Consider the following 56696-nt stretch of genomic DNA (forward strand, 5'->3'; position numbering starts at 1 on the left):
GGTGAAGCGTTTTTTATGTGTTTATGGGTCTGATGGTATACCGTAATACGTCGATTGCAAGCGCTTTTTTGGTGAAACGATAAACGTGGTTCATCCGTCGGAAACTCAGCATTTACGGGGCTTTTCTCTAGCCGCGAGCGTTGGCTATCAGGGAGGATGCCGGATCAGATGCCGTCGTAAAGAGCGGATCAGTCTTGTGAAAATTTTGGAATACCATAATATGGTCTTCATCTGAGGAGCGGCCACGAAGCGCTCCCGGTTTGGCTTCATACAACGATAAGAACAGACCCAATCGAGTTCATTTTTATGTCCCAGATGTCCCGGCAAGATCCGTTGATCGAGAATCACACGGTCGACTACGTCCCACTCGCGGAACGCCACGGGAAGGCCCGCGACCTTTTCACTCTATGGTTCAGCACCAACATTGCGCCACTGCCCATCGTCACCGGCGCCATGGTGGTTCAGGTGTTTCATCTCGACCTGTTCTGGGGGCTGCTGGCGATAGCGCTGGGGCACATGATCGGCGGGGTGGTGATCGCCCTGGCGTCGGCGCAAGGCCCGCGCATGGGCATTCCGCAGATGGTGCAGAGTCGCGGTCAGTTCGGGCGTTACGGTGCGCTTTTAATCGTGTTCTTCGCAGCGATCATCTATATCGGCTTCTTCATTTCCAACATCGTGCTGGCCGGCAAGTCCATCGTCGGCATTGCGCCGTCGGTGCCGGCGCCGTTGAGCATTCTGATCGGTGCCCTGAGCGCCACGGCCATCGGCGTGATCGGCTACAACTTCATCCACACGCTCAACCGCATCGGCACCTGGGTGATGGGCAGCGCGCTGCTGGCCGGGTTCATCTACATCTTTGCCCATGAGTTGCCGGCGGACTTCTTTACCCGTGGCAGCTTCAACCTTTCCGGTTGGCTGGCGACAGTGTCGCTGGGCATCATCTGGCAGATCAGCTTTTCGCCGTACGTCTCCGACTATTCCCGTTACCTGCCGGCGGACATCGGGATCGGCAGACCATTTATCGCGACTTATCTGGGCGCCACGCTGGGCACGATACTGTCGTTCACCTTCGGCGCGGTGGCGGTACTGGCGACGCCGGAAGGCACTGAGGCGATGGCGGCGGTCAAGCAGTCCACCGGTTGGCTGGGGCCGATTCTGATGGTGCTGTTCCTGCTCAATATCATCAGCCACAACGCGCTGAATCTGTATGGTGCGGTGCTGTCGATCATCACCTCAATCCAGACCTTTGCCAGCCAGTGGACGCCGAGCATCAAGGTGCGGATGATCTTGTCGAGCGTGGTGCTGGCGGGCTGCTGCGTGGTGGCGCTGGGGGCGTCGGCGGATTTCATTTCCGAGTTCATCGGGCTGATTCTGGCGTTGCTGCTGGTGCTGGTGCCATGGGCGTCGATCAACCTGATCGACTTCTACCTGATCAAGCGCGGCAGTTACGACATCGCCTCGATCTTCCGCGCCGATGGCGGCATTTATGGACGCTTCAACCTGCACGCGATCATCGCCTATTTCATCGGCATCATCGTGCAGCTGCCGTTCGCCAACACATCGTTGTATGTCGGGCCGTACGCCAATCTGGTGGAAGGCGCTGACTTGTCGTGGCTGGTCGGCCTGATCGTGACGTGCCCGCTGTATTACTGCCTGGCGACCCGCGGGCAGGCGCAGCAGAGCAGGGCGACGCGGTTGGGTTTTACCGACTGAGCGTTCGCTGGCTGTCCAAACAATGCCCGGCACATCGTCGGGCATTGTTGTTTCCGCATCCCGGCGGTCACTCAAATTGGCCATTTCGATCCCCTTTTGGCCAACCGGCTACTGTGCTGCGTCTACGCTGTCAGCAAGAATCGAAGCCACAACTAAATGCTGCACCTTCCTTGCCCATGGCTGATTTTGCCAGCCACTGCCGTGTACAGAACATAAAAACCATCGACTCACGCTGCATTCGGGGAAACACAACATGGTCACGATGAAACGCATTCTGGGCGCCACTGTTTTCGGGCTGACGCTGCTGGCCAGCGCCGTACAGGCCGAACAGCGCGAACTGCGGGTGTACAACTGGGCGGATTACATCCTGCCGTCGGTGCCCAAGGAGTTCGCCGCCAAAAGCAACATCAAAGTGACCTGGGACACCTTCGACACCAACGAATCCCTCGAAGCCAAATTGCTGACCGGCAACTCCGGCTATGACCTGGTGGTGCCGTCGAACCAGTTCCTCGATACCCAGATCAAGGCCGGCGTGTTCCAGAAACTCGACAAGTCCAAGCTGCCGAACTGGAGCCACCAGGACCCGGCTCTACTCAAGTTGCTCGACGCCAACGACCCCGGCAATCAGTACGGCGTGCCCTACATGGTCGGCACGGTGCTGATCGGTTTCAACCCGGCCAAGGTCAAGGCTGCGCTCGGTGAGAATGCGCCGGTGGACAGCTGGGATCTGGTGTTCAAGCCGGAGAACATGGAAAAGCTGAAATCCTGCGGCGTGGCAATGCTCGATTCGCCGTCGGAAATCCTGCCGCTGGCTCTGCACTACCTGGGCCTGGACCCGAACAGCCAGAACCCGGCCGACTATGAGAAAGCCAAGGACCTGATGCTCAAGGTTCGCCCTTACGTGACCTACTTCAACTCGGCCAAATACATGACCGACATCGCCAACGGCGATATCTGCGTGGCCATCGGTTATTCCGGCAGCTTCTACCAGTTCGGCAACCGTGCCAAAGAGGCGGGCAACGGCGTGGTGGTCGACTGGCGCTTGCCGAAGGAAGGCGCGCCGATCTGGTTCGACACTTTCGCCATTCCGAAGAGTGCGAAGAACGTCGAAGAGGCCCACGAGTTCCTCAACACCTTGCTCGATCCGAAAGTCATCGCTTCGATCAGCGACTTCCTCGGCTACCCGAACGCCAACAAGGATTCGCTGCCGCTGATCAACAAGGAAATTACCGGCAACCCGAACCTGACGCCGACCAGCGAAGCGCTGAAGAAACTGTACGTGGTGCAACCGTTGCCGCAGAAACTGGAGCGGGTGCGGACCCGGGTCTGGACCAGTATCAAGTCGGATAAATAAGCCCAAAACCGGGGGAGCGAACCACGTTTGCTCCCCTGACTGTTATTTCGCCTGACTTTCTTCGGGCGACTTGTCCTTCGTCAGCATCAGACTCAGCACCACCGACGCCAGAATCAGCCCGCCGACAATCGCCAGCGACCATTCCACCGGCATGTGAAACCATGGCATCACCGTCATCTTCCCGCCGATGAACACCAGCACCAGCGCCAGTCCGTACTTGAGCAGATGAAAGCGGTCGGCCATGTCCGCCAGCAAAAAGTACAGCGCCCGCAGGCCCATGATCGCGAAAATGTTCGAGGTGAAAATGATGAACGGATCGGTCGTCACCGCGAAAATCGCCGGGATGCTGTCGACCGCAAACATCAGGTCGCTGGCCTCGATCAGCACCAGCACCAGAAACATCGGCGTGGCCCAGCGCACACCGTTCTGCAGCACAAAAAAGCGCTCGCCGTGAAAACCGTTGGTGATCCGCAGATGTCCGCGCACCCAGCGCAGCAGCGGGTTGTTATCGAGATCCGGTTGCTGCTCGGCGAACACCAGCATCTTGATCCCGGTGATGATCAGGAACACGCCGAACACATACAGCAGCCAAGTGAACTGTGACACCAGCCACACCCCGGCGAAGATCATCGCCGCGCGCATCACGATTGCCCCGAGCACGCCGTACAGCAGCACCCGGCGCTGCAACTCCGGCGGCACGGCGAAGTAGCTGAAAATCATCACGAAGACGAACATGTTGTCGATCGACAGCGACTGCTCGATCAAGTAACCGGTGAGGAATTCCAGGGTCTTGACCTTGGCGATTTCGGGGCCGAATTCGCCGTTCAGATACCACCAGAGCAATCCGGCGAAGGCCATCGCCAGCATGCACCAGGCAAATACCCAGGATGAGGCTTCCCGTACCGAAACCCGATGCGCCTTGCGCCCACCGAAGACAAACAGGTCAACGGCCAGCATGGCGAGGACAAAAACGATGAAGGCGACCCACATCCAGGGTTCGCCGATGTTAATGGGGTGCATGCCGTTCTCCCTGTCTTTCTGTTTGTCGGGGTAGACGGGGCCATGCTAGTAGGAGCTTTCCGACGAAGAAAAATCGTTTATTTCGTGGGTATTGTTCGTGAATAACGAAGTGTCGGACGACACGGGCAGAGCGCGGGTAATGCTTCATTCAGCACTTCTTTGCTAACCTCGCTGTCGAGTCAGTCCACCACTCCGGGAGCTACGATCATCGACACGCCAGATCCTCAAGCCGTCTGCAGCCCGATCACCAGCGCTGCCATCTTCATCGTGGCGACCCTTAACGCCGAGGCCGATGCCGCCGAAAAAATCCGCGGCTGGTGCGCCGATGTCGCGGGGCTGACGCGCTCGGTCGGCAAGCGTGTCCCTTCGGGAAACCTGTCCTGTGTTTGCGGGTTCTCTTCCAACGCCTGGGATCGTCTGTTCGGCAGTCCACGCCCGGCATCCTTGCGCGACTTTCGCGAATTCGGCGTAGAAGGGCGGCGCGCTGTTTCCACACCTGGCGACTTGCTGCTGCACATTCGTGCCGATCAGATGGACCTGTGTTTCGAGCTGGCAACGCAGTTGATGTCGGCGCTGGACGGCGCCGTGACGGTGACCGACGAAGTACAGGGTTTCCGCTATTTCGACATGCGCAGCATCATCGGTTTTGTCGACGGCACGGAAAATCCGGTCGGCCGCAAAGCCGAGCATTTCACCCTCGTGGGTGATGAAGATCAGACGTTCAGCGGCGGCAGTTACGTGCTGGTGCAGAAGTACCTGCACAACATGAAGGCGTGGAACGAACTGTCGGTCGAAGCGCAGGAGCGGGTGATCGGTCGCACCAAACTGTCCGATATCGAGCTCGATGATTCGGTCAAGCCGAGCAACTCCCACAGCGCCTTGACGACCATCACCAAGGACGGCGAAGAGGTGAAGATCCTGCGCGACAACATGCCGTTTGGCCGACCTGGCGCAGGCGAGTTCGGCACTTATTTCATTGGCTACGCGCGTTCGCCGGAGCCGCTTGAACAGATGCTGGAGAACATGTTTGTCGGCAAGCCACCCGGCAATTACGATCGACTGCTGGATTTCAGCACCGCCGTCACAGGCAGTCTGTTCTTTGTGCCTTCGGCGGATTTGCTGGAAGAACTGGCAGAACCATAGAAAAGCGGCGGGATCAATTGATCCCGCCCTTTTATGTCCCTCTTCAGGTTCTGCACCGGACTGCCAAACACCAAAGTTTTTATTCAATGGTTGGTTGTTTGGTAGTGTGCTTATTCAAGTGGGAATGTTGGATCTAGATAGAGCTTTCCTTTCAACTCGTAATCAAGTTCGTCAGTTTTTATAGAGAATTCAAAGGTCGCTTCAATCCTCTGGTTGGCGTCGTTGCGGGTGAATTTTATGAAGCCACTCCTTGCGCTGTAACCGTTGGGGTAGTGTCCAGCATAGGCGTGGGGGAGGTTCGGGTCGGAGTTGTTGAAAGGATATTCACCAGGCGGCAAGCGTTTTGGAAGAATAATTGAAATCTGATCGTCTGGAAGATCATCTGGTCTTTTTCTATATCCCAGGAGACTGAGGGTGTCTGGGGTCAGGCTTGCGTAAAAGTATCGCTCCGCAATAAATTCAGTACCAAGACCCGGGTGCCTCGGTGCAAAACTTACCCGGAATATGGAAGCTTCTTTTTCCTCATTGGAGATGACAGTTATAGCTTCATTGTTGCCGTCTAAACCTAGCGCAGCTTTGATTTCTGGCGAGAATTTATCGATTTCCATAATCATTGACCTTCATCAAATTGGTAGTTTGGCAAACGCAATTGTGAGTTCTGCCGCTCTTGCAATTCGAATCTAGTTGTCATTTTTTTTATTTACAACTGTCAGAGTTGACAGTTGATTAAAAGTTGAAGGCGTGGGTTGGTGTCTGGAAATATGTGCCGCGAACAGGCTCACGGCACACGTTTAAAGCGCGGACTCACAGGGTGAGAGTCAATCAACGCTCGCTGGAAAGTGCTGGTGTACGTGGGGGAACCCGACGCTTCGACCCGGTGGCTTCAAACGCCGCCGCCAGTCGCAGCAGCGTCGAGTCGTCATAGGCCCGCCCGGCAAACGTCAACCCCACCGGCATGCCGATGTCGGCCATCACGCCCATCGGCACGGTGACGGTCGGCACGCCGAGGTGGCGGATCGCGAGGTTGCCGTTGGCGACCCAGATGCCGTTGCTCCAGGCGATGTCCGCCGAGGCCGGGTTGACGTCGGCGTCGGCCGGGCCCACGTCGGCGTTGGTCGGGAACAATACGGCGTCGAGGCCGAGGCGATCCATCCAGTCTTCGAGGTCGAGCTTGCGAGTCTTCTCCAGACCGCGCAGGCCGTCCGGCAGGGTCGGGATCTGATCCCACGGTGTGATGCCACGCTGGGCCATGCGCACGTATTCGTCCATGCCGGCGGCGAGGTCGCCTTCACGGTTGGGCAGGGTGCCCGGGTCGTGGGGGAAGATTTTCGGGCCGTCGACGTCCGCCAGTCGATTGAGTTTCGGGTCGCCGTTGGCGCGCAGGAAATCATCGAAGGCCCAAGCCGACAGGTCCCACAGTTCGTGGTGCATGAACTCTTTGGAGACGATGCCGCGATTGAACACGGTCGGTGCGCCCGGACGATCACCTTCGCAGTTGGAGACCAGCGGGAAATCCACTTCGATCACTTCGGCGCCGGCGGCTTCGAGGGCCTGACGGGCCTGTTTCCACAGATCGATCACCGAGGCGCGGGTGTTGATGCGCTGCCCGGTCGGGCCGCCGATGCCCGGTTCTTCGCTGGTGCCGGCTTCAGGGTCGGCATTGATGTACATGCGCGGCACGCCCAGGCGTTTGCCGGCCAGTGCATCGCTCTTCACTGCCAGATCGAGATAGGAAGTCGGACGCACCGAGGCGACGCTCGGGATCGGAACCCAGGGTTGCAGGCGCCACAGGTCGCCACGGGTGTCGCTGTCTTCGGCGACCACCACGTCGAGCACTTCCAGCAGGTCGGCCATGGTGCGGGCGTACGGCACCACCACGTCCATGGTCGGCGTCAGCGGCCAGTTGCCGCGTACCGAGATCACGCCGCGCGACGGCGTGTAGGCGCACAGCCCGTTATTCGAGGCAGGGCCGCGACCGCTCGACCAGGTTTCTTCCGCCAGACCAAATGCCGAGAAGCTCGCAGCGGTGGCGGTGCCGGCACCGTTCGATGAGCCGGAAGCAAACGGTGCAGTCAGATAATCAGCGTTATACGGGCTTTCGGCACGGCCATAGACCCCGCGCTGCATCCCGCCATTGGCCATCGGCGGCATGTTGGTCTTGCCCAGGCAGATCGCACCGCCCGCACGCAGGCGCTCAATGGTGAACGCATCGCGCTGGGCTACGAGATCGGCGAAGGCCGGGCTGCCGGACGCGGCGGTCAGGCCTTTGACCAGATAGCTGTCCTTGGCGGTGTAGGGGATGCCGTCCAGCGGACCGAGGGTTTCGCCCTTGGCACGACGGGCGTCCGAGGCTTGCGCTTCTTTCAGTGCGTCGGGGTTACGCACGATCACCGCGTTCAGCGCAGTGGCGGTGTCCGGACCGTCATAGGCGTCGATGCGCGCCAGATAGGCCTGCACCAGCTCGACCGCCGTGGTCTGGCCGGATTCGAGCGCCGCTCGCAATTGGGCAATGGAAACTTCAGTGACTTCGATCATGCTGTTACCGCCGACAGGTTCGCTAAAGGGTGGTTGATCATTGTTATCGTCGAAAGATGTCAAAGGTTCTTGATGGGCGAAACTCTACCCTGAAATTTGCCCAATGGCATGCACAAAGTCGATAAATATCGGTTAATTTCATCGGAAAAACTCTCCCGGCGTCTCGCCGAACTGTTGGCGAAACGCCGCGATAAAGGCTGACGTCGAGTCATAACCACAGGCCAAAGCCACGTCGGTGACGCGTTCGCCGCGCTCCAGCGGTGTCAGCGCACCCAGCAGACGCAGGCGCTGGCGCCAGGTGCGGAAGGTCAAACCGGTGTCGCGCAGGAACAGCCGAGTCAGAGTTTTCTCGGTTACGCCGAATTTTTCGCTCCAGTGCGCCAAGGTGGTCTGCTGTTCCGGATGTTGCTCCAGACTCTGATAGATCTGGCGCAAGCGACTGTCCTGCGGCAGTGGCAGCATCAGGTCGATGGGCGGCGCCTCGGCCAGTTGATCGAGGATCACCTGGGCCAGACGCCCGTGCGGGCCGCTCTGGTCATATTCGACAGGTATCTGACTGAAGGCCCGAATCAGCTCACGCAAAAGATCACTGACGCCGAGCACATGACAACGCTCCGGCGCCCAGTCGGCGACGCTGCAATCGATGTACAGGCTGCGCATTTCCGTGTGCGGCGAACTGAACACCCGATGCGGCACACCCGCCGGAATCCACACCGCCCGCTCCGGCGGCGCAACGAAACGACCGACGGCAGTCTGTACTTCGAGTACGCCCTGAATCGCGTAGGACAACTGCACCCACGGATGACTGTGGCGGCGGGTGAGCGCACGATTGGGCAGCGATTCGGTGCGCCCATACAACGGACGCGGCAGGCTGGGCAGCCCGGGAATGCTGCGTCTGACGCTCTTGTCGTGTCCTTTTGGCGGCATCTGTGGTTTCTTCGGCGTTAGTCGGTAATTTCCAGTCACGTTAGAGTCGCTTCCACGTACTGGCAACCCCCGGATGAACAAACCATGACGCGCCCACGATTTTTGCCCGACAACTTCACCCTGACCCTGATCGGCGTGGTGCTGCTGGCCAGCTTCCTGCCCGCCAGCGGTCAGGTCGCGACCGGTTTCGGCTGGCTGACCAACATCGCCATTGCGCTGCTGTTTTTCCTGCACGGCGCCAAGCTGTCGCGTGAATCGATCATCGCTGGCGCCGGCCACTGGCGCCTGCATTTACTGGTGTTCGGCCTGACCTTTGTCCTGTTCCCGTTACTGGGTCTTGCGCTCAAGCCGCTGCTGTCGCCGCTGATCGGCGATCAGCTGTACATGGGCATGCTTTACCTGTGTGCACTGCCGGCCACGGTGCAGTCGGCGATTGCCTTTACTTCGCTGGCGCGGGGCAATATTCCGGCGGCGATCTGCAGTGCGGCGGCGTCCAGTTTGTTCGGGATTTTCCTCACGCCGCTGCTGGTGACGCTGCTACTGAACGTCCACGGCGACGGCGGCTCGACCCTCGACGCAATCGTGAAAATCAGCGTGCAATTGCTGCTGCCGTTCATTACCGGCCAGATTGCCCGTCGCTGGATCGGCGCTTGGGTCGGTCGCAACAAGAACTGGCTGAAATTCGTCGATCAGGGCTCGATTCTGCTGGTGGTCTACGGCGCGTTCAGCGAGGCAGTGAACGAGGGCATCTGGCACCAGATTCCGGTGATCGACCTGCTGGGGCTGGTGGTGGTGTGCTGCATCCTGCTGGCGCTGGTGCTGCTGGCGTCCACGCTGCTGGGCAGGGCGTTCGGTTTCAGTCTTGAGGATCGCATCACCATTCTGTTCTGCGGTTCGAAAAAGAGCTTGGCCACTGGCGTGCCGATGGCGCAGGTGTTGTTCGCCGGCAGCACGATTGGCGTGTTGATTCTGCCGCTGATGCTGTTCCATCAGATTCAACTGATGGTCTGCGCGGTGCTGGCGCAGCGGTATGCGAAGCGGCAGGAATCGGTGCCTGAACTGATGGCCCAAGTCGATCCTTGATCCTCATCGAGCGGGCCAGCGGGTATGCAGGAACTCCTGCAAAAAATCGGTGAAGGCCTTGACCTTGGAAGTCATGGCCGCCCGTTCCTGTACACAGGCATAGATCTCGAGCGGCGCGGCGCTGGCAAAGGTCGAGCCGCCGCCCGGTTCGAATAAAGAGACCAGTTGACCACTTTCCAGATAGGGCGCGGCAACGAATTCCGCCAGTCGGGTGACCCCGGCACCATGAGCAGCCATTTGCGCCAGGGCGTCGATATCGTCGCTGATGGCGGTCGCATTGATCGCAGCCTCAAAGCGCTGACCCTGCTCAACGAACCACCAGCGCAGTAACCGTCCGTCCAGCGGATAGCGGAACGCCAGACAGGCGTGCTGTTGAAGATCCGCCGGAGTAGAAGGACGACCGGCCTTTTGCAGGTAGTCAGGGCTGGCGCAAATCACGAACGGCACCGTCGCAACCTTGCGCGCGATGATGCCGTCTTCCAGTTGCGGCTCGATGCGCAGACTCAGGTCGATACCTTCGTGGAGGTGATTGATTTTGCGGTCGGTCGTCGAGAGCTCAAGCGTCAACTGCGGGTAGCGTTCGGCGAAACCGGCAATGACCGGGGCCAGTACATGGCGCCCGAACCCGGCGGTGGAGGCGATACTCAAGTGTCCCTGGAGTTGCGTCTGCGCGTGGCTGATGGCGCTCTGCGCGGACTCCAGATCGAGCGCGATACGTTTTACTTTCTCGAAATACACCAAACCGCTCTCCGTCAGCGCCATGCTGCGGGTGGTGCGTTGCAGCAGGCGTGTGTCGAGGTGATTTTCAAGGCGACCAAGGGTCTGACTGACGGCGGCGGCACTCACCCCGAGGATTTTGGCGGCGCCGACAATCGATCCCGCCTCAACGACTTTGATAAAACAATCGATTGCACCCAAGAGGTTCATGCGTGGATCCCGGCGAGGACGAATTAATAAGATTTTGTTTATAAAGTGCTCACGGCGATCAGTCTAGTTACGGCTTGGCAGACTTGTTAGGGTGCTCGGCGCCTATCCACTTCGGTCAACAAGGACTGACATGAATCAGAGACTATCCCCAAGAACCACAGTATTCAGCCCGCGCAAGCTGTCTGCCCGTGCCATGCCGTACGTATTTGCGTTGTACATGGCGACAATCATGGCGTTTCTGATGTCGCTGGTGATCACCGCCTCCAATTTCGGAATTGATGCCGATTACCTTAGCAATGCGCTGCACGCCTACAAACTGGCGATGCCCGTGGCATTTCTGTGCATTCTCGTGGTCCGGCCGATTGTGGTGAAACTGGTCGCACTGACCGTCCACCCGCACGCCTGATTTGGAGGCACGCTACAAGGCCCCGGAGTATTTCACCGCCGCCGCAGCTCGCGACGGCACGTTGAGCACCCGCAACAACGACGACACATGAATCCGCACCGTGAACGGCGAAATATCCAGTTCGCGGGCGATTTCCTTGTTGGTCTTGCCTTGGGCGATCAACCGCAGCACCTCTTGCTGACGCGGGGTGAGGGCGGTGCCGGAGTCCAGCGGCAGCAGGCCGGACGGGGCGAATTTCACCAGAACCTCACCTTCACGAATCGCCTGGATCGCCTGACCGATCTCATCCGGGGCGATGTTCTTGCCGATAAAACCATCGATGCCGGCCGCCATGACTTCGCCGATCAGCGCCTCGTCATCGACCATCGACACCACAATCAGCGTGGTTCGCGGCAAACGCCGGCGCAGTTCCGCGAGCTGGCTGACACAGGTCAGGCCGGGGAAGCGCAGGTCGAGGATCAAGGTGTCAGGCTCATCGCCCGCCGGCAGCAGGGCGAGCACTGTGTCGAGGTCGCCGGCTTCTTCGATCAGGGCTTCGGGCAGCAGACGCTGGACGGTGCGCAGCAACGCTTCGCGAAACAACGGGTGATCGTCGGCTATGATGATTCGGCACGCCATGGCGCAACCCTCCCTGGGTCTGCATTGCTCATGGCATGCACCTTAGCATCGGGCGAAGGCATTGCCTGTTGATTCGTGCGTTTATGACGACTGCTGCACAAGGACGTTCCCCCATGAAGTTCGAAAAGAACACCGAGCTCGACCAGGCCAATCTGCGCATCATCATCGCCAGCATTGCGCTGGTTTACATGGGCGTGCTTGGTTTCCTGCCGGGCCAGCGCTTCGATACTTACCTGCCGGTGGTCACCTACATTTCCCTGTTTCTGCTGGCCTCCGTCGTGCTGCGCCAGGCGATTGTGCGCTGGCCGGGGCATTATCCGGCGCGGCGGATTTTCGGCATGCTCCACGATTACACCGGCACCAGTTTCGGGCTGGTGGTCGGCGGCGAGGCGGCGTTGCCCATCTATGCCGTCATGGTCTGGGTCAATCTCGGCAACGGCATGCGCTACGGCTCGCGCTACCTGGCGATCGCCACGGTGCTGGCGTTGCTGGCGCTGCTGGCGGTCTATCGGTTGACGCCGTACTGGCAGGCGCAACCGTTCATGGTGTTGATGCTGATGATCACCAGCACGGTGATTCCGGTGTATGCGCACCTGCTGCTGGAGCGCACGCGCAAGGCATCGGAAGAAGCGGTCGCTGCGAACCTTGAGAAGTCGCGTTTCCTGGCTCAGGCCAGTCATGACCTGCGTCAGCCGATCCACTCCATCGGGTTGTTTACCGCGTGCCTGCGTGAGTCGCGGCTGGGCGAAGAGGAGCGGCGGCTGGTGGACAGCATCGACCGTTCGCTGCTCAACGTGTCGCAGTTGTTTCGTTCGATTCTCGATCTCTACACCCTCGACAACGGGCGGATTCTGCCCCGGTTGCAGACGCTTGAGCTGGGCGAGTGGCTGGCGGATCTGATCCGCCAGAATGCCGAAGCTGCACGTTGGGCCGGCGTAGAGCTGCGTTTGCGGCGTTGCGAACACTGGGTGCGCACCGATCCGGCGTTGCTGGCGACCATGGTCCAGAACGTGCTCTCCAACTGCTTCAAATACGGTGCGCAGCGGCCAGTGCTGATCGGTGTGCGCAAGCGCGGCGCGGGGTTGGCCATCGCGATCTATGACCGGGGCAGCGGGATCGCCGAAGAGCATTTGCCCAAGGTGTTCGAGGAGTTTTATCGGGTTCGCCAGTTGCGCGACAAGGACGTCGAAGGCGTGGGTCTGGGGCTCTCGATTGTCCGGCGTCTGGGGCAGTTGATCGGTGTCGACGTCGCGATCCGCTCACGGCTGGGGCATGGCACGGCCGTGACCTTGCTTGGCCTGCCACTGGCGCCGCCGCAGGTGCCGGTCAGTCGTGAGGAAGCGCGGCAGGTCGGACTGCTGACGGGGTTGAAGGTGTGCCTGGTGGAGGATGATCGCAACGTTCTGCTGGCGACCTCGGCGTTGCTCGAGCGTTGGGGCTGCGTTGTGCAGGCCGAGCTGAGCGGGCAGGGCCTGGTCACGGACTGCGACATCATCGTTGCCGACTATGACCTCGGTGCGCACAGCACCGGCATCGAGTGCATCGATGAGATTCGTCGTCAGCGCGGTTATGCGGTGCCGGCCATGATCATCACCGGGCACGACATCGAAAAAATTCAGGCGGCCCTGCACGATCGCCAGATCGCCATTCTGTCCAAGCCGGTACGCCCGGCCGAGCTGCGCGCGACCCTGCGTGCGCTGCGCGACCGGCAGACCGAAGGGGTCAGCGCTTACACAGATAGTCCTGCGTGATGGTGGTTTGCAGGCAGTTGTACTGGCCCATGGTGCGGCAGATGTTTTTCTCCGAGCCTGATACTTCGGCGCTCTTGTAGCCCCAGACCTTGCAACGGGCTTCTGCCGTGGCCAACCCTTGAGCGGCGGAGGTTTGCCCGTTTTCGAACTGGCCCAGTTCATAGGAGACCTGGACAACGCCGTCGGTCTTGCTGCCGCCGGTGGCTTCCCATTGCTTGGGGGTGGCGCAGCCGGTGAGAACGACGGCCGCGAGGCTGAGGGTGGCGATGAGTGTTTTCATGGTCGAACGGAATCCTTTACCGGATGAGAAGAGGCGTTGAACGGTTTTCCTGCGCCGGATTACTGGTACGGAATCGGCGACGCGCCTTTGGGCAGGCAGGACAGCGGAGGCGTCATGATGCCCATGCTCGCCACCGCGATGATTGCGCCGCTGGGCAATTCGCAGTTGTATTCGCCGGCGGCGGTGTAGGCGGTGTAATAGGTCAGCGTGCTGTCGTTGCGGATGTTGCCGATCTTGGTGACCGGTTGGCCGATGACGGTCTGGGCACGCTCGCGCATGCTGTCTTCGGTGGGTTTGGCGGTCTGGCAACCGCTGGCGCCGAGGAGCAGGGCACCGAGAACCGTGATCTTGGCGAGGCTGAGCTGCAGTTTCATGGTGTTTCTTCCTTGGTGTTGTTGTTTTTCCAGGCACAACGATCCCGCGCACTGCACAGCGGCAATGTTGGGGAGCGTCGGGGGTTGCGAGGGAATATAACGCCAGGGATCGGGGTGGTCGATTAGCACAAATGTGCTAGTGCGGCGCAACCAGCGGTGGGCTGATTGCGCCGATAGCGGTTATTGAGGGCTGTTGAACTGGTCGGAATAGCTGCCGCTCATGAGGGCGGAAGCCACCTGGTCCGAACCGACGCCTGCGCGGGAGTAGGCGAGCCGGTTGGCACCGACCTTGTCTGCGCCATCGGCGGCGACTGCGCCTGCGCCGACGTGATCCGCACCGTCAGAAGCAACGGCTCCGGCGCCGACGTGATCGGAGCCGTCAGAAGCAACAGCACCAGCGCCGACGTGATCCGCGCCGTCGGAAGCAACAGCACCAGCGCCGACGTGATCCGCGCCGTCGGAAGCAACGGCTCCAGCGCCGACGTGATCCGCGCCGTCGGAAGCAACGGCGCCAGCGCCGACGTGATCGGAACCGTCAGAGGCAACGGCGCCAGCGCCAACGTGATCGGAACCGTCAGAAGCAACGGCGCCAGCGCCAACGTGATCGGAGCCGTCGGAGGCAACGGCTCCGGCGCCGACGTGGTCCGCGCCGTCAGAAGCTACCGCGCCAGCACCGACATGATCGGAGCCGTCAGAGGCAACGGCGCCGGCGCCAACATGATCCGCACCATCAGAAGCAACCGCCCCCGCCCCCACATGATCCGCCCCATCCGACGCCAATGCCTGCGCCTGCGCAGCCCAGACATTGGGCATTGCCACTGTTGCCGCAACTGCCAGGACGAAGCCCGGCCAAAGCGTGTGCTTCATGATTTTCTCCACGCCCCATCAGCCTCACAGCAACCGAGCATTACCCGTCATTCGTTCATCGACGGAAGGCTCGTCGGCCCGGGGTCAACCAGTTTGGTGAATGGCACGGGGGCACCGGAGGGTGCACGGGTGTCGACGGTCTACAGGAAATCTGGACAGCGAACTGAAAAGTATAGTTCGCCCTTGGCGGGAGGCAGGCTGAAGGGGCGTGAAGGCGATAGTCGGTTAGCTTCCTTGCAGGCCTGCGCTAGAAAACAATCAGTCTAAAAACCGCGTAGCGCAATGCAGTGTGTTTGCTAGGCTCAAGAATGTAGGCGAAGACGCAGACTGATGCGCAAGCGGATAGCAAGGGGACGTGGGGCGCGTTCCGAAGGGTACACGGTTAGAAAGATCTCCGCGCTGAGATCCAGCCCTTATGCCGTGTGAAGCAGCCGAGACCGTACCCCTTTCAATTTGGTCCGGTACTGTGAGAAGCCTGATAAACCTTGTAAGCCAGAGACCAGCACTGGCCGCCTACTCGAACACCAAAGCCCGCCTTGTGCGGGCTTTGACGTTTTCGGGCTTTAGATGCTGGCCAGCGCCTGCGCCAGATCGGCACGCAGGTCTTCGATGTCCTCGACGCCCACCGACAGACGCACCAGGCTGTCATCGATGCCGAGTTTGGCACGGGTTTCGGCCGGAATGGTCGCGTGAGTCATGATTGCCGGGTGCTCGATCAGGCTTTCCACACCGCCAAGGCTTTCGGCCAGGGCGAAGATCTGCACGTTCTCCAGGAAGCGCCGGGCGCCGGCCAGATCACTGTTCAGATCCAGGGAAATCATCCCGCCGAACCCACGCATCTGACGCTTGGCCAGTTCGTGCTGCGGATGGGATTCCAGACCCGGGTAGTAGACGCGTTTGACCTGCGGCTGTTGCTCCAGCCAGCGCGCCAGATCCAGCGCATTGCTGCAATGACGCTCCATACGCAGCGCCAGCGTCTTCACGCCACGCAGGGTGAGGAACGCGTCGAACGGGCCGGAGATGGCACCGACTGCGTTCTGCAGAAAGCCCAGACGCTCGGCCAGCGCAGGATTGTCGCCAACCACGGCAATCCCCCCGATCACGTCGGAGTGACCGTTCAGGTATTTGGTGGTCGAGTGCAGCACGATGTCGAAACCCAGTTCCAGCGGACGCTGGATCCACGGGCTGGCGAAGGTGTTGTCGGCCACGCAGATGATCCCGCGCGCCTTGCAGATACGGGCGATGGCGGCGAGGTCGGACAGACCCAGCAGCGGGTTGGTCGGGCTCTCCACGATCACCATGCGCGTGTCGTCCTGCAACGACGCTTCGAACGCCGACAGATCCGCCAGATCGACGTAGCTGAAACGATGCCCGGCACTGCGCTGACGCACCTTGTCGAAGAGACGGAAAGTGCCGCCGTACAGGTCATTGCCGGACACGATGTGCGAGCCGGCGTCGATCAGTTCGAGCACGGTGGAAATCGTCGCCAGCCCGGACGCGAAGGCGAACGCCTGGGTGCCGCCCTCCAGATCCGCCACGCAGCGCTCCAGGGCAAAGCGCGTCGGGTTGTGCGAGCGGCCGTAGTCAAACCCCTTGTGCACGCCGGGGCTGTCTTGCAGGTACGTGGAGTTGGCGTAGATCGGCGGCATCAGCGCGCCGGTGGTCGGGTCCGGCGTTTGCCCGGCGTGGATCACGCGGGTGGCGAAGCCTTGTTGACGGGCGTTCTTGTCGTGCTGGCTCATGCCAGGGATCTCCGTAATTGATTGAGCATGTCGACGCGGGTGATCAGGCCGTGGAAGCCTGAAGCGTCGGCGATGATGGCCACCAGACCGCTGCTGAGTACGGCTTCCAGTTCTGCCAGCGTCGCGCCGGGAGCGAGGGTTTGCAACTTGTCGGTCATCGCGCTGGCGACGGGTTTGTTGAAGAGGGAGGCGTCTTCGTGTACGCGCACCAGAATGTCCGATTCGTCGATCACGCCGACCAGTTGCTTGCCATCCACCAGCACCGGCAGTTGCGAAACATCGGCCAGGCGCATGCGTTGGAACGCGGTCATCAGCGTATCGTCCGGGCCGACGCTGACGACTTTGCCGTCTTCGAAGCGTCGGGCAATCAGGTCGCGCAGGTCGCCGTAGCGTTTGCGCTGCAGCAGGCCCTGATCGGTCATCCACTGGTCGTTGTAGACCTTCGACAGATATCGGGTGCCGGTGTCGCAGACGAAGCTGACCACGCGTTTCGGCTCGGTCTGTTCGCGGCAGTAGCGCAGCGCGGCAGCGAGCAGGGTGCCGGTGGACGAACCACCGAGAATGCCTTCGGCTTTCAGCAGCTGGCGCGCGTGATCGAAGCTTTCCTCGTCGCTGATCGAGTAGGCGTTGCGCACGCTCGACAGGTCGGTGATCGACGGAATGAAGTCCTCACCGATGCCTTCCACCGCCCACGAACCTGCGGTGCCGAGATGCTTGCTGCGGCTGTATTCAGCCATCACCGAACCGACCGGATCGGCCAGGACCATTTCCAGATCCGGTTGCACGCGCTTGAAGAAGCGGGTCAGGCCGGTCAGCGTGCCGGCCGAGCCGACGCCGACCACGATCGCGTCCAGGTCATGCTCGGTCTGGGCCCAGATTTCCGGCCCGGTGCTGCACTCGTGGGCCAGCGGGTTGGCCGGGTTGTTGAACTGGTCGGCGAAAAACGCACCGGGAATGTCCTTGGCCAGACGCGCGGCGACATCCTGGTAATACTCGGGATGACCCTTGCCGACATCGGAACGGGTGATGTGCACTTCAGCGCCCATGGCCTTGAGGTGCAGGACTTTCTCGGTGGACATTTTGTCCGGCACCACCAGTACGACGCGGTAGCCCTTGGCGCGGCCGACCAGGGCCAGGCCCAGACCGGTGTTGCCGGCGGTGGCCTCGACAATCGTGCCACCCGGTTGCAGACGACCGTCGCGCTCAGCGGCGTCGATCATGGCCAGACCGATGCGGTCCTTGATCGAGCCGCCGGGGTTCTGTGATTCGAGTTTGAGAAACAGGGTGCAGGGACCGGTATCGAAGCGGGTGACTTGTACCAGCGGCGTATTGCCGATCAGCCCAAGTACGGCAGGGCGTGAATCCTTTGACATCTCTTCACCTCTTTGTGGTGTTGATCGCGTTCCATTCGCGGGGAAAAAGCTCGCGTGCAACATAGGCTCAGACCTGAGCTGTCGCAACCTTTAAACGGCCGGAAATACTGCCATTTCGATCTAACGATAGAACGAAATCAGCGAGGGGCAGGAATCGATTTGCAGGGGTTTATACGCAGGCGCCATCGAGTATTGAAAGGGCGTCTTCAGCGTCATGAAGCGCTTGATCCGATAGTAAAAATCTTGCAGCGAAAAATGCTGATTGATTGCTCGTCAGAACCAGTCTCCGGTGCCGGGCAGATTTTTTCTCAGCGACTTACCGGGTATGCAGCGTTTGCAATCCCGAGCGACACACGATTAATATACGATCCATATACACTTCGTATCGGATATTGCCATGGGCATCGTAAAGATTTCAGAGGACATGCACGAGAATCTGCGCATCTCCAGCAACGCACTCAGCCGCTCGATCAACGCGCAGGCCGAACACTGGATGCGCATCGGCATGCTCGCCGAGTTGTATCCCGATCTTGATCACCACGCCATTTGCCGGTTGCTGATTCGCGCCGAGCAGTCGGGCGGTCTGGATCTGCAGCAAGTCTGCGCACTGGCGGATGCCGCGCAGAACGCCTCGGCCAAAGAGGCGGTAAAGGCATGAGAAACCCGATCAAGATCAACACCCGTGCCGAAATCGCCCAGTCCCGCGAGGCCGGCAGACTGGCCGCCGAGGTGCTGGCGATGCTGGTGCCGCACGTCAAGGCTGGCGTGACGACCGATCAACTCGACCAGTTGTGCAACGACTACATCGTCAATGTGCAGAAAGCCATTCCGGCCAACGTCGGTTACCACGGCTTCCCGAAAACCGTCTGCGCGTCGGTCAACGAAGTGGTGTGTCACGGCATTCCCTCGAAGCGCGTGCTGAAGGATGGCGACATCGTCAACCTCGACATCGCGGTGATCAAGGATGGCTGGTTCGGTGATACCAGCCGCATGTACGTGGTGGGCGAGCCGACGCCCGAGGCGCGCCATCTGATCAAGACAACCTACGACGCCATGTGCGCGGGCATCCGCGTGGTGCGGCCGGGCGCCACGTTGGGCGATATCGGACATGCGATCCAGACGCTGGCGGAGAAAGAAGGGTTCAGCGTGGTGCGCGAGTATTGCGGGCACGGGATTGGCAAGGTTTATCACGATGAGCCGCAGGTGCTGCATTACGGTTATCCGGAGCAGGGCTTGAAGTTGAAGGCGGGGATGATCTTCACCATCGAACCGATGCTCAATGCTGGCAAGCGGCATGTGAAAAGTCTGGCGGATGGCTGGACGGTGGTGACCAAGGATCAATCGTTGTCGGCGCAGTGGGAGCACATGGTGGCGGTGACGGAGAACGGGTTTGAAGTGTTGACGGCTTGGCCGGACCAGATCGAAGGCTATTCGCCAATCAACTGATTGGCGCAGAACTTGTGGGAGCGGCGGTGCGACGATTCGACTTGCCCGCGAAGGGGCCAGCAAATTCAGTATTGATGTTGAATGTGCCGGCCTATTCGCGGGCAAGCCCGCTCCCACAGGGTTCCGTTGTTTTCTGAAGAACTTAGTGTGATCCGGCAGCTTTATTCAGATCGCTCTCAGCCCACTCGGTATAGACGCATGCATCCGCCGTCGCCCAACGCACCCGAACCGGATCCCCAGCCTTCAACGGCATCCCCGCCGCCGACAATGCCTTCACCGTCATCGAAGTCCCGCCCGACGTGACCACACTGCACGTCTGGCTCTCACCCAGAAACAACACCTCGACCACCTTCGCCGAAACCTCGTTCCAGCCCGCTGCCAACGGCTCACTCGCCGCCTGCTGCACACTCAACGCCAGTGCTTTTTCCGGACGCACCATCAGCAGCACATCCTGCCCGGTCTGCAATCCAGCGGTCAGGCGAATCGACAGCGACTGCCCCTCAAAACTCGCCGCCGCATTGCCCTGCGCCTTGAGCTTGAGAAAGTTCGAGTTACCCAGAAACGACGCCACAAACGCATTCGGCGGATTCTGATAAAGGTCATAACCGCTGCCGAGCCCGACAATCTTGCCGTGACTGAAAATCGCGATGCGCTGGGACAGGCGCATGGCTTCTTCCTGGTCGTGGGTCACGTAGACGATGGTGATGCCGAGGCGACGGTGCAACTGGCGCAATTCATCCTGCAGGTCTTCGCGCAGTTTCTTGTCCAGCGCCCCGAGCGGTTCGTCCATCAGCAGAATGCGTGGCTCGTAAACCAGCGCCCGTGCAATGGCGACCCGTTGCTGCTGGCCGCCGGACAGTTGCGAAGGACGACGATGGGCGAACTGTTCCAGCTGCACCAGTTTCAACATCGCATCGACGCGTTTATCACGCTCGGCCGCAGCGAGTTTGCGGATCGCCAGCGGGAACGCGATGTTGTCGCGCACCGACAGATGCGGGAACAGCGAATAGCGCTGGAACACCATGCCGATGTCGCGTTTGTGCGGTGGCACATTCACCAGCGACTGGCCGTTGACCAGGATCTCGCCGCTGCTCGGGGTTTCGAAGCCGGCGAGCATCGACAGCGTGGTGCTTTTGCCCGAGCCGCTGGAGCCGAGGAAGGTCAGGAATTCGCCGTCCTTGATGTCTAGCGAGATGTTGTCCACGGCCGCAAAATCGCCGTAGTGCTTGTTCAGGTTGCGCAGGCTGACCAGGGGTTTGTCGTTCTGCTGGGATGCGTCTTTGATCACGGCACTCATGTCGTACTCCTGGGCGCTCAGGCGCTGATTTCGTTGCGCCGGCGCAGGGCGGCGGCGATCACCATGACCAATACCGACAGGCCGATCAGCAGCGTCGAGGCGACGGCGATCACGGGCGTCAGGTCCTGGCGCAGGGTGGTCCACATTTTCACGGGAAGGGTTTGCAGGGTCGGGCTGGCCATCATCACGCTGAGCACCACTTCGTCCCACGAGACCAGGAAGGCGAAGAGGGCGCCGGCCACCATCCCCGGGCGAATCGCCGGGAAGGTCACCTTGAACACCGCTTGCAGGCGTGACGCACCGCAGATCACCGCTGCGTCTTCAATCGACTGATCGAACAGCTTGAGCGAGTTGATGATCGAGATGATGGTGAACGGCAACGCGACGATCACATGGCTGACGACGAAGGCGAACATCGTCCCGGTGTAGCCAAGCTTGAGGAACAGCGCGTACACCGCCACCGCGATGATCACCAGTGGCACGATCATCGGTAGGGTGAACAGGCCGTAGAGCATTTCCCGGCCGGGGAAGCGTCCGCGCACCAGCGCAAAGGCCGTCGGCAAACCGAGGGCGACGGCGCAGATCGTGGTCAGCACCGCGACCTTGAGGCTGGCCAGCGCTGCGCTCATCCAGTCGGCATTGGAGAAGAACTGCACGTACCATTTCAGCGTCCAGCCCGGTGGCGGGAACACCAGCCACTGGGATGAACCGAACGACAGCAGGACGATGAACACGATCGGCAACAGCAGGAACAGGCCGATCAGCCCGGTGGTGAAATACAGGCCGAAGCGCATCCGGCGACTCATGGCATTGGGCGTCAGGAGCATGTCGGCTTACCTCGCGTTACTGGCGCCAACCGGGGATTCCGGCTGCAGCTTCAGGTAGACGTAGAACAGCACCAGCGTGATGACGATCAGCAACGCGGCGCCGGCGCTGGCCAGGCCCCAATTGAGGAACGACTGCACCTGCTGAATGATGAATTCCGGCAGCATCATGTTCTGCGCCCCGCCCAGCAGCGCCGGGGTGACGTAGTAACCGAGGGACATCACGAACACCATCAACCCACCGGACGCCAGCCCCGGCCGGCACAGCGGCAGGAACACCCGGAAGAAGTTGGTCCAGGGACTTGCGCCACAGATCGAACCGGCCTGCAGGATCATCGGGTCGATGGCCTGCATGGTCGCCTGCAAAGGCAGCACGATGAACGGGATCATGATGTAGCTCATGCCGATCACCACGCCGGTCAGGTTGTGCACCATTTCCAGCGGCTGATCGATGATGCCCATCGCCATCAAGGCTTTATTGATGACGCCCGAAGCCTGCAACAGCACCAGCCACGAATAGGTGCGGGCGAGGAGGCTGGTCCACATCGACAACAGCACGATGTTGAGGATCCAGCGGCCCCAGCCGCGCGGCACCAGAGTGATCGCCCAGGCCAGCGGAAAGCCCAGCAGCAGGCTGAACACCGTCACCAGTCCCGCCACCGAAAAGGTGTTGAACAGCACCCGTGCATACGCCGAGTTGGCGAACAGTTGTTCATAGTTGCCAAGGCCCGGCACCGGTTCCAACACGCCTCGCAGCAACAGTCCAATCAGCGGGGCGAGAAAGAACAGACCGAGGAACAACAGCGCCGGCGCGAGATTGCCGGCGCCGCGCCAGCGTTGCTTGAGGGACGGGGCTTGCGCCATTGCACTCGCCTTGCCTGACGCCGGGCCGGCAGCGCTCGCGGCGCTCCCAGTGGCAGTGGAGGGACGGGACGCGGTGGCCGCCATTTTCATTTGACCAGCCATTCGTTCCACCGTGTCGCGATGGCCGGACCGTTCTTGGCCCAGTACGCGAAATCAAGAGTGATCTGATCCTTAGCGTAGGCAGTCGGCAGGTTCGGGGCCAGCGTCGAGTCCAGACGCGCCACGCTGTCGACGTTGACCGGGGCGTAAGCGGTCAGGTTGGAGAAATCGGCCTGGCCTTTGGCACTGCTGGCGCTGGCCAGGAATTTCATCGCCGCGTCCTTGTTTTTCGCGCCCTTTGGCACCACCAGAATGTCGGCCATGACCAGGTTTTGTTTCCAACTCACGCCGACCGGTGCGCCGTCTTCTTGCAGGGCGTGGATCCGGCCGTTCCAGAACTGGCCCATGCTCGCTTCACCGGAAGCCAGCAGTTGCTGCGACTGCGCGCCGCCGCCCCACCAGACGATGTCTTTCTTGATGGTGTCGAGTTTCTTGAAGGCGCGATCCAGGTCCAGCGGATAGAGCTTGTCGGCTGCTACGCCGTCGGCGAGCAGGGCCAGTTCAAGCACGCCGGGGCTCGGCCATTTATAGAGGGCGCGTTTGCCGGGGAAGGTCTTGGTGTCGAACAGTGCGCTCCAGTCCTGCGGCTTGTTGGCGCCGAGTTTGCCCTCGTTGTAGCCGAGGACGAAGGAGAAGAAGAACGAGCCGACGCCGTAGTCGCTGACGAAACGCGGGTCGATCTTGTCGCGTTGGATCTGTTTGAAATCGAGGGGTTCGAGAAGGCCTTCGGCAGCGGCGCGCAGGGCGAAGTCGGCTTCAACGTCGACCACGTCCCATTGCACGTTGCCGCTTTCGACCATGGCCTTGAGTTTGCCGTAGTCGGTCGGGCCGTCCTGCACGACGGTGATGCCGCTGGCCTTGCTGAACGGATCGGCCCAGGCCTGTTTTTGCGCATCCTGGGTGCTACCGCCCCAGCTGACAAAGTTCACACTCTCGGCGGCCATCGCGGCCTGACCGGTCACGCTCAGCAGTCCCGCAAAAAAGATCGCGGTTGCAGCTTTGTTCAACACCATTTTTACGCCCTCATTGTTGTGTTTTTTGAGCGGGCTTGCGTTGTTGCCCGCCTGTCGGGAGCAGTAGCTGGACGCTTTTTCAGGTCGTCCGGTCTATGGAATATCATATTATGGTATTCCAAGCTTTGTGCAAGCACTTTGCCGTACCGGCTATCTGGCAAACAGGGTCATTCGGTGAAGGGAATGCTCTCGACCACTTCCAGATCGTAGCCGGTCAAACCGGCATATTTCAGCGGCGGGCCCAGGTGGCGCAGCTTGCCGACGCCCAGGTTCTGCAGAATTTGCGCCCCGGTGCCGACCTCGGAATAAATCCGCGATTGCGAGCGACTGAACTGCCGAGGCGGTTGAGTGAGTTGCGGAATGCGCTCCAGCAGCGCCTGGGAAGATTCATGATTGGCCAGCACCACGACCACGCCATGCCCCTCGGCGGCGATCCGTTGCAGCGCCGCCCACAACGTCCAGTTCGTCGGCCCGCTGTACTCGGCACCCACCAGATCGCGCAGCGGATCAATCACATGCACGCGCACCAGCGTCGGTTCCTCACGGCGCAGCTCGCCCATGACCATCGCCATGTGCACGCCGCCTTCGATGCGATCTTCGAAGGTGATCAGGCGGAACGTGCCATGCACTGTCGGCAGTTCCCGCTCGCCGATGCGTTCGATGGTGTGTTCGGTGCTCAGGCGATAGTGGATCAGGTCGGCGATGGTACCGATCTTGATCCCGTGCTTGCGGGCGAAGACTTCCAGATCCGGACGACGGGCCATGGTGCCGTCGTCGTTCATCACCTCGACAATCACCGAGGCCGGCGTGAAACCCGCCAGCCGCGCCAGATCACAACCAGCCTCGGTGTGGCCGGCACGGGTCAACACGCCACCTTCCTTGGCGCGCAGCGGAAAGATATGGCCCGGCTGCACCAGGTCTTCTGCGCGTGCGTTCGGCGCCACCGCAGCGGCTACCGTACAAGCGCGGTCGGCAGCGGAAATGCCGGTAGTCACGCCGACCGCCGCTTCGATGGAAACCGTGAACGCGGTGCTGAACACGCTGCCATTGCTCGGCACCATTTGCTCCAGCCCCAGACGCTGGCAATGGTCGTCGGTCAACGTCAGGCAGATCAGCCCCCGGGCTTCACGGGCCATGAAACTGATCGCCTCGGGCGTGCAACGGTCGGCGGCCAGCAGCAGGTCGCCTTCGTTTTCCCGATCCTCGTCATCGACCAGCAACACCATTTTGCCGAGGCGATAATCTTCGATGATTTCTTCGATGCTGTTGAAGGCCATGCTGGACTCTCGGTAGGAATGAAATTCGTGGTATACCATAATACAAAATGAACCAAGAGGTCACTATGAAGGCGTACTGGATTGCACACGTGGACATCACCGATCCCGATCACTACAGCCAATACACCCAGCGCGCGCCGAAAGCGTTCGCCGAGTTCGGCGCGAAGTTTTTAGCCAGAGGCGGGCGCAGCGAAGCGATGGAAGGGCGACCGACGCCACAGCGCAGCGTGGTGATTGAATTCGACAGCTACGAGCAGGCGGTTGCGTGCTATCGCTCAGCGGCGTATCAGGAAGCGAAGAGCTACCGCGAGGAATGGGCGAGGGCGGAGATCGTCATCGTCGAAGGTATCGCCCCGCTTTAAGCCACACTACAGATCCCTTGTGGGAGCGGGCTTGCTCGCGAATGCGGTCAATAATTCAACATTTCTTNCCCGCTCCCACAGGGGGAGAGGTGATCCTTAGCGCATGAAATGAATCTTGCCGCTGTCGTCATTGCCCATGTACATGCCATACACCCCGGCCTGGCGTTCCTCGATGTAGCGTTCGAGGATCTGCCGGATCGCCGGGTAGTAGATCTGCTCCCACGGGATGTCTTCGGGGGCGAAGAATTTGCAGGCGAGGGTTTCCGGGCCGTACTGGCCGGTGATCTCCAGCGCGAGGGCGCGGAAGATGATGTAGACCTCGCTGATCTTCGGCACGCTGAAGATCGAGTACGGCGAGACGATTTCCGCGCGTACGCCGCTTTCTTCCCAGACTTCGCGCAGGGCGGCCTGTTCGGTGGTTTCGCCGCTTTCCATGAAACCGGCGGGCAGGGTCCAGGTGCCGGGGCGCGGTGGGATCGCCCGTTGGCACAAGAGGTATTTGCCGTCCTGCTCGATGATGCAACCGGCGATGATTTTCGGGTTCACATAGTGGATGTAGCCGCAGCCGCGGCACATCAGGCGCTCGTGCGTATCGCCCGGCGGCACCTGCTGACCGAGGTCAGCGCCACCGCATTTCGGGCAAAAGCTCGGGCTGAACATGTCAGTGACCTATGCGCGGTTCTTTCAGCGCGATCGGCAGGGTGATTGGCGATGTGGCGCCGGTCTCTTCCTGTTTACGCTTGAGGTAATCAAGGGCCACGGCAGCCGCCGCGCGGACGTGATCGACGCACGCCTGATGCGCCGCCAGCGGATCGCCGCTCTTGATCGCCTCGACCATTTTTTCCATCTCGTGATTACTGGCGCCGCGCCGGTTTTCCTGGGACACCGACGTCGCGCGCAGGTAGCTGATGCGCGCCTGCAACTGACGCAGTTGAGTGGCCGCGACATGGTTGCCCGAGCCTTCCAGCAGGACGTCGTAGAAACCCTGTACCGAATCGATCACCTGTTGCAGCTCGCCGTCCTTGAGCGCCTTGCGGTTCTCGTCGAGGGCTTTTTCCAGGGCCTTGATGTCCTTGGCCTTGGCGCGCAGGGTAAACAGCTGGACGATCAGGCCTTCGAGCACGCAGCGCAGTTCATAGATGTCGACGGCATCGGCGAGGGTGATGATCGCCACGCGCGGCCCCTTGGCGTCGGCGAATTCCACCAGGCCTTCGGATTCCAGGTGACGCAAGGCTTCACGCACCGACGTACGGCTCACGCCCAGGCGATCGCACAGATCGCGCTCCACCAGGCGATCGCCCGGCAGCAGCTGGAAGTTCATGATGGCGCTTCGCAGTTTATCCAGCACGATTTCGCGCAGGGTGACGGGGTTGCGATTGACCTTGAAGCTGTCGTCGAGTGGCAGGCGTTTCATGGGGTCCGCTCTTTAAGGTGGCTGTCCATGCCAGACGGGCATCAAAACAGCCGAGGGGTTAACTGGAGGCCTCGGCGTCGGCTTCGGCGAAGGCTTCACGGGCGAGCCGGAAACTGTCCACGGCTGCCGGGACGCCGCAATAAATACCGACCTGAAGCAGAATTTCGCGTATTTGCTCACGACTCAGGCCGTTACGCAAGGCGCCGCGCACATGCAGTTTCAGTTCGTGCGGACGGTTGAGCGCCGAGATCATCGCCAGGTTGATCATGCTGCGCTCCTTGAGCGACAGGCCTTCACGTCCCCAGACGTGGCCCCAGCAGTATTCGGTGACCATTTCCTGCAGCGGGCGGGTGAAGTCGTCGGCATTCTCGATCGAGCGCTGCACATAGGCTTCGCCCAGCACCTGGGTGCGGATCTTCAGGCCCTTTTCATACTTCTCGCTACTCATAAATCCTCCAGTCACCACAATTCCCTTGTGGGAGCGGGNCATTCAACATAGGTGTCGGCTGACACGACGCCTTCGCGAGCAAGCCCGCTCCCACAGTGGGATTTGTGTGAATCTTTCAGGCCAGTGTCGGCAACGCGCCGAGCTTGCCCTTGTGATAAATCATCGGCGTCACCGGTTGCTCCGGCAGGATCAGGTTCTTCACTGCGCCAACGATGATCGCGTGGTCGCCGCCGTCGTATTCGCGCCACAACTCGCACTCGATGATCGCCGTGGCCTTGGCGAGGATCGGGTTACCGAGCTCGCTCAAATGCCACTCGATGCCGTTGGCCTTGTCCTTGCCTTTGCCGGCGAAGGCATAGGCCTCGGCGGTCTGGTCTGCGGACAGCAAATGGATCGCGAACTTCTTGCTGTCGCGCAGTACCGGGTAGGTGTCGGAGGCGTAGTTGGGGCAGAACAGCACCAGCGCCGGATCAATCGACAGCGCACTGAAGGCGCTGGCGGTGATGCCGACGATGCCACCGTCCGGGTCGAGGGTGGTGACCACCGTGACCCCGGACGGAAACGAGCTCATGACGTCTTTGTAAATGCCGGGTTCGATCATGTCGCAGGACTCCTAACGCATCACAAACGGATCAGGCATCGGCGCCTGGGAGAGGTTGATCCACACCGTTTTCAGTTCGGTGTAGGCCAGCACCGAATCGATGCCGCTTTCGCGTCCATAGCCACTGTTCTTGAAGCCGCCGATCGGTGCCATCGCCGACACCGCGCGGTAGGTGTTGACCCAGATAATCCCCGAGCGCACGTCCCGGGCCAGGCGATGGGCGCGGCCCAGATCGCGGGTCCAGATGCCGGCGGCGAGGCCGAACTGCGAGTCGTTGGCAATCGCCAGCGCTTCGGCTTCGTCCTTGAAACGGATCACCGAGGCCACCGGACCAAAGACTTCTTCCTGCATGATCTTCATCGAGTTGCGATCGCATTCGAACAGCGTCGGTTCGTAGAACCAGCCGTCACCCACGCCACTCGGACGCTTGCCACCCAGACGCAGGCGTGCACCTTCGGCAATCGCATCAGCCACCAGACCCTCCACCACCGCCAGTTGCTGCGCGGTGGCCATCGGGCCCATTTCGCTGCTGTCGTCCTGCGGGTTGCCGATGCGGATGCGCTGGGCGCGCTCCACCAGTCGGCCAACGAATTCGTCGTAGATTTCGTCCTGCACCAGCAGTCGCGAACCGGATACGCAGCTCTGACCGGACGCGGCGTAGATCCCGGCGATGGCGCCGTTGATCGCACTGTCGAGATCAGCGTCGGCAAAGATGATGTTCGGCGACTTGCCGCCCAGTTCCAGCGACAGCTTGGCAAAGTTCTCGGCGCTGCTGCGCACCACATGCCGGGCCGTGGCCGCGCCACCGGTGAAGGCGATCTTGCGGATCAGCGGATGACGGGTGAGGGCGGCGCCAGTGCTCGGGCCGTAGCCGGTGACAACGTTGACCACGCCCGGTGGAATCCCTGCTTCGAGGGCCAGACGCGCCAGCTCCAGAATGGTCGCCGAGGCATGCTCGGACGGTTTGATCACGATGGTGTTGCCCGCCGCCAGCGCCGGCGCCAGTTTGATCGCGGTCAGGTAAAGCGGGCTGTTCCAGGGAATGATCGCGGCGACCACGCCCATGGCTTCGTGCACGGTGTAGGCGAACAGATCGGGCTTGTCCAGCGGCAGGGTGCCGCCTTCGAGCTTGTCGGCGAGGCCGGCGGTGTAGTGGAAGAACTCCGGCAGATAACCGACCTGACCGCGGGTTTCGCGGATCAGTTTGCCGTTGTCGCGGCTTTCCAGCTGCGCCAGTTGCTCCTTGTTTTCAGCGATCAGGTCACCGAGCCGACGCAGCAGTTTGCCGCGCGCGGTGGCGGTCAAACCACGCCATGCCGGGCTGTCGAAGGCGGTCTGTGCGGCTTGCACGGCGCGTTCGACGTCGGCCTCATCTGCGTCGGGCAATTCGGCCCAGGGTTCGGCCAGCGCCGGGTTGAGGCTTTCGAAAGTCTTGCCGGAGAGGGCGTCGACCCATTCTCCGCCGATGCACATCTGGAAGCGTGCGAGCGTCATGCAACGATCCCCTTTATATGGTTTTGTCGGGCGTATGCGGTGTCGAGAAATTCCAGCAGCGTCTGGTTTACCAGCCGTGGCGACTCTACCGGCATCATATGCCGTTGCTCGGGCAGCACGGCAACCTTCGCGCCGGGAATGCGCGCGGCCAGTTGCTCGGCCATTTCCGGGGTCGATCCGGGGTCCAGCTCGCCGGTGGCGATCAGCGTCGGCGCCTGGATGCTGCCCAGGTCGTCGGCGCGGTACATGTCCTGGGTGGCGAACAGTTCATAGGTGGTCAGATAGCCTTGCGGATCATTGCCGGCCAGGGTCTGGCGGATCGCAGCGATCTGCGCCGGGTTGGCCGCCTGATATTCACGGCTGAACCAGCGCGACAGCGCCGCTTCGGCATTCGCGTCCGGCCCGTGTTCGGCAGCCTGCGCGGTACGGGCGATAACCCCGGCGCGCTGCTCCTCGCTGCGGTTGAACACGCTGTTGAGCACCACCAGGCTTTTCAGGCGTTCCGGGTAATGCAAGGCAAACGCCCGCGCCACCAGACCGCCCATGGAAAACCCGATCACCGACGCCTCGGGCAATTGCAGGTGGTCAAGCAGCTCCAGCAACTGATCAGCGTAACCGAGCAGGGCGGTGCCGTTGGCCGGTCGCGGGCTGGCGCCATGGCCGAGCATGTCGTAGGCGATCACCCGGTATTGCGTGGCCAGGCCAACGATCTGGCCGCCCCACATTTCTTTGTTCAGGCCTACGCCGTGGATCAACACCACGGGTTGGCCAACGCCTGTCGCCAGATAACTGGTGCCGGCCGGGGTGAGTTCAGCGGTGAGCCGAATCATGGAGCGCTCCTGCAATGCCTTTTTTATTGTGGTTACTGGGCTTTTTCGGCGGCCAGTTCTTCCAGATCGATGTAGCGGTTGCCGATGCGCGGGTGCAGGCGACCACCGTCGGCGCAACCGAGCACCACGACGATTTCGTCGGCGCGCGGGGCGTCTTCGATCTGCATTTCCAGGGTGATGTAGTGCGAGCGCAGGCCTTCGTCGTCCTTGTGCATCATCGGAATCTGAATCGAAGTGCCCGGACCGCCGCGCTTGTTGGTGAAGCTCAGGTAGCTCTTGGCCTTGACCGCTTCGCGGTAGTGGTTGCCGAAGCGCAGGGTGTGGATCACCGCCGACGCGTGTTCGATTTCGCCATCGGCACCGACCACCGCGGCTTTGCCGTAAGCCTCGATCTTCTCGGCGCCGCCGATGATCCCCACCAGACGCTCGACCATCATCGCGCCGAGATCCGAACAATTGGCGCGGATCTGCGGCTTGAGGTCTTCGACAAACCCATTGCCGACCCACGGGTTCTTCATCACGACGGCCAGGCCGACCATGGTCACCGGGGTGTCGGACGCCTTGCCGCCTTCAATGAAGGTCTCTTCGACATAGCTGACGATCTTGCGAATTTCGAAACTCATGAGCTGCTCCGTAGGGGATAAAGAGTGTCTGTGCGTCTGATGGTATACCATAATACCGATCGTGCAAGTCCCCCTCGCAAGAATCCCCGCCATCAGTCGGACGAACGCCCGCGCATTCAGCCGCCGCTGAAGTCCCTTTCGGTTAACAAAAGATAACGTTGCGCCGATTGTCAGACGTTTCGAATGCCCGATAGGATGAGCCAGCTTCCGAAGGGGCTCTGGACAGCGGGTTTCAGGACTATGCTTGTGACCAGGCAGTCACCGTGAGCACCCTTGCGGCGCCCTTAAGGTCCATGACCAACAATAATAAACAGGGGAAGGTCTATGAGTCGTTGCCGCCCGCCGGCGTTACGCAACACCGCGTTGCTGGCCACAGCACTCTCTCTGCTGGGCTTTGCCACATTGTCGGCGCCGGTTCTCGCCGCCGAAGCGCCAGCCGACGTGGTCTATTCCACCGAATCGGCCAAGGCCTCGAAAAGCCTGATGCTCGATGTCGTTCACGCCGGAACCCGGCTGGTGGCGGTCGGGGATCGCGGGCACATTCTCTATTCCGACGACCAGGGCAAGACCTGGACCCAGGCCAAGGTGCCGAGCCGCCAGTTGCTGACCGCCGTGTATTTCGTCGATGACAAGCACGGCTGGGCCGTCGGCCACGACGCGCAGATTCTCGCCAGCGAAGACGGCGGTCAGACCTGGACCAAACAGTTCGAAGACCTCAAGCGCGAATCGCCGCTGCTCGACGTCTGGTTCAAGGACGTCAACAGCGGCCTGGCGGTGGGTGCCTACGGCGCGCTGCTGGAAACCACCGACGGCGGCAAAAACTGGGAAGACGTCAGTGACCGCCTCGACAATGAAGACCAGTTCCACCTCAACGCCATCGGCGCGGTAAAAGACGCCGGTCTGTTCATCGTTGGCGAATCGGGCAGCATGTTCCGCTCCGCCGACTGGGGCCAGACCTGGGAAAAACTCGAAGGCCCGTACGAAGGCTCGCTGTTCGGCGTGATCGGCACGGCGCAGCCGCAAACCCTGCTGGCCTATGGTCTGCGCGGCAACCTGTACCGCTCCACCGATTTCGGCAGCACCTGGGAACAGGTCGAACTGAAAGCCGCGCGCGGTTCGCTGGAGTTCGGCCTGTCCGGTGCCACACTGCTTGCGGACGGCTCCATCGTCATCGTCGGCAACGGCGGCTCGGTGGTCAGCAGCAGCGACAACGGCGAAACCTTCAGCGTGTTCAACCGTCCGGATCGCATCTCGCTGTCGTCGGTCACCGCCGCCGGCAACGGCAATCTGATCCTGAGCGGGCAGGGTGGCGTTCGGGTCACTTCGCCGAACGGCGCCGAGCTGGGCAAATGAGCCGAATCAATAATAAGAAGGCGGGGCTATGACTTCCTTGAGCACTCATCATCAGGACAAGGCGACGTTTCTCGAGCGCCTGATCTTCAACAACCGCCCGGCAGTGATCGTGATCTGCCTGCTGGTCAGCATTTTCCTGTTCTGGCAGGCCACGCTGATCCGTCCGTCCACCAGTTTCGAAAAGATGATCCCGCTCAAGCATCCGTTCATTGAAAAAATGATGGAGCACCGCAACGATCTGGCGAACCTGGGCAACACCGTGCGCATTTCGGTGGAAGCGAAGGACGGCGACATCTTCTCCAGGGAGTACATGGAGACCCTGCGCCAGATCAACGACGAGGTGTTCTACATCTCCGGCGTCGACCGTTCCGGCCTCAAGTCGCTGTGGAGCCCGAGCGTGCGCTGGACCGAAGTGACCGAGGAAGGTTTTGCCGGCGGCGAAGTGATCCCGCAGAGCTACAACGGATCCCAGGACAGCCTCGATCTGCTGCGCAACAACGTGCTCAAGTCCGGCCAGGTCGGGCGTCTGGTGGCCAACGACTTCAAGTCGAGCATCGTCGACATCCCGCTGCTGGAGTCCTACCCGGACCCGCAGGATCAGGGCAAGCTGCTGGCGCTGGACTATCGCCAGTTCTCCCACGAGCTCGAAGACAAGATCCGCAACAAGTTCGAAGCGCAGAACCCCAACGTCAAGATCCACATCGTCGGTTTCGCCAAGAAGGTCGGTGACCTGATCGACGGCCTGGTGATGGTGGTGATGTTCTTCGGCATTGCCTTCGTCATCACCCTGATCCTGCTGCTGTGGTTCACCAACTGCCTGCGCAGCACCGTGGCGGTGTTGAGCACCACACTGGTGGCGGTGATCTGGCAGCTCGGGCTGATGCACTTCTTCGGCTTCGGCCTCGATCCGTATTCGATGCTGGTGCCATTCCTGATTTTCGCCATCGGCATTTCCCACGGCGTGCAGAAAATCAACGGGATCGCCCTGCAATCTGGTGAGGCGGACAACGCCCTGACGGCCGCACGGCGGACCTTCCGTCAATTGTTCCTACCGGGGATGATCGCGATTCTGGCGGACGCCGTCGGCTTCATCACGCTGCTGATCATCGACATCGGGGTGATCCGCGAGCTGGCCATCGGCGCCTCCATCGGTGTGGCGGTGATTGTGTTCACCAACCTGATCCTGCTGCCGGTGGCGATTTCCTATGTCGGCATCAGCAAGCGCGCCATCGCCAAGAGCAAGAAGGACGCGCACCGCGAGCATCCGTTCTGGCGCCTGCTGTCGAACTTCGCCAACCCGAAAGTCGCCCCAATCTCCATCGCTTTGGCGCTGGTCGCCTTCGGTGGCGGCCTCTGGTACAGCCAGAACCTGAAGATCGGCGACCTCGACCAGGGCGCGCCGGAACTGCGTCCGGACTCGCGCTACAACAAGGACAACAACTTCATCATCAATAACTACTCGACCAGCTCCGATGTGCTGGTGGTGATGGTCAAGACCAAGTCCGAAGGCTGCTCGCGTTATGAAGCCATGGCGCCGATCGACGAGCTGATGTGGAAGATGCAGAACACCGAGGGCGTGCAGTCGGCGATCTCGCTGGTGACCGTGTCCAAGCAGATGATCAAGGGCATGAACGAGGGCAACCTGAAATGGGAAACCCTGTCGCGCAACCCGGACGTGCTGAACAACTCCATCGCCCGGGCCGACGGCCTGTACAACAACAGTTGCTCGCTGGCGCCGGTGCTGGTGTTCCTCAACGACCACAAGGCCGAAACCCTGGATCGCGCGGTGCATGCGGTGCAGGACTTCGCCAAGGAAAACAACAAGGAAGGCCTGGAATTCATCCTCGCCGCCGGTAACGCCGGCATCGAAGCGGCCACCAACGAGGTGATCAAGAAGTCCGAGCTGACCATTCTGATCCTGGTGTACATCTGCGTGGCGGTGATGTGCATGATCACCTTCCGCTCGTGGGCGGCGACCCTGTGCATCGTGTTGCCGCTGGTGCTGACTTCGGTGCTGGGCAACGCGCTGATGGCGTTCATGGGTATTGGCGTGAAAGTTGCGACGCTGCCGGTGGTGGCGCTGGGCGTGGGGATCGGCGTGGACTACGGCATCTACATCTACAGCCGTCTGGAAAGTTTCCTGCGTGCCGGTTTGCCGTTGCAGGAAGCCTATTACCAGACCCTGAAATCCACCGGTAAGGCGGTGCTGTTCACCGGCCTGTGCCTGGCCATTGGTGTGTGCACCTGGATCTTCTCGGCGATCAAGTTCCAGGCCGACATGGGCCTGATGCTGACCTTCATGCTGCTGTGGAACATGTTCGGTGCGCTGTGGCTGCTGCCGGCGTTGGCGAAGTTCCTGATCAAGCCGGAGAAGCTGGCGGGGCAGAAGGGCAATTCATTGTTCGCGCACTGATGACAGGCTGAGAAGAAAAGCCGCAACCTTGGGTTGCGGCTTTTTTCATCCTGTCAGCGCGGCTCCACCGGCAGGAAAACGTTCTCCGCCAATTCGTCGCTGATTCTTCCTTTGTGAATGTCGATTTTCTGCTGCGCACTCTTGGCTTTCAACATGGCCGACTCATAGGTTTCATAGCGATCTTCCCTGGTCTTCAAATGAGCACGGGTGTAGTTGCTCTTCTCGTCCGTGGCGTTTGCGTAATGAAAGTGTCCGTACCACACAGGTTTTTCTTGCTGATCGAGCAATACGTATTCCTGCATGAAGTCTTTCCGACCGGTTTTCAACTGGACCCGATTGCCAGTCATCCGGACGTAAACCGAGTTGTTCTGCAGCAGATACGCCACCCCCTCGCTGGTCGGTGGTCTGGCCAGGGTCATCTGTGTGCGAATTTCAGTCGCCATGGTTTCAAGCACATTCGCTTTGGCCCGTAATCTGCTGATCAGATCCACATCCTGCTCTTGATTGAGCGGAGCACGTTCATGGTGCTCGAGTTTGTCCGCAAAATCCGTCAGTTTCCGTGCTTCGCGCTGTATCTGCTCTTCAATTTCCTTGGGATAAGTCGCTCGTAGAGCGTACCCCTCGATTTTATGAACCTGCTTGTCTACATTGGCCAAGGCCTTGCGGGCATCGCCCTTGAGTTGCGGGTAGGGCGTCACTGGTGCAGCGGGCTGCGGCTGCTCAGGCGCGACGATTTCCTCCCAGACATTCGGTTGATTTTCACGGAAAGATAACAGTGCGCTGTCTTCCATAGGACCTTTGACGTCGACAATGTCTGCGCCCTGGTCGCCAACCCGAGCACGCAAGTCACCGATCAGGGCGCCTTTGGTGTTGGTTTTGATGACCCTCTTGCGACTTGCTCTTGGCGCTGGCGGTCTGATGGGAGGACGGTTGATGTTGGCCGACGTGCCAGGCGTGTCCTCCGGTTCCGGCGAGCTTTGCAGTTCGTCAGCCAGACGACGTTCGGCATCGATACGCAATTCGCCAGCGATCTCGCGCAGACGATTGAAGTAGGTGGGTTGCAACTCGTCGCCATGGAAAATGCCGATACCTTCCAGCGCGTCCTGTGCCAGGCCATAGCGAACGACCAGGTTATCAAACACCGCAATACGATCAGCGCTGTCACGGATTTCCGCGCCTTGCAGGTCGGCATGCGAACGAGACAGTAACACCAACGGGTCGACGGCATCGTCCAGCCCAAGAACCGACTGCAAACCCCACGTCTTGACACTCAGCGGACGCAGGATTTGCAGCTGGAATGCTTTGAGCTGCACGGGCGACAGCTCTTTCCCAGCACGGTTGGCTGTCAATTGCTCCCAGGCGGTGAGTCCCAGACGAGGTATCTCTTTCAACTCCAGCAGTAGTCTGTCCACTTCCTCGTACTGCTTGATCATGGTTTCGTTGATGTCGGACGTCTCCCGCAGGAAATCGAGGTAGCGGACTCTCGTGGCGGCGTTTCCTGTCAGTAGCGTTTCGGCAACCTGGCGGGCATTCCGGTTGAATTCGGTATAACGACGCAGCATCGCTTGGCGTTCCAGATCAGCCAGAACATTGCGTTTGCGCACATTGTTGATGCTGTTCTGCAGCAGAGTCGTAATCCCGGAATATTCAGGATCGATTTTTTTCAGTGCTGCAATTTCCTTCTTTTCAGCGATCTGCGATATGTAGGTGGCGGTCTGTTTTTCCAGCTCACGGTCGTACGCTTTCCTGGATTTTGCGCGTGTTTCTTCAGCGGCGGCAGGCAGGTCTTGTTGTCGCCTCATCACCTGTTCAGCGATGTCCACCGCTTTTTGCACCTGTTCCTGTTGATTGATGAACGCAGCGTAATTGTCATCAAGAACTTTAATGCGATCCTGTACGGCCTTTCGTTGAGCCTGAATCCTCGACTTGGGCCCGCCGCCGGCCAGCCTCAAACCCCGGTCGAGTTTCCATTGACCGTTCTCGTTGCTTTTCAGCTGGATGCCTGGTTTATCTTTAAGGTCCAGATACACCTCGCCGAAACCCTCGACAATGCGCACAGGAACCAGCAGACCCGCCACGCTGGCGTGCCATTGGTTATCGATCCGGTACAAGCCTTTGAAGGCCCCGGTTGCCATAGGCTCCGGCAACGGAGCAGGCCACGGCACGTGTACCTCCTGCAACTGTTTCCACCAACTGGCCGGTATTGAACCTCGGGCGGTCGACAGGTGGAAATCCAATGGCGTATTGATCGGGGCGGCGGAGGGTAACGCCGCAGCATCCTGATGGATGACGGTATCGAGCGGCATCGGGAATGAAGTGGACGGATGACGCAACGGTTCAAGCTGTATCGGGGCGAGTTTTTCTGCGCGGTGGGACACCGAAGCCGTACCCGCATCCTTGGCAACATGCAGCAGCACCAGGCCGATGTTCAATAGCAGATCGGTCCATGCCAGATTCCGGGCAACGGCATCATCGCTGTCCAGTGCCGGCAGGTCGTTGATCAGGCTGTGGGTGAGTTGCAACATCCAGCCGACCATCATGGCGGGTCCGTCCAGTGGCAATAGCAAGACGTTGAAGATCAACCACGCGCCCTCCAGGATGATCGCCCAGCGACTTTCCGAATCGGATACCGATTGCTGATCGGCAAGTTGAATCAGTGCTTGAGCGTTACTGACGAACAGGCTGGACAACACGCGATTTCCTTCGACGGCCTTCAACCAATCCGCTGCCGCGGCATCGCTCACGAGAATTGCTGGCGCAGGTTTTTCGAACGGTGTGAAATCGTCGCCGATATGAAAATGGCTGATGTGTGGCTCATTGAAACCATTATTGGCGTAGATCGGCCTTGCACGATCGGTCAGCCACGCCAGCACACTGTCCTGTAGCGGCCCGGCCAGGCAAATAGCCTTGAGCAGATCGGCACGGCTAGCGAATTGCTGCAGGGCAGGGGCATACAGCGGGCGATAAAGGATGCGCGGGCCTTCAGCATTCAAGTCTTTGGGTTCGATCACAAACATGTTGGCGACCACATCGCAGGCCGCGTCTGCTTTGCGTTGAAACGCCAATGGTCTGAGGACAATCGCCTGCTCATCAACAATGCGTTCGGCGGCCGTGCTTTTCGTCAGCGCATTGACGTAGCGGTAGCCCTGCCGGTTGAAGCCGTGTTCGCCGCGGATCGAATGTTCGAGCGCCTGCAACGGTAACTGAACGGCCAATTCCAGCGCGAACAATCGTTCGCGCTCGCGCGCTTCGGGACTATCGCCCAGCAGCAGACCATTGAGCTGTTCGGGATAATGTTTACCGATATCGACGCGCTTCACCAGGCTCAGTAAATACGCTTCTGTGGTCCAGTCCTGAATCAGTTGATTGCCCGTATGGCGAATGGTCATGCGTCCTTTGGGTTTGCCCGAAAGATTCTTGATCGCCAGTTCCGTCAGCGACATTTTCACTTTCTCGATATAGCCACTGCCCAGGTCTCCGACCGGCACGTGGAAGGTCAACTCCAGTTCATCGGAGTTGTAACCGGGGGCCAGCGGTTGATCTTCCAGCATCTGCTTGTGCAATGCCTTTTGGGCATAGGTGTAGATGTTGTCGATGCCATCGCTGAACGATCGTCCCTGGTTTTTATGTCTTAGACTGGCGAGCGCCAGCACGTGTTGCCGGTAGGCCATGCGATCCGTAGCGCTCGCCGTTTGCAACCACTGCGGCAGGGACGCCTGAATCGGTTCCAGATGCGGCGAACCGGGTTGCGGATCGCTGAAATTGCGGGCGATATCGGTGATCGCGTCGACGCGCTTTTGCAGTTCCTCCAGGCTTTGGTGGGCAGGCAGTTTGAGTGCCGCCAGATTTTCCAGCTGTTGATTGAGCATCAAGGCTGCTTGGGTATCGAAGAGGTTGCCGTCGGGTTCGAAACGCTGCCAGGTCACGGTGTCGACCGCAAAGTCCTGCTGAAAACGCTTGGCCCAGTCCAGACCGAAAGCGTCCAGCGATGTGTAGGCTTTGACGCTGCCGGTCACACTGCACAGCAGATGAGTCTGGGCGCAGCTGACCAGCAGATCGGGCGTTTGCACGATGGCGGAAACCGAGCCTTTGCTCAGTTTTGTCTGAACCGTACAGGCTTGAATCACCCCGCCCGACCAAGGCTTTTGCAAGCGGACCTGACGATCTGGACGGTTGGCCAGTTCCGTCAATACCGCGGCCTGTGATGCATCAAGGTCCGTGTGACGGATCGCGGCGGTTTGCAGTTCCCCGGCGAGAAGGTCGCCGAGCCACTGCCAACGGCTGCTTCCTGTGTGATTGTCGTCATTCCAGTAGGCGGTCAGGGATTGCTGCAAGCTGATGTACAAAATCTGCGGCAGCTCGAGAATCACGTCGGCGACGACCTGCATGTCAGGAAAACGCAGGGAGGTTTCGCTGACGCGCAGCCACTTGGGCACTTGGTTGGTAAGGAAACAGCCGAAACCATGTTGTTCACCAAGGTCGAGCTTCACGCCGCTGGCAAGGTATTCCAATACCTCATCAAGCAGCAGCGACAGGCGCCAGGAGACGTTGGGGGTGGGCTGGGCAATTCTGGTTCGATAAGGGTCGAAGTCAAGGTCAGGGTACTTTTCCAGCAAGCCTTCATTGAGCAGGCGAGCGGTTTGCGAGCGTAATGTCGGTCGGTCGGGAAACCGGGCGTTGACGGCGCGCGCAATGATATCGGTTGTACCGGGTGTACCGGGTGCAGCGGGAGCAGGCAGTGTTGGCATGATGCAATCCTTGGCATGTTTAGGATTGCTCACAGTAAAACGGCAGATTTTCAACGTGCGGTATCTGGATATCGCCCATCAGACGGTCAATATCGGTATGTTCAGCGCCCCCACTCATCTGCGCACGCGGGCACCGCTGCAGGGATTACGAGGGTTCGCTGCCGAGCACGACATTCAGTGCACTGCGCGCATCATCCAGCTGCACCAACGTCGCATGCCGGGCCCCCAACGCATCACGATTCTCGATCGCCGTCAGAATCGCCTTATGCCGCGGTAACGCCAACTCATGCAGATTCGGCCGTTGATTGGAATGCTTCAATGCCTCGGCAATCGCCACCGCGAGCATGTTGCACAGGTTCGCCAGCAAATCGTTGTGGGTCGCGTCGGCAATCCGGCTGTGAAAGTCCAGATCCGGCTGCAGCAACGCCTCAGGCGTTGGGGCCGCTTCCATGCGCTGGTAAGCCTCGGCAATCGACGCAATGTCGGCATCGGTCGCATGCTGGGCGGCGAGGGCGGCGGCGGCCGGTTCGATGATGCTGCGCACACTGGTCAGGACGTTGAAGAACTCGTTCTGCGGGCTGCTTTGCATCAACCAGTGCAATACGTCCGGGTCGAGCATGTGCCATTCGCGGCGCGGCTTGACCACGGTGCCGACGCGGGGTTTGGAATACACCAGGCCCTTGGCGACCAGCACTCGCGTGGCTTCGCGCAACACCGGCCGGCTGACCGCGTACTCCTCGCAGAGCAGGGCTTCGGCGGGCAGTTTGTCGCAGGGCAGAAAACGTCCGGAAACAATCTGCATGCCCAGTTCCTGGACGATGCGCGAGTGCATGCTTTTACGGTCGGAAGGTTTGCGGTAATCCATAGGGAGTGGCGCGATCCTGAGCGATGGAGATGCCGCGCATCATAGCAATGTGGGAGCGAGCCTGCTCGCGATAGCGGTGTATCAGTCAACATGAATATCAACTGACAGATCGCCATCGCCAGCAGGCTGGCTCCCACAAGGGGATGGCGGTTTTAGTGGGAGTGGCGCGGGACTTCAGCCCCTCGGCAACCAACGAGGAAGTCGAAATCGCAACCCTGATCCGCCTGCAGCACATGGTCGATGTACAACTGACGATACCCACCCACCAACAGCTGCTGCGGCGGTTGCAGATCCGCCATGCGCGCCGCCAGTTCCGCGTCCGGAATATCCAGATGCAAACGCCCGCTGGCGCAGTCCAGCTCGATCCAGTCGCCTTCCTTCACCGCCGCCAAAGGCCCGCCGGCCGCCGCTTCCGGAGCTACGTGCAAGACAACGGTGCCATACGCGGTGCCGCTCATCCGTGCGTCGGAGATGCGCACCATGTCGGTCACTCCCTGCGCCAGCAGCTTGGCCGGCAAACCCATGTTGCCGACTTCGGCCATGCCCGGATAACCCTTCGGCCCGCAGTTCTTCATCACCAGAATCGAGTCCGCATCGACGTCCAGTTCCGGGTCGTTGATCCGCGCCTTGTACATGTCGAAGTTCTCGAACACGACGGCGCGGCCACGGTGTTGCATCAGTTCCGGCGTGGCGGCTGACGGCTTGAGCACCGCGCCCAGTGGCGCCAGGTTGCCGCGCAACACGCAGATGCCGCCGTCGGCGCGGATCGGGTTGTCGAGGGTGCGGATCACTTCGTCTTCACCGTAGATCGGTGCGTCCTTGGTGTTCTCGCCGATGGATTTGCCGTTGACGGTCAATGCATTTGGATTGGGAATCAGATTGGCCTCACCGAGGCGGCGCAGCACGGCCGGCAAACCGCCCGCGTAGTAGAACTCCTCCATCAGGAAACGCCCGGACGGTTGCAGGTCGACGATGGTCGGCATGCCGCGACCGATGCGCGTCCAGTCGTCCAGATCCAGCTCGACGCCGATGCGCCCGGCGATGGCTTTGAGGTGGATTACCGCGTTGGTCGAACCGCCAATGGCCGCGTTGACCCGGATCGCGTTTTCGAAGGCTTCCTTGGTCAGGATCTTCGACAGTTTCAGATCCTCACGAACCATCTCCACCGCGCGCATGCCGGACATGTGCGCCAGCACATAACGCCGCGCATCCACTGCCGGAATCGCCGCGTTGTGCGGCAGGGACGTGCCCAGTGCTTCGGCCATGCAAGCCATGGTCGACGCGGTGCCCATGGTGTTGCAGGTGCCGGCCGAGCGAGACATGCCGCCCTCGGCCGCCAGGAAATCGTCAATCGTGATGGTGCCGGCCTTGACCTGTTCGCTGAGCTGCCAGACCACGGTGCCGGAACCGATGTCCTTGCCCTTGTGCTTGCCGTTGAGCATCGGCCCGCCGGTGACAACGATCGCCGGCACGTCGCAACTGGCCGCGCCCATCAGCAGGGCCGGGGTGGTCTTGTCGCAACCGGTCAGCAGCACCACGCCGTCAATCGGGTTGCCGCGAATCGCTTCCTCGACGTCCATGCTCGCCAGGTTGCGGGTGAGCATGGCGGTCGGGCGCAGGTTCGATTCGCCATTGGAGAACACCGGGAATTCCACCGGGAAGCCGCCAGCCTCGATCACTCCGCGTTTGACGTGTTCCGCGATCTGGCGGAAGTGCGCGTTGCACGGGGTCAGTTCCGACCAGGTGTTGCAGATGCCGATGATCGGCTTGCCGTGAAACTGATGGTCGGCGATGCCCTGATTCTTCATCCAGCTGCGGTACATGAAGCCGTTCTTGTCGGCCGTGCCAAACCATTGGGCGGAGCGCAGGGTGGGTTTCTTATCAGACATGATCGATTCTCTTATTGTAAGACTATTGTTTGCGAGCTTTGACTAAACATAAGCGCAAAATCGCCGGTTTGGAAGTGTTGTTGCGTAATTAGTATTACTATATAGTCGATTTCGACGGAGGGATGGCCCTGGCGGTTTTCCGCGAGAGGCGTCCCCCGAGGTTCCATAAAAACAACAATCGGAGACCGATCTCATGAGCCAGGAACTGCGGCTTGTCCGGCGCATCACGTTGAAACTGATTCCCTTCCTGATCCTGCTGTACCTGATCGCCTATGTGGATCGCTCTGCCGTCGGCTTCGCCAAGCTGCACATGGGCGCCGACATCGGTATCGGCGATGCCGCCTACGGCCTTGGCGCCGGGCTGTTTTTCATCGGCTACTTTCTGTTTGAAATCCCCAGCAACCTGATGCTCGAACGCTTCGGCGCGCGGCGCTGGTTTGCGCGGATCATGATCACCTGGGGCGCGATCACCATCGGCATGGCCTTCGTTCAGGGCCCGCACAGTTTCTACGTGATGCGCTTTCTGCTCGGCGCGGCGGAGGCGGGTTTCTTTCCCGGCGTTCTTTACTACATCACCCAATGGTTCCCGGTGCGCCATCGCGGCAAGATCCTCGGGCTGTTCATCCTGTCCCAACCCATCGCGATGATGATCACCGGCCCCGTTTCGGGCGGTTTGCTGGGCATGGACGGCATCCTCGGCCTGCATGGCTGGCAGTGGCTGTTCATCGTCATCGGCACCCCGGCGATCCTGCTGACCTGGCCGGTATTGCGCTGGCTGCCGGACGGCCCGCAACAAGTGAAATGGATGGATCAGTCCGAGAAGGACTGGCTGACCGGCGAGTTGAAAAAGGACCTGCAGGAATACGGCCAGACGCGTCACGGCAATCCGCTGCATGCGCTGAAAGACAAACGCGTGTTGCTGCTGGCGCTGTTCTACCTGCCGGTGACCCTGAGCATCTATGGCCTGGGCCTGTGGTTGCCGACCCTGATCAAACAGTTTGGCGGCAGTGATCTGGTCACCGGTTTCGTGTCCTCGGTGCCGTACATCTTCGGGATCATCGGCCTGCTGATCATTCCGCGCAGTTCCGACCGTTTGAACGACCGTTACGGCCATCTCGCGGTGCTCTATGTGCTGGGTGCCATGGGCCTGTTCCTCAGCGCCTGGCTGTCCTTGCCGGTGGCGCAACTGGCGGCGTTGTGTCTGGTGGCGTTTGCGCTGTTTTCCTGCACGGCGGTGTTCTGGACGCTGCCGGGCCGATTCTTTGCCGGTGCCAGCGCGGCGGCCGGGATCGCCTTGATCAACTCGGTGGGCAACCTCGGCGGTTACATCGGCCCGTTCGTGATCGGCGCGCTGAAGGAATACACCGGCAACCTCGCTTCGGGCCTGTACTTCCTGTCCGGGGTGATGGTGTTCGGGCTGATTCTGACGGGCGTCGTTTATCGCGTGCTGGAGCGCAAGCATGTGCTGCCGGTTGACCAATTCGCCGCCAGCGCACGGGGTGCGACGCGCACCTGAATCTGCAGAACCATACATAACCTATGTGGGAGCGGGCTTGCNNNNCCCGCTCCCACATAGGGACGGCGCTGAACTCAGGATTTGTATAGAGGAGAGGATTTATGCATCTGGTTCAATTCGAATTGAGTAACGGCGAGCGCCGTGTCGGGGTGGTCGAGGGCGGTCTGGTGCATGAAGTGCAGGATGCGCGCACGGTTCGTGATCTGGCACTGGCGGCAATCGAGGCCGGCAACATGCTCGCGCAGCAAGTGCAGACCCTCGGCCTGGGCATCAGCCATGATTACGCCGAGTTGCTGGCCCAACTGCGCATCCTGCCGCCGTTAGATCACCCGGACCCGGCGCACCTGCTGGTCAGCGGCACCGGCCTTACGCACCTCGGCAGCGCGTCGGCCCGGGACAAGATGCACCAGCAGGCCGGCGAAGAAGCGGCGATGACCGACACCATGCGCATCTTCAAGTGGGGCGTGGAGGGCGGCAAACCGGCGGCGGGGCAGGCCGGAGTGCAGCCGGAGTGGTTCTACAAGGGCGACGGCAGCATTGTCGTGCGTCCTGGCCAGCCGTTCCCGCTGCCGCCGTTTGCCGAAGACGCCGGCGAGGAGCCGGAGATGGCCGGCCTCTACATCATCGGCCACGACGGCAGGCCGTATCGCCTCGGGTTTGCGGTGGGCAACGAGTTCTCCGATCACGTCATGGAACGCAAGAATTACCTGTACCTGGCCCACTCCAAGCTGCGCAGTTGCAGCTACGGCCCGGAACTTCGCACGGGTGAATTGCCTCAACACCTGGCGGGCACCAGTCGCATCCTGCGCGACGGCGAAGTGCTGTGGCAGAACGAATTCCTCAGCGGCGAGGCCAACATGTGCCACAGCCTGGCGAACCTCGAATACCACCACTTCAAGTACCGCCAGTTCCTGCGTCCTGGCGACGTACACATTCACTTCTTCGGCACCGCGACCCTGTCGTTTGCCGATGGCATCCGTACTCAACCGGGCGACGTGTTCGAAATCAGCCAGGCTGAATTCGGCGCACCGCTGGTCAACGGCATCGCCCCGGTTGCATCGGCATTTGAACCGGACAGCATCGGCACCCTTTAAGGAGATCCCATGACTCAGATTCTCGGTCACAACTACATCGGCGGTCGTCGCAGCGCGGCGGGCAACGTCAAGCTGCAAAGCGTCGACGCCACCACGGGCGAAGCACTGCCCCACGATTTCATTCAGGCCACGGAAGCGGAAGTCGACGCTGCCGCCAAGGCCGCTGCGGCGGCGTATCCGGCGTATCGCAGCCTCAGCGCCGAACGCCGCGCGCAGTTTCTCGATGCAATCGCCGATGAGCTGGACGCACTGGGTGATGATTTCGTCGCCGTGGTCTGCCGCGAAACCGCGCTGCCGGCCGGGCGGATTCAAGGCGAAAGAGGGCGCACCAGCGGTCAGATGCGCTTGTTCGCCAAAGTCCTGCGACGCGGTGATTTCTACGGTGCACGCATCGACCTGCCATTGCCGGATCGTCAGCCGTTGCCGCGTCCGGATCTGCGTCAGTACCGTATCGGCCTGGGGCCGGTGGCGGTGTTCGGCGCCAGCAATTTTCCGCTGGCGTTCTCTACTGCTGGCGGCGATACCGCGTCGGCGCTGGCGGCCGGTTGCCCGGTGGTGTTCAAGGCTCACAGCGGTCATATGGCCACAGCCGAACTCGTCGCCGACGCGTTGATCCGTGCAGCAGAAAAAACCGCTATGCCGGCCGGTGTGTTCAACATGATCTACGGCGGTGGCGTCGGCGAATGGCTGGTCAAGCATCCTGCGATTCTGGCCGTGGGTTTCACCGGCTCGCTGCGCGGCGGACGGGCGCTGTGTGACATGGCGGCCGCGCGGCCTCAGCCAATCCCGGTATTTGCCGAGATGTCGAGCATCAACCCGGTGATCGTGTTGCCCCAGGCACTGGCCGTACGTTCGGAAACCGTCGCCCGCGATCTGACCGCGTCGGTGGTGCAGGGCTGCGGTCAGTTCTGTACCAACCCGGGCCTGGTGATCGGCATTCGCTCAGCGCAATTCACCGCGTTCGTCGAGCAAGTCGCGGCGCTGATCGGCGATCAACCGGCGCAAACCATGCTCAATGCCGGGACGCTGGGCAGCTATGGCAAAGGCCTGGAAAAACTCTTGGCGCACGCCGGCATCGAGCATCTGGCGGGCAATCCGCAGCAGGGCAATCAGGCGCAGCCGCAGTTGTTCAAGGCCGATGTCAGCCTGCTGATCGATGGCGATGAAGTGCTGCAGGAAGAAGTGTTCGGCCCGACCACGGTGATTGTCGAAGTGGCCGACAAGGCGCAGTTGAGCGCGGCGTTGCAGGGCCTGCACGGGCAACTGACGGCGACCATCATCGGCGAGCAGACGGATTTCGAGCACTTCCCGGAGCTGACGCCGTTGCTGGAACAGAAGGTCGGACGGATCCTTCTCAATGGTTATCCGACCGGTGTCGAAGTCTGTGATTCGATGGTTCACGGCGGGCCGTATCCGGCGACCTCCGATGCTCGCGGCACCTCGGTGGGTACGCTGGCGATCGATCGTTTCCTGCGTCCGGTGTGCTTCCAGAACTACCCCGACAGTCTGCTGCCGGAACCGCTGAAAAACGCCAACCCGTTGCGCATACAGCGGCTGGTGGATGGCAAGCCATCGCGCGACGCCCTTTAACTCACACCCCATGATCGTTCCCACGTCGAGGCGTCGAACCGTCCGCGTGGGAATGCAGCCCGGGACGCTCTGCGTCCCATTCGAGAGCTGGAACGCGGGGCGTCCCTTAAGGCATTCCCACGCAGAGCGTGGGAACGATCAAGAGCGGGGCTTTGAGCTATCATTGCCCCTTTCCCCCTGAAAGACATGATTGCCATGACTGCCGTAACCGACACCCTTCTCAACGCCCTCGAACACTGCGGTATGGTCGAAATCGACGGCCTGCACGCTTTCGAATTCGCCCTCGACGAAGACGACAACCTGCACATCGAATGCATCGATGGCCGGGCAGCCAAGCATTGGGAGTTCACCCCGGCGCAGGTGGCAGCGGCGACGTTTGATCAAGATTTGCAGAGTTGGCTGATCGTCGGTTTTTCCAGCGACACCAAAACCGTTGGCGAGCACCGCTTGGTGTGCCTCGGTGATGTACTGAGCAGCGCCGACGACGAGGAAGAAACCGAATGAACATGCGTAAATTCTGGCCATTGCTGATGGCCGGCAGCGTCGGCGCGATGGGCCTTTCCAGTGCCTCGGCCGAGAGCTTCCAGTTTTTGGTGGGCTCCTACACCGCTGACACCAGCGAAGGCATTTACCGGATGAACTTCAACAGCGCCACCGGCCAGATCGACGCCAAGCCGCTGCAAGTGATCAAGAGCGAAAACCCGTCGTGGCTGACCCTGTCGAAGGATCAGCGTCGGCTGTTCGTGGTCAACGAAAACGGCCCTGGGCAGAAAGACCCGGTCGGTCGCGTCAGCAGCTATGCCATCGATCCGAAAACCCACGCGCTGAGCTTGATCAATCAGGTCCAGAGCCTGGGCAACGAGCCGACCCATTCCAGCCTCAGCGGCGACGCCAGCCATCTGTTCGTCAGCAACTATTCGGTGATGGAAGATCCGGGCGGCACCCTCGCGGTATTGCCGGTGGGCAGCGACGGCAAGCTCAAACCGGTGGTGCAGATGAGCGCGCACCCGGCAAGCCGGATCAATCTCGAGCGTCAGGCCTCGAACCACGTGCACTCGACGGTTTCCTCGCCGGACGGTCGTTATGTGTTCTCCAATGACCTGGGCGCGGACAAGGTCTTTGTCTACCTGTTCGATCCCAAGGCCAACCCGGACTTGCCATTGACGCCGGCGATGACCGCTTCTGTGCCTTTGCCCGCCGGCAGCGGCCCGCGTCATCTGTTGTTCAGCGCCGACGGCAAACACGCCTGGCTGACCATGGAAATGAGCGCCCAGGTTGCGGTGTTCGATTACCACGACGGCGTGCTGACCCAGACGCAACTGGTCGATCTGGCGGCCGGTCAACCGACCTCGGACAAGGCCGCCGCCGCGCTGCACGCGTCCGCCGACGGCAAATTCCTCTACGTCAGCAACCGTGGCACCGCCAATCAGCTGCTGGTGTTCGCTATCGATCCGGCGTCCGGTCAGCTCAAAGAGTTGCAGCGACGTTCGGTGGAAGGCGATCACCCCCGTGAGTTCAGCCTCGACCCAAGCGGCAAATTCCTGCTGATCGCCAATCAGAAGAGCAACCAGATTGTCGTGGTCGAGCGCGACGACAAGACCGGTCTGTTGGGCAAAACCGTGCAAAAACTGCCGATGGACGCCCCGAGCGACATCAAGTTTCTCGTGCGTCAATAAGCCGCAGGCCCCGTTCTACGGGGCCTGAAGCTTTGTATTAATCCTGCTGATAACAGGTAATGTTGCAAAGCATTTCAAGCGATCAACCCTCGAGCGTTAAGTTTGCTCCACGGCCCAACCGGGCAAGCAATCCAACTGAACACGAGGGTTACCGCCATGAACTTCAATCTCTTCTCCGTAATTGCCGCTTCCGCCATCTCCGCCACCGTGGCTCTGCCAGCCAGTGCCAACGTTGAAATCAGCGACAAAAAATCCCACACCCAGAGCTATACCCAGAAATACCTGCAACAAAGCGCCAACTTCTACGCCGCGCTGGATCACAAAGCTCAACACTGAAATTTCCGTTACGCCCTGGAACTGCCCAAGGCTGCGATCCTTTGATCTTGTTTCCTGAAAAGCAAAATCAAAAGATCGCAGCCTTGGGCAGTTTTTGTCTGCGCCGCGACCAACGATAGCTATTTTCAAACGACGAGATAGATCGGCTAAATAATCAACGAAGCTGATGGTTACTATGGAAAACCCTGAGTGGATACCCCGGCTTTTTTGATCGATTCTGTGGACCTCGAAACGTTGTCCACGGAGCACACATCATGGCCAGTTCAATCATCACTTCCGCCAAACGCGGCGCCTACGTGGCCATCGGTCTGTACCTGGTCATGGTGCTGTTTGTCAGTCTGGCGTCGCAGTCGCAGCACAGCTTCGAAGCACCGATCGACGTTGCACATCCCGGCATCCAGTTCGAACTTCGCTCACAAAACGCAGCGGTCGGTTCAGCTGAACTCGCGGGAGTCGGCGGAGCATGAAAGGCTACAGACTCTGGGTCATTGCCGGACTGGCGTTCATGACCAACGGCGCTTCCCTGTTGGGATTCGGCCAAGGCTCGGTCGGCGGGCTGGCCCGGGCCATAGAGGCCAACCACAACATCGCGCACAACATCGAACGGGCCAATGCGCTGGGGCTGCTGGCCGGCAATCCGCCAGCGAAAACCGCCAGCGGTTTTCTCGGCCCGTTCGAAGTGGATTGCTCGGCCATCGGCATGTGTGAAGTGCTGGCGTAACGCGCCTACTTTTTCATGATGCCGGTGAACAGCTCCGATTCCAGAAACCGCTGCAACCAGGCCTGCAACCGCACGTAAGGCGTCTGCGCAAACCAGTCACGATCAACATGGGCGAACTGGCGAACGAACGGCAACAGCGCGATGTCGGCCAGGCTTGGATGCGCGGTCAACAAGTAATCGCGACCCTCGAGCAGCTCATCGAGCCGCTGCAAGAACAACGCACCTTCCGCCCGATAAACCTCCATCGGCTGTTCCGGATAACGCTCGGCGTACTTGTAGCGATTCAAGTGCACCTTGAACACTTGATCGTTGGCCTCGATCAACTCGGCGATCCTTGAATCGCCACCCAGCAACCAGTTATCCGGATCATTCTGCGCCAGCGCCCAGTGCATGATCTCCAGGCTCTCGTCGATCACCTGACCGTCCGCGTCCAGCACCGGCACCGTGCCCTTGGGCGAGATCGCCAGCATCTGGGCCGGTTTGGCCTTGAGGCTGACTTCGACGATCTCCACCGGCACGCCCGAATAACGCAGGGCCATCCGTGCCCGCATCGCGTACGGGCAGCGGCGGAACGAATACAGCGTGTTCATTTCACCTCCAGCGTGCTCAAACCGTTGCCCTGGCGCTGCACCTGAATCTGCACCGGAATCCGTTCGTGCATTTCCTGCACGTGGGAAATCACCGCGACCTTGCGGCCCTGCGCCTGCAAGCCGTCGAGGGCGTCCATGGCCAGTTGCAGGGATTCCGGATCGAGACTGCCGAAGCCTTCGTCGATGAACAGCGATTCGATCTTCAACGTACTCGACGCCATCGAGGCCAGGCCCAGGGCGAGGGCCAGCGACACCAGAAACGTTTCGCCACCGGACAGCGAATGCACCGAGCGCAGTTCGTCGCCCATTTCGGTGTCCATCACCAGCAGGCCGAGCATGCTGCCGCCGCGCTTGAGGCGGTAGCGCTTGACCAGTTGCCGCAGCTGCACGTTGGCGTGATGCACCAGCAGGTCGAGGTTGTAAGCCTGGGCGATCTTGCGGAAGGTGTCGCCAGTGGCCGAGCCGATCAGCGCATTGAGCCGCGCCCAGCGCTGATATTCGGCATAGGCATCGGCGATCTGCTGCGCGAGCGCCTGATTGGCGTTCTGGCGGCGCTGGTCTTCGGCCTGCTCGGCGCGCAGTTCGGCGCATTGCTGTTCGCTGGCCGTGCACTGGTTTTGCAGGTCGGCGAGGGCGCTGGCGAGTTGTTCGGCGTCCAGGTTGCCGTTGTGTTGGCCCTGATGTTCGAGCAGACGCTGATCGCGTTCCTGCACCAACACCGTGGCCTGTTCAACGGCTTTTTCGTTGCGCTGCAAGCGCTGGCGCAGTTCATCAACTTGCGCGTCATCAATCCGCAGCAGGTCTTCGAGGCCGCCGTCATCCAGCTCCGGATGACGGGCGCGCCAGTCGGCAATCTTGCCGGCCAGTTCGCGGTCTTCGGTTTCCAGCGCTTGCAGACGCTCCTGCTGTGCTTTGAGTTCAGCGCCGATTTGCACCAGCTGCGTACGCGCTTCCTGTAGCGCCTGAGTCGTCGTGGATTCGGCGTTGCGCGCCTGTTCCACGGCCTGTTCCAGTTGCTGCTGCCAATGCTCGGCGCAGGTGTGCTCGCCGAGCAGTTGCGCCAGTTTTTCCTGGCTGGCGAGTTGCTGTTCGGTCAGCGTGTTGAGTTGCTGTTCAGCGTTTTGCAGCTGCTGCACACGGCCCTGTTGGCGGTCCTGTTCTTTCTCGAGCGTCTGCTGGCGTTGTTGCTGTTCGGCCAGCTCTTCCTTCTGCTGATCGACTTGCGCCAGACGTTCGGCAATCTGCCGGTCAAGCTGCATGAAGGTGGCAGCCGGGTCGGCGCGCAGGGCGTCGAGGGTGTCGCTGGGCAGCAGTGTGGCGAAGGCCGCCAGCTCTTCGTCCAGACGCTGGCGGTCAGCGCTCAGTTCGCGTTGCTGATTGCTCAGGTGCTGCGCCGCTTGCTGGTGCGCCGTCTCGGCCTGACGCAATTGCTGGGTCAGTCGCGCCGCATCCTGTTGCAGCGTGAGCAGGGCTGTCTGGCGTTGTTCGTCCTGGGTGATGCTCTGGTTCAGTTGTTCATTCTGGCGAGTCAGCCACGCGGCGCGTTTGTCACTGTCCTGATTCAGCAAGGACGCCGCCAGCGGATGCGCCTCGATGCTCGGCGTCAGCGATTGTTGCTGAGCAGCCAGTTGTTCCTGCTGTTGCAGCAACTCTTTCTGTTGGGCAATCACGCCACCGACACTGGCGCGCAGCTCGGTGAGTTTTTCCTTCAGTTGATCGACTGCTTGCTGCGCGCTGGCCTGCTCGCTTTCATCGTGACGGCCGAGGCTTTGCAGCAGGGCTTCCGGCTGATGATACGGATGCTCGTTGCTGCCGCAGACCGGGCACGGCTGGTCGTCCTGCAACTGCGCGCGCAGCTCTTCGACACTGGCACTGCGGGCCAGGCGCTGACGCTCGAGCAGTTCACGGGTGACGTTGAGGGTCTGTTCGGCGACGGTCAGCTCGGATTTGGTCTTCACCCCGTCCTGGGTCAGGCGCTCGCGTTCCTGTTGCGCATCGAGCTGACGCTGTTGCAGCTCGGCACTGCGTTTGTCCAGCTCCTGCTGACTGGCCCACAGGCGCGTCAGGTCCTCGACGGCGCGCAATTGCTTGCGGTTGTCCTGCAACAGATTGCCGAGGATGCCGATCTGCTCGGCGACCGCGTCCGGTTCGGCGCCGGCCTCCTTGAACAGCACTTCCAGCTGCTGCTTTTGCGTGGCGAGCGCTTCGCTGGCGCGGGCGGCGTTTTCTTCGAGGGAAGCGAGTTCGCTTTCGCCCTTGCTCAACCGATTGCCGATCAGCATCAGTTGCTGCAAACGGTCGCGATAGGCATTCCACGCTTCGCTCAACGGTGCCAAGTGAGCGCTTTGCTCAAGATCGACGGCGATGCGCTGCAAGCGTTCGGCGACCTGTTTTTGCTGATCGAGCAGGGACTGGATCGTGCTTTGGCCCTGGGCGCAGGCCTGCTCTGCGGCTTGCTTCGCTTCGGCGCCGGACGTAACGTCCTTGGCGAGGCGGGCGAGGGTGCTTTGCTCCTCGAAAGCCTGGCGCAACAGCGGTGCGCTTTCGCTCAGTTGCGTTTGCGCCTGGGTCAGGGCGATCTGCGCTGCGGCGAGATCCTGTTCCAGTCGTGTCTGGCGCTCGGTCAGTTCGCTTTGTTGCCGGGTGTGCGCGCTGATCTGTTCCGCCAGTGGCGTCAGCAGTACATCCAGTTCGGTTTTGCGGGCGAACTGGTGCCGTTGCGGGGCGAGCTGTTCCAGGCGTGTCAGTTTCAGACGTTCACCGGCCAGCGATTCGCGTTCATGCTCGGCGCTGCGTAGTTGTTCAGCGGCGGCTAGCTGCGAGTCTTGCAGCCGCAACAGCTCCTTGAGCCAGTCGTGCTGTTGCTCGATCTGCTTGAGCTGCGCCTGCTGCAACTTCAGTTGTTGCTGGGCGGCATTGAAGCGCTCGTCCAGCTCCGCGCGGGCCTCGGGGGCCAGCGGAGTTACGCCGGTGGCCTGATCCTGCAACTGCTTGTGGGCTTCGCGGGCCTCTTTGGTCTTGTCGAACGCGCGACGGCCGAGGCGGGTGTAGAGCGCGGTGTCGGTGAGTTTTTCCAGCAGTTCGCTGCGGTCGTTGTCGTCGGCCTTGAGGAACGCACTGAACTCGCTCTGGGCCAGCAGCACGGCGCGGGTGAACTGTTCGAAGTTCAGGCCCAGCGCGGCCTCGAGCTGAGTCTTGTACTCGCCTTTCTGGCTGGCGAGCAGTTGATCCTGATCGATGTCGCGCAGGCTCTGACGGCTGGCCTGCAACTTGCCGCCGGCCTTTTCCCGGGCGCGGTTGGCTTCCCAGCGCGCGCGATAGCGACGGCCATCGACGCCGACAAAGTCAACCTCGGCAAACCCTTCGCCCGTACCACGGCGCAGCAGGGTGCGCGGGTCACCCGTGGCGATTTCGCCGTCGGCGTCCGGCACCTTGGCGTCACGCCCGGTGTTGTTCAGTCGCGGCACGGCACCGAACAGCGCCAGGCACAAGGCGTCGAGCAGGGTACTTTTACCGGCGCCGGTCGGGCCGGTGATGGCGAACAGGCCGGCGCTGGCCAGCGGTTCGGCGGTGAAATCGATTTCGAACGGGCCCGCCAGTGAGGCGAGGTTCTTCAAACGAATGGCGAGAATCTTCATGGCTGCTCGCCCTCCATCTGTACGTCTTGCAGCAGTTCGGCGAAGTCCTTGAGGGTTTGCTCGTCGACTTCGCTGCCGTAGTTGTCGAGCCAGGCGCGGCTGAACAATTCCTGCGGCGTGAGTTGGTCCAGTTCGATCAGCGCGCTGCCGTCTTCGGCGCCATCAGCGCCACGGTTGCCGGCGTATTCGGCAGCGATCCGTACCAGTCGCACAGCCTTGCCTTGCAAGGCGCTTTCGACCTGATGGCGCAGATCCGGTTGTGGCTCGTCGAGGCGCACCCGCACTTCCAGCCATGGCTGGCGCTGGGTTTCGGCCAGCAGGTCGATGTTCGGCAGGTCCGCCAGTTGCAGCAGGATCTCCGCCAATGGTGCAGGGCCGAGGCGTTGCAGATTGACGGAGCGGGGGATCAGCATTGGCTCGACGCTGACCAGGGTTTCGCCGTCCAGAACGACGTCGAGCACCTGGTGCTGATAACTGATTTCCGAAAACGACAACGGGATCGGCGAGCCGCTGTAGCGAATTCTTTCTTCGCCATTGACCTTCTGCGGCTTGTGCAAATGGCCGAGGGCGACATAGCTGATGCTCGGCCCGAACAGGCTGGCAGGCAGCGCTTCGGCGTTGCCGATGATCAGGCTGCGTTCGGAGTCTTCCGACACCGAGCCGCCAGCCATGTGCGCATGGCTGATGGCGACCAGCGCCTGGCCCGGTTGGCGCTTGGCGTTCGCCGCTTCGATCAGCCATTCATGCACCTGGCCAATGCCGCGCAAATAGTTGTCGCCCAGATGCGCGCCGGTGACCTCGGCAGGCCGCAGGAACGGCAGCGCCAGGCACCACGCGGCGACTTCGCCGGACGCATTCGGCAACGGCAACAACAGACGTTCCGCATCCAGTTGCCCGTCATCCAGCCACAACACCCGACCCAGCGCATGGGTGCGCAAACGCCGCATCAACGGCGCGGGCAGCTCGATCCGCGAACCGGAATCGTGGTTGCCGGCGATCATCACGATGGTCAGCAACGGCTGCTGTTCATGGGCGCTGACGATGAAATCGTAAAGGCGTTCCTGCGCTTTGACCGGCGGATTGACCGTGTCGAAGATGTCGCCGGCGATCAGCAGCACGTCCGGCTGCGCCAGCTTCAATTGGCGCAGCAGCCACTCGAGAAAACAGGCGTGCTCGAAATCGCGCTCCTGGCCGTGCAGGTTCTGCCCAAGGTGCCAGTCGGAGGTGTGAAACAGACGCAAGGCTGACTCCGCAATATAAAGAGGTGATGGCCGCCGGGATGAGAGGGCGGCGAAAGAGGGGAGAGTTTACTGGCAAAAACCTCGACCGGACTGCAACTACTTCGGATAAAGCGGCGGCAACCCACTGTCCCCCACCGGATCCTGTACCCGCTCCGCCGTCGGAATCGTCCGGATCGCCCGCCACAGATCCTCACCCTGCCAATGCTGCCCGGTCTCGCTGTACAACGCGCCGTTCAAGCCATCGAGCGCATCTGATAGCGGCACAAAGCGCGCCGCCATGTCCGCCAGGGTTTCCGGTTGCTGACGCGCCCAGGCGTCGAGGGCCTGGCGGGTGGCGTGGGGGTCGTTGGCCTGGCTGGCGCGTTTGATGTCGTCGAGCAGGGTGCGGGGGCTCGGGCCGGTTTGCGCGGCGCGCAGGATCGCCGGTTGCCAACGGGCACGCCACCAGAGGCCGAAGCCGAGCAGGGTGGTGCAGGCGAAAACGAACGTGCTGAGCTTCCACCACCACAAGGCTTCGCTGTCGGCGGCGCTGAGCGGTTGCGCGTTGCCGGCCGGGGTGTCGACTTGCAGGCTCGGGTTGTTCGCCACCTGCAGGGTGCGCGCCGGCAGGCTGGTGTGTTCCAGGTGATCTTCGAAGGTGTTCCACCAGACCACGTCCACCGTTGGCAACTCGATCGCGCCGCTGCGGCTCGGCACCAGCGCTTCACGTTCTTCGCGGCTGCCGATCAGGCCGCGGTCGCTGCTCTGGTTGTTCAGCACCGGTTGATCCGGGTAGCGGCGCAGGCCGTTGGCTTCGGTGGCGGGCAGGGCGGGCAGTTGCGAACTGGCCAGGCCTTCGACCTTGAGGGTCAGGCTGCGGGTCAGGGAGTCGCCGACCTGAGTGTGATCCGGCTCCGGGTTCCAGCTTTCGCTCAGGCTCAGGCTGCGGGCCGGCAGCCACGGCGCATCGCTGGGGTAGGTCATCGGTTTCGGTTTGACCGTCAGCGAAGTCGCGGCGGAGCTGATGTGCATCAGTTTGCCCGGTTTCGGCCCCTGCGCCGTAGCGTCCTGCGAGGGCTGGGTATCGACCAGTGTGGCGCTGAAGGTCTGCGGGGCGATGCTCAGCAAGCCGCTGTGCTGCGGATAGATCGCGTAGCGCATCTCGATCACGCCGTGGCGCACACCGTTGATGTCTTTTTCGTAGGTGCGCATGTCGCCCAGTTGCTCGATGCGCGCGTCGGCGATCTGCAACGGCGTCAGGCTGCTGTCATCGTACAGCGACACCGAATGGTAGATGCGCAACGTCAGGATGGCCTGGGCCTGCACGTAGACGCTGGTCTGGTCGAGGCTGGCTTCGATGAACACCGGTTCGCGGGCATTGTTCTCTTCGCGGGTGTCGCTCTCGATCACTTGCACGGTGATCGGCTGGCTCTCGACGTCGCCCAGTTTCAGCGGCGGAATTTCAACGCTGCCGTTCTGCTTGGGCAACAGGGTGATGATCCAGCGAGTGGTGGCGCGGTTGTCATCGTTGAGGGTGTTCAACTGGTTGACCTGACGCGTGCCGCGCACTTCGAACAGCGGCTCCAGTGGGCTCAGGTCCGGTTTGCCGAACTGCGTGACATCGTTGGATTCGAGGGTGAGTTCGACCGTCTCGCCGGAGTTCAGGCGACTGCGATCCACACTGGCCGTCAGCTCGGCCGCCTGGGCGGCGGCCGTGCAGATCAGCAGGGGCAGCAAGAGAGCGGTGAAACGGGTCATCGAATGTTTTCCTGATCCTGATGTTGTTGCTGTTCGTACCAGAATTTGCGTCGCAGCAGTTCGCCCGGATCATCCGGGATCTTGCCCAGCCATTGTTCCAGCGCCTGTTGTTGCTCGCCTTCGAGGGTGTCCTCATTGGGGCGCAGCAGCGGCGGGGTGTTCTGTTCCTCGCCCGGTTCGCTGTCCGGCAGCTCGTTGGCACCCGGCAGCGGCGGGATGGTCGCCGGCGGTTCGCTGGCGGACTCACCGGTTTGCGGTTCGCTCTGGGTTTCGCTTTTGACCGCTGGCGGCGGAGCGGTCGCTGGCGGTGGTTCATCGCCCGGTAGGTTTTGCTGCGCCGGTTTGTCTTGCGGTTCGGCTGGCGGCGGGGCGTTTTTCTGTTTCAGCAGGTTTTCCACCAGCGCCTTGTTGGTCAGGGCTGGACGCAGATCCGGCTGGCGTTCCAGGGCCTGTTCGTAGGCGTCCAGCGCAGCTTCCAGCTCGCCGCTTCTGGCCAGGGCATTGCCACGATTGTAGTGGGCGTGGGCGTCGTTGCCCTCGGCGAAACGCTGAGCGGCGCCACTGTAGTCGCCGGCCTCGTACAA

The 56696-nt window shown here is 61.0% G+C and carries 50 protein-coding genes (1 of these 50 cut by a window edge); 19 read left to right on the top strand and 31 right to left on the bottom strand.

Going from position 1 to position 56696, the window contains the following annotated elements; all coding sequences use genetic code 11:
- Positions 1-306 precede the first annotated feature (306 nt).
- Together ACTJK9_RS03545 and ACTJK9_RS03550 are read left to right on the top strand one after the other, a co-directional pair.
- Complete coding sequence (locus ACTJK9_RS03545) at positions 307-1713, top strand: purine-cytosine permease family protein (protein ID WP_440812159.1); 1407 nt, start codon at positions 307-309, stop codon at positions 1711-1713.
- 253 nt (positions 1714-1966) lie between these two features.
- Entirely contained in the window at positions 1967-3067 is a 1101-nt protein-coding gene (locus tag ACTJK9_RS03550) for a polyamine ABC transporter substrate-binding protein (RefSeq protein WP_064597297.1), read from the top strand.
- Positions 3068-3109: 42 nt separating this feature from the next.
- Here the strand turns inward: ACTJK9_RS03550 and ACTJK9_RS03555 are convergent, their stop codons facing one another.
- Positions 3110-4087, bottom strand: a complete 978-nt coding sequence (locus tag ACTJK9_RS03555) for a TerC family protein (RefSeq protein WP_064597295.1) — start codon at positions 4085-4087, stop codon at positions 3110-3112.
- 159 nt (positions 4088-4246) lie between these two features.
- On the opposite strand from ACTJK9_RS03555, the gene ACTJK9_RS03560 reads away from it, so the two are divergent.
- Positions 4247-5230 carry a Dyp-type peroxidase gene (locus ACTJK9_RS03560; protein ID WP_440812163.1) on the top strand — a complete coding sequence of 328 codons (984 nt, stop codon included), beginning with the start codon at positions 4247-4249 and terminating at the stop codon, positions 5228-5230.
- A gap of 110 nt (positions 5231-5340) precedes the next feature.
- Here the strand turns inward: ACTJK9_RS03560 and ACTJK9_RS03565 are convergent, their stop codons facing one another.
- From ACTJK9_RS03565 to ACTJK9_RS03575, 3 genes are all read right to left on the bottom strand, one after another.
- Positions 5341-5838: a hypothetical protein gene (locus ACTJK9_RS03565; RefSeq protein ID WP_440812166.1), complete on the bottom strand. Its 498-nt coding sequence runs from the start codon at positions 5836-5838 to the stop codon at positions 5341-5343.
- A gap of 214 nt (positions 5839-6052) precedes the next feature.
- The gene (locus tag ACTJK9_RS03570; RefSeq protein WP_221397534.1) at positions 6053-7765 is read right to left on the bottom strand and encodes an amidase; all 1713 of its coding nucleotides are present in this window, start codon (positions 7763-7765) and stop codon (positions 6053-6055) included.
- Between the two features lie 138 nt (positions 7766-7903).
- Positions 7904-8692, bottom strand: coding sequence for an AraC family transcriptional regulator (locus tag ACTJK9_RS03575; protein WP_085648421.1), 789 nt, complete (start codon positions 8690-8692; stop codon positions 7904-7906).
- 84 nt (positions 8693-8776) lie between these two features.
- On the opposite strand from ACTJK9_RS03575, the gene ACTJK9_RS03580 reads away from it, so the two are divergent.
- Entirely contained in the window at positions 8777-9775 is a 999-nt protein-coding gene (locus ACTJK9_RS03580; RefSeq protein WP_440812170.1) for a bile acid:sodium symporter family protein, read from the top strand.
- Positions 9776-9778: 3 nt separating this feature from the next.
- Here the strand turns inward: ACTJK9_RS03580 and ACTJK9_RS03585 are convergent, their stop codons facing one another.
- A complete protein-coding gene (locus tag ACTJK9_RS03585; protein ID WP_440812173.1) occupies positions 9779-10702 on the bottom strand; it encodes a LysR substrate-binding domain-containing protein in 924 nt (307 codons plus the stop codon).
- Positions 10703-10832: 130 nt separating this feature from the next.
- On the opposite strand from ACTJK9_RS03585, the gene ACTJK9_RS03590 reads away from it, so the two are divergent.
- Positions 10833-11108, top strand: coding sequence for a DUF2798 domain-containing protein (locus ACTJK9_RS03590; protein ID WP_085610555.1), 276 nt, complete (start codon positions 10833-10835; stop codon positions 11106-11108).
- A gap of 12 nt (positions 11109-11120) precedes the next feature.
- On the opposite strand, the gene ACTJK9_RS03595 is transcribed toward ACTJK9_RS03590, so the two are convergent.
- Complete coding sequence (locus ACTJK9_RS03595; protein ID WP_440812176.1) at positions 11121-11726, bottom strand: LuxR C-terminal-related transcriptional regulator; 606 nt, start codon at positions 11724-11726, stop codon at positions 11121-11123.
- Between the two features lie 113 nt (positions 11727-11839).
- Here ACTJK9_RS03595 and ACTJK9_RS03600 point away from each other — a divergent pair, with 113 nt between their 5' ends.
- A complete protein-coding gene (locus tag ACTJK9_RS03600) occupies positions 11840-13477 on the top strand; it encodes an ATP-binding response regulator (RefSeq protein WP_440812178.1) in 1638 nt (545 codons plus the stop codon).
- Here ACTJK9_RS03600 and yecR read toward each other — a convergent pair.
- The 5 genes from yecR to ACTJK9_RS03625 all read right to left on the bottom strand — a co-directional run bounded on the left by yecR (position 13449) and on the right by ACTJK9_RS03625 (position 18113).
- Entirely contained in the window at positions 13449-13757 is a 309-nt protein-coding gene (gene yecR, locus ACTJK9_RS03605) for a YecR family lipoprotein (RefSeq protein ID WP_440812180.1), read from the bottom strand. The genes ACTJK9_RS03600 and yecR overlap by 29 nt on opposite strands.
- Positions 13758-13816: 59 nt before the next feature.
- Entirely contained in the window at positions 13817-14131 is a 315-nt protein-coding gene (locus tag ACTJK9_RS03610) for a hypothetical protein (RefSeq protein WP_039766904.1), read from the bottom strand.
- A gap of 180 nt (positions 14132-14311) precedes the next feature.
- On the bottom strand, positions 14312-14998 hold the full coding sequence (locus tag ACTJK9_RS03615) for a phage infection protein (protein ID WP_440812184.1): 687 nt from the start codon (positions 14996-14998) through the stop codon (positions 14312-14314).
- A gap of 563 nt (positions 14999-15561) precedes the next feature.
- Entirely contained in the window at positions 15562-16740 is a 1179-nt protein-coding gene (locus ACTJK9_RS03620; RefSeq protein WP_440812186.1) for a trans-sulfuration enzyme family protein, read from the bottom strand.
- Positions 16737-18113: a pyridoxal-phosphate dependent enzyme gene (locus ACTJK9_RS03625; protein ID WP_440812188.1), complete on the bottom strand. Its 1377-nt coding sequence runs from the start codon at positions 18111-18113 to the stop codon at positions 16737-16739. Before ACTJK9_RS03625 ends, ACTJK9_RS03620 begins: the two co-directional genes overlap by 4 nt.
- A 397-nt stretch (positions 18114-18510) precedes the next feature.
- Between ACTJK9_RS03625 and ACTJK9_RS03630 the strand changes: the two genes are divergently transcribed.
- Positions 18511-18771: a ParD-like family protein gene (locus ACTJK9_RS03630; protein WP_064597267.1), complete on the top strand. Its 261-nt coding sequence runs from the start codon at positions 18511-18513 to the stop codon at positions 18769-18771.
- Positions 18768-19559: a type I methionyl aminopeptidase gene (map, locus tag ACTJK9_RS03635; protein ID WP_440812191.1), complete on the top strand. Its 792-nt coding sequence runs from the start codon at positions 18768-18770 to the stop codon at positions 19557-19559. Before ACTJK9_RS03630 ends, map begins: the two co-directional genes overlap by 4 nt.
- Before the next feature lie 142 nt (positions 19560-19701).
- Here the strand turns inward: map and ACTJK9_RS03640 are convergent, their stop codons facing one another.
- The 5 genes from ACTJK9_RS03640 to ribBA form a co-directional block, all read right to left on the bottom strand.
- Entirely contained in the window at positions 19702-20856 is a 1155-nt protein-coding gene (locus ACTJK9_RS03640) for an ABC transporter ATP-binding protein (RefSeq protein ID WP_085610548.1), read from the bottom strand.
- A gap of 17 nt (positions 20857-20873) precedes the next feature.
- Complete coding sequence (locus tag ACTJK9_RS03645; RefSeq protein WP_007957396.1) at positions 20874-21683, bottom strand: ABC transporter permease; 810 nt, start codon at positions 21681-21683, stop codon at positions 20874-20876.
- Positions 21684-21689: 6 nt separating this feature from the next.
- Positions 21690-22634, bottom strand: a complete 945-nt coding sequence (locus ACTJK9_RS03650; protein WP_007957398.1) for an ABC transporter permease — start codon at positions 22632-22634, stop codon at positions 21690-21692.
- Positions 22631-23656 carry an ABC transporter substrate-binding protein gene (locus ACTJK9_RS03655; RefSeq protein ID WP_210710399.1) on the bottom strand — a complete coding sequence of 342 codons (1026 nt, stop codon included), beginning with the start codon at positions 23654-23656 and terminating at the stop codon, positions 22631-22633. Before ACTJK9_RS03655 ends, ACTJK9_RS03650 begins: the two co-directional genes overlap by 4 nt.
- A 167-nt stretch (positions 23657-23823) precedes the next feature.
- Positions 23824-24933, bottom strand: a complete 1110-nt coding sequence (gene ribBA / locus ACTJK9_RS03660; protein WP_221397527.1) for a bifunctional 3,4-dihydroxy-2-butanone-4-phosphate synthase/GTP cyclohydrolase II — start codon at positions 24931-24933, stop codon at positions 23824-23826.
- 65 nt (positions 24934-24998) lie between these two features.
- Here ribBA and ACTJK9_RS03665 point away from each other — a divergent pair, with 65 nt between their 5' ends.
- On the top strand, positions 24999-25295 hold the full coding sequence (locus ACTJK9_RS03665) for a DUF1330 domain-containing protein (protein ID WP_085610545.1): 297 nt from the start codon (positions 24999-25001) through the stop codon (positions 25293-25295).
- 96 nt (positions 25296-25391) lie between these two features.
- On the opposite strand, the gene ACTJK9_RS03670 is transcribed toward ACTJK9_RS03665, so the two are convergent.
- From ACTJK9_RS03670 to ACTJK9_RS03700, 7 genes are all read right to left on the bottom strand, one after another.
- Positions 25392-25955: an NUDIX hydrolase gene (locus ACTJK9_RS03670; protein ID WP_007957402.1), complete on the bottom strand. Its 564-nt coding sequence runs from the start codon at positions 25953-25955 to the stop codon at positions 25392-25394.
- 1 nt (position 25956) lies between these two features.
- Positions 25957-26709, bottom strand: a complete 753-nt coding sequence (locus tag ACTJK9_RS03675) for a GntR family transcriptional regulator (RefSeq protein WP_440812195.1) — start codon at positions 26707-26709, stop codon at positions 25957-25959.
- A gap of 58 nt (positions 26710-26767) precedes the next feature.
- Positions 26768-27157: a carboxymuconolactone decarboxylase family protein gene (locus ACTJK9_RS03680; protein ID WP_085610544.1), complete on the bottom strand. Its 390-nt coding sequence runs from the start codon at positions 27155-27157 to the stop codon at positions 26768-26770.
- Positions 27158-27272: 115 nt separating this feature from the next.
- Positions 27273-27758 carry a flavin reductase family protein gene (locus ACTJK9_RS03685; protein WP_085610543.1) on the bottom strand — a complete coding sequence of 162 codons (486 nt, stop codon included), beginning with the start codon at positions 27756-27758 and terminating at the stop codon, positions 27273-27275.
- 12 nt (positions 27759-27770) lie between these two features.
- A complete protein-coding gene (locus ACTJK9_RS03690) occupies positions 27771-29252 on the bottom strand; it encodes an aldehyde dehydrogenase (protein WP_440812197.1) in 1482 nt (493 codons plus the stop codon).
- Entirely contained in the window at positions 29249-30082 is an 834-nt protein-coding gene (locus tag ACTJK9_RS03695; RefSeq protein WP_236188888.1) for an alpha/beta fold hydrolase, read from the bottom strand. Before ACTJK9_RS03695 ends, ACTJK9_RS03690 begins: the two co-directional genes overlap by 4 nt.
- A 32-nt stretch (positions 30083-30114) precedes the next feature.
- Positions 30115-30705, bottom strand: a complete 591-nt coding sequence (locus ACTJK9_RS03700) for an amino acid synthesis family protein (RefSeq protein ID WP_007957412.1) — start codon at positions 30703-30705, stop codon at positions 30115-30117.
- A gap of 324 nt (positions 30706-31029) precedes the next feature.
- Here ACTJK9_RS03700 and ACTJK9_RS03705 point away from each other — a divergent pair, with 324 nt between their 5' ends.
- Positions 31030-32058 (top strand): WD40/YVTN/BNR-like repeat-containing protein, encoded by a 1029-nt coding sequence (locus ACTJK9_RS03705; RefSeq protein ID WP_440812201.1) that lies wholly within the window; start codon positions 31030-31032, stop codon positions 32056-32058.
- A gap of 28 nt (positions 32059-32086) precedes the next feature.
- Positions 32087-34471, top strand: a complete 2385-nt coding sequence (locus tag ACTJK9_RS03710) for an efflux RND transporter permease subunit (RefSeq protein WP_221397525.1) — start codon at positions 32087-32089, stop codon at positions 34469-34471.
- A 53-nt stretch (positions 34472-34524) separates the two neighbouring features.
- Here the strand turns inward: ACTJK9_RS03710 and ACTJK9_RS03715 are convergent, their stop codons facing one another.
- The 3 genes from ACTJK9_RS03715 to ACTJK9_RS03725 form a co-directional block, all read right to left on the bottom strand.
- Entirely contained in the window at positions 34525-39219 is a 4695-nt protein-coding gene (locus ACTJK9_RS03715; protein WP_440812205.1) for a dermonecrotic toxin domain-containing protein, read from the bottom strand.
- A gap of 145 nt (positions 39220-39364) precedes the next feature.
- The gene (locus tag ACTJK9_RS03720) at positions 39365-40084 is read right to left on the bottom strand and encodes a FadR/GntR family transcriptional regulator (RefSeq protein ID WP_440812208.1); all 720 of its coding nucleotides are present in this window, start codon (positions 40082-40084) and stop codon (positions 39365-39367) included.
- Positions 40085-40236: 152 nt separating this feature from the next.
- Complete coding sequence (locus ACTJK9_RS03725; protein WP_064380416.1) at positions 40237-41973, bottom strand: IlvD/Edd family dehydratase; 1737 nt, start codon at positions 41971-41973, stop codon at positions 40237-40239.
- Positions 41974-42166: 193 nt separating this feature from the next.
- On the opposite strand from ACTJK9_RS03725, the gene ACTJK9_RS03730 reads away from it, so the two are divergent.
- The 8 genes from ACTJK9_RS03730 to ACTJK9_RS03765 all read left to right on the top strand — a co-directional run bounded on the left by ACTJK9_RS03730 (position 42167) and on the right by ACTJK9_RS03765 (position 48906).
- A complete protein-coding gene (locus tag ACTJK9_RS03730; protein ID WP_440812211.1) occupies positions 42167-43489 on the top strand; it encodes an MFS transporter in 1323 nt (440 codons plus the stop codon).
- 101 nt (positions 43490-43590) lie between these two features.
- Positions 43591-44583: an AraD1 family protein gene (gene araD1, locus ACTJK9_RS03735; RefSeq protein WP_440812213.1), complete on the top strand. Its 993-nt coding sequence runs from the start codon at positions 43591-43593 to the stop codon at positions 44581-44583.
- A gap of 9 nt (positions 44584-44592) precedes the next feature.
- Positions 44593-46173 carry an aldehyde dehydrogenase (NADP(+)) gene (locus ACTJK9_RS03740; protein ID WP_085610536.1) on the top strand — a complete coding sequence of 527 codons (1581 nt, stop codon included), beginning with the start codon at positions 44593-44595 and terminating at the stop codon, positions 46171-46173.
- Between the two features lie 195 nt (positions 46174-46368).
- The gene (locus tag ACTJK9_RS03745; protein WP_085610688.1) at positions 46369-46677 is read left to right on the top strand and encodes a DUF5629 family protein; all 309 of its coding nucleotides are present in this window, start codon (positions 46369-46371) and stop codon (positions 46675-46677) included.
- On the top strand, positions 46674-47849 hold the full coding sequence (locus ACTJK9_RS03750) for a lactonase family protein (protein ID WP_440812216.1): 1176 nt from the start codon (positions 46674-46676) through the stop codon (positions 47847-47849). Before ACTJK9_RS03745 ends, ACTJK9_RS03750 begins: the two co-directional genes overlap by 4 nt.
- A 156-nt stretch (positions 47850-48005) precedes the next feature.
- Positions 48006-48185 (top strand): hypothetical protein, encoded by a 180-nt coding sequence (locus ACTJK9_RS03755; RefSeq protein WP_007941320.1) that lies wholly within the window; start codon positions 48006-48008, stop codon positions 48183-48185.
- A gap of 254 nt (positions 48186-48439) precedes the next feature.
- A complete protein-coding gene (locus tag ACTJK9_RS03760) occupies positions 48440-48652 on the top strand; it encodes a hypothetical protein (RefSeq protein ID WP_064380404.1) in 213 nt (70 codons plus the stop codon).
- Positions 48649-48906, top strand: a complete 258-nt coding sequence (locus ACTJK9_RS03765) for a hypothetical protein (RefSeq protein ID WP_039766855.1) — start codon at positions 48649-48651, stop codon at positions 48904-48906. Before ACTJK9_RS03760 ends, ACTJK9_RS03765 begins: the two co-directional genes overlap by 4 nt.
- 5 nt (positions 48907-48911) lie before the next feature.
- Here the strand turns inward: ACTJK9_RS03765 and ACTJK9_RS03770 are convergent, their stop codons facing one another.
- From ACTJK9_RS03770 to ACTJK9_RS03790, 5 genes are all read right to left on the bottom strand, one after another.
- Positions 48912-49496 carry a glutathione S-transferase gene (locus ACTJK9_RS03770; RefSeq protein WP_440812221.1) on the bottom strand — a complete coding sequence of 195 codons (585 nt, stop codon included), beginning with the start codon at positions 49494-49496 and terminating at the stop codon, positions 48912-48914.
- Entirely contained in the window at positions 49493-53134 is a 3642-nt protein-coding gene (locus tag ACTJK9_RS03775; protein WP_440812223.1) for an AAA family ATPase, read from the bottom strand. Before ACTJK9_RS03775 ends, ACTJK9_RS03770 begins: the two co-directional genes overlap by 4 nt.
- Positions 53131-54375 (bottom strand): exonuclease SbcCD subunit D C-terminal domain-containing protein, encoded by a 1245-nt coding sequence (locus ACTJK9_RS03780; RefSeq protein ID WP_440812226.1) that lies wholly within the window; start codon positions 54373-54375, stop codon positions 53131-53133. Before ACTJK9_RS03780 ends, ACTJK9_RS03775 begins: the two co-directional genes overlap by 4 nt.
- A gap of 96 nt (positions 54376-54471) precedes the next feature.
- A complete protein-coding gene (locus ACTJK9_RS03785) occupies positions 54472-56112 on the bottom strand; it encodes a BatD family protein (RefSeq protein ID WP_221397515.1) in 1641 nt (546 codons plus the stop codon).
- Positions 56109-56696, bottom strand: the 3' portion of a protein-coding gene (locus tag ACTJK9_RS03790) for a tetratricopeptide repeat protein (protein ID WP_440812228.1). Its footprint extends 1149 nt past the window's final position; the window shows 588 of its 1737 coding nt (coding positions 1150-1737); the start codon falls outside the window, past its right edge; the stop codon is at positions 56109-56111. Before ACTJK9_RS03790 ends, ACTJK9_RS03785 begins: the two co-directional genes overlap by 4 nt.

The organism is Pseudomonas sp. 22082, from assembly GCF_052046055.1.
Lineage (GTDB): Bacteria > Pseudomonadota > Gammaproteobacteria > Pseudomonadales > Pseudomonadaceae > Aquipseudomonas > Aquipseudomonas pharyngis.

Excerpts from the sequence above, each read along its gene's own strand:
- ribBA (WP_221397527.1), bottom strand. The coding sequence starts at position 24,933 with ATGGCCTTCAACAGCATCGAAGAAATCATCGAAGATTATCGCCTCGGC.
- ACTJK9_RS03645 (WP_007957396.1), bottom strand. The coding sequence starts at position 21,683 with ATGCTCCTGACGCCCAATGCCATGAGTCGCCGGATGCGCTTCGGCCTG.
- ACTJK9_RS03690 (WP_440812197.1), bottom strand. The coding sequence starts at position 29,252 with ATGACGCTCGCACGCTTCCAGATGTGCATCGGCGGAGAATGGGTCGAC.
- ACTJK9_RS03695 (WP_236188888.1), bottom strand. The coding sequence starts at position 30,082 with ATGATTCGGCTCACCGCTGAACTCACCCCGGCCGGCACCAGTTATCTG.
- ACTJK9_RS03770 (WP_440812221.1), bottom strand. The coding sequence starts at position 49,496 with ATGAACACGCTGTATTCGTTCCGCCGCTGCCCGTACGCGATGCGGGCA.
- ACTJK9_RS03550 (WP_064597297.1), top strand. The coding sequence starts at position 1,967 with ATGGTCACGATGAAACGCATTCTGGGCGCCACTGTTTTCGGGCTGACG.
- ACTJK9_RS03655 (WP_210710399.1), bottom strand. The coding sequence starts at position 23,656 with ATGGTGTTGAACAAAGCTGCAACCGCGATCTTTTTTGCGGGACTGCTG.
- ACTJK9_RS03675 (WP_440812195.1), bottom strand. The coding sequence starts at position 26,709 with ATGAAACGCCTGCCACTCGACGACAGCTTCAAGGTCAATCGCAACCCC.
- ACTJK9_RS03600 (WP_440812178.1), top strand. The coding sequence starts at position 11,840 with ATGAAGTTCGAAAAGAACACCGAGCTCGACCAGGCCAATCTGCGCATC.
- ACTJK9_RS03775 (WP_440812223.1), bottom strand. The coding sequence starts at position 53,134 with ATGAAGATTCTCGCCATTCGTTTGAAGAACCTCGCCTCACTGGCGGGC.
- ACTJK9_RS03680 (WP_085610544.1), bottom strand. The coding sequence starts at position 27,157 with ATGAGTAGCGAGAAGTATGAAAAGGGCCTGAAGATCCGCACCCAGGTG.
- ACTJK9_RS03720 (WP_440812208.1), bottom strand. The coding sequence starts at position 40,084 with ATGGATTACCGCAAACCTTCCGACCGTAAAAGCATGCACTCGCGCATC.
- ACTJK9_RS03700 (WP_007957412.1), bottom strand. The coding sequence starts at position 30,705 with ATGAGTTTCGAAATTCGCAAGATCGTCAGCTATGTCGAAGAGACCTTC.
- ACTJK9_RS03590 (WP_085610555.1), top strand. The coding sequence starts at position 10,833 with ATGAATCAGAGACTATCCCCAAGAACCACAGTATTCAGCCCGCGCAAG.
- ACTJK9_RS03610 (WP_039766904.1), bottom strand. The coding sequence starts at position 14,131 with ATGAAACTGCAGCTCAGCCTCGCCAAGATCACGGTTCTCGGTGCCCTG.
- ACTJK9_RS03745 (WP_085610688.1), top strand. The coding sequence starts at position 46,369 with ATGACTGCCGTAACCGACACCCTTCTCAACGCCCTCGAACACTGCGGT.
- ACTJK9_RS03705 (WP_440812201.1), top strand. The coding sequence starts at position 31,030 with ATGAGTCGTTGCCGCCCGCCGGCGTTACGCAACACCGCGTTGCTGGCC.
- ACTJK9_RS03750 (WP_440812216.1), top strand. The coding sequence starts at position 46,674 with ATGAACATGCGTAAATTCTGGCCATTGCTGATGGCCGGCAGCGTCGGC.
- ACTJK9_RS03650 (WP_007957398.1), bottom strand. The coding sequence starts at position 22,634 with ATGAAAATGGCGGCCACCGCGTCCCGTCCCTCCACTGCCACTGGGAGC.
- ACTJK9_RS03685 (WP_085610543.1), bottom strand. The coding sequence starts at position 27,758 with ATGATCGAACCCGGCATTTACAAAGACGTCATGAGCTCGTTTCCGTCC.
- ACTJK9_RS03665 (WP_085610545.1), top strand. The coding sequence starts at position 24,999 with ATGAAGGCGTACTGGATTGCACACGTGGACATCACCGATCCCGATCAC.
- ACTJK9_RS03765 (WP_039766855.1), top strand. The coding sequence starts at position 48,649 with ATGAAAGGCTACAGACTCTGGGTCATTGCCGGACTGGCGTTCATGACC.
- ACTJK9_RS03640 (WP_085610548.1), bottom strand. The coding sequence starts at position 20,856 with ATGAGTGCCGTGATCAAAGACGCATCCCAGCAGAACGACAAACCCCTG.
- ACTJK9_RS03620 (WP_440812186.1), bottom strand. The coding sequence starts at position 16,740 with ATGAGCCAGCACGACAAGAACGCCCGTCAACAAGGCTTCGCCACCCGC.
- ACTJK9_RS03580 (WP_440812170.1), top strand. The coding sequence starts at position 8,777 with ATGACGCGCCCACGATTTTTGCCCGACAACTTCACCCTGACCCTGATC.
- map (WP_440812191.1), top strand. The coding sequence starts at position 18,768 with ATGAGAAACCCGATCAAGATCAACACCCGTGCCGAAATCGCCCAGTCC.
- ACTJK9_RS03555 (WP_064597295.1), bottom strand. The coding sequence starts at position 4,087 with ATGCACCCCATTAACATCGGCGAACCCTGGATGTGGGTCGCCTTCATC.
- ACTJK9_RS03715 (WP_440812205.1), bottom strand. The coding sequence starts at position 39,219 with ATGCCAACACTGCCTGCTCCCGCTGCACCCGGTACACCCGGTACAACC.
- ACTJK9_RS03630 (WP_064597267.1), top strand. The coding sequence starts at position 18,511 with ATGGGCATCGTAAAGATTTCAGAGGACATGCACGAGAATCTGCGCATC.
- ACTJK9_RS03595 (WP_440812176.1), bottom strand. The coding sequence starts at position 11,726 with ATGGCGTGCCGAATCATCATAGCCGACGATCACCCGTTGTTTCGCGAA.
- ACTJK9_RS03785 (WP_221397515.1), bottom strand. The coding sequence starts at position 56,112 with ATGACCCGTTTCACCGCTCTCTTGCTGCCCCTGCTGATCTGCACGGCC.
- ACTJK9_RS03755 (WP_007941320.1), top strand. The coding sequence starts at position 48,006 with ATGAACTTCAATCTCTTCTCCGTAATTGCCGCTTCCGCCATCTCCGCC.
- ACTJK9_RS03615 (WP_440812184.1), bottom strand. The coding sequence starts at position 14,998 with ATGAAGCACACGCTTTGGCCGGGCTTCGTCCTGGCAGTTGCGGCAACA.
- araD1 (WP_440812213.1), top strand. The coding sequence starts at position 43,591 with ATGCATCTGGTTCAATTCGAATTGAGTAACGGCGAGCGCCGTGTCGGG.
- ACTJK9_RS03545 (WP_440812159.1), top strand. The coding sequence starts at position 307 with ATGTCCCAGATGTCCCGGCAAGATCCGTTGATCGAGAATCACACGGTC.
- ACTJK9_RS03670 (WP_007957402.1), bottom strand. The coding sequence starts at position 25,955 with ATGTTCAGCCCGAGCTTTTGCCCGAAATGCGGTGGCGCTGACCTCGGT.
- ACTJK9_RS03565 (WP_440812166.1), bottom strand. The coding sequence starts at position 5,838 with ATGGAAATCGATAAATTCTCGCCAGAAATCAAAGCTGCGCTAGGTTTA.
- ACTJK9_RS03710 (WP_221397525.1), top strand. The coding sequence starts at position 32,087 with ATGACTTCCTTGAGCACTCATCATCAGGACAAGGCGACGTTTCTCGAG.
- ACTJK9_RS03760 (WP_064380404.1), top strand. The coding sequence starts at position 48,440 with ATGGCCAGTTCAATCATCACTTCCGCCAAACGCGGCGCCTACGTGGCC.
- ACTJK9_RS03570 (WP_221397534.1), bottom strand. The coding sequence starts at position 7,765 with ATGATCGAAGTCACTGAAGTTTCCATTGCCCAATTGCGAGCGGCGCTC.
- ACTJK9_RS03740 (WP_085610536.1), top strand. The coding sequence starts at position 44,593 with ATGACTCAGATTCTCGGTCACAACTACATCGGCGGTCGTCGCAGCGCG.
- ACTJK9_RS03730 (WP_440812211.1), top strand. The coding sequence starts at position 42,167 with ATGAGCCAGGAACTGCGGCTTGTCCGGCGCATCACGTTGAAACTGATT.
- ACTJK9_RS03725 (WP_064380416.1), bottom strand. The coding sequence starts at position 41,973 with ATGTCTGATAAGAAACCCACCCTGCGCTCCGCCCAATGGTTTGGCACG.
- ACTJK9_RS03625 (WP_440812188.1), bottom strand. The coding sequence starts at position 18,113 with ATGTCAAAGGATTCACGCCCTGCCGTACTTGGGCTGATCGGCAATACG.
- yecR (WP_440812180.1), bottom strand. The coding sequence starts at position 13,757 with ATGAAAACACTCATCGCCACCCTCAGCCTCGCGGCCGTCGTTCTCACC.
- ACTJK9_RS03575 (WP_085648421.1), bottom strand. The coding sequence starts at position 8,692 with ATGCCGCCAAAAGGACACGACAAGAGCGTCAGACGCAGCATTCCCGGG.
- ACTJK9_RS03585 (WP_440812173.1), bottom strand. The coding sequence starts at position 10,702 with ATGAACCTCTTGGGTGCAATCGATTGTTTTATCAAAGTCGTTGAGGCG.